Annotated in this window: 49 protein-coding genes (2 of these 49 running past the window's edge); 38 read left to right on the top strand and 11 right to left on the bottom strand. The window is 41.0% G+C overall.

The window, feature by feature from the left end; all coding sequences use genetic code 11:
• Positions 1-417, bottom strand: the 5' portion of a protein-coding gene (locus QZ407_RS10945) for a DUF6252 family protein (RefSeq protein ID WP_295770842.1). Its footprint begins 63 nt before the window's first position; 417 of the gene's 480 nt are visible here — the first part of the coding sequence; its start codon is at positions 415-417; its stop codon lies beyond the left edge, outside the window.
• A 151-nt stretch (positions 418-568) separates the two neighbouring features.
• Between QZ407_RS10945 and dnaG the strand changes: the two genes are divergently transcribed.
• From dnaG to QZ407_RS10930, 3 genes are all read left to right on the top strand, one after another.
• Positions 569-2,524: a DNA primase gene (dnaG, locus tag QZ407_RS10940; protein ID WP_295770839.1), complete on the top strand. Its 1,956-nt coding sequence runs from the start codon at positions 569-571 to the stop codon at positions 2,522-2,524.
• A 265-nt stretch (positions 2,525-2,789) separates the two neighbouring features.
• Positions 2,790-3,158: a YraN family protein gene (locus QZ407_RS10935; protein WP_295770837.1), complete on the top strand. Its 369-nt coding sequence runs from the start codon at positions 2,790-2,792 to the stop codon at positions 3,156-3,158.
• 4 nt (positions 3,159-3,162) lie between these two features.
• Positions 3,163-4,233, top strand: a complete 1,071-nt coding sequence (locus QZ407_RS10930) for a glutaminyl-peptide cyclotransferase (RefSeq protein ID WP_295770834.1) — start codon at positions 3,163-3,165, stop codon at positions 4,231-4,233.
• Between the two features lie 161 nt (positions 4,234-4,394).
• On the opposite strand, the gene pgi is transcribed toward QZ407_RS10930, so the two are convergent.
• Positions 4,395-6,041 (bottom strand): glucose-6-phosphate isomerase, encoded by a 1,647-nt coding sequence (gene pgi, locus QZ407_RS10925; RefSeq protein ID WP_295770832.1) that lies wholly within the window; start codon positions 6,039-6,041, stop codon positions 4,395-4,397.
• Positions 6,042-6,321: 280 nt separating this feature from the next.
• Between pgi and QZ407_RS10920 the strand changes: the two genes are divergently transcribed.
• The 5 genes from QZ407_RS10920 to QZ407_RS10900 all read left to right on the top strand — a co-directional run bounded on the left by QZ407_RS10920 (position 6,322) and on the right by QZ407_RS10900 (position 10,512).
• Positions 6,322-6,759 (top strand): hypothetical protein, encoded by a 438-nt coding sequence (locus tag QZ407_RS10920; RefSeq protein WP_295770830.1) that lies wholly within the window; start codon positions 6,322-6,324, stop codon positions 6,757-6,759.
• 93 nt (positions 6,760-6,852) lie between these two features.
• Positions 6,853-7,945, top strand: a protein-coding gene (gene prfB / locus QZ407_RS10915; RefSeq protein ID WP_295770828.1) for a peptide chain release factor 2 whose coding sequence is annotated in 2 segments (ribosomal slippage) — positions 6,853-6,912 and positions 6,914-7,945 — 1,092 coding nt in all. Because the reading frame shifts where the segments join, the coding sequence is not laid out codon by codon here.
• 352 nt (positions 7,946-8,297) lie between these two features.
• Positions 8,298-9,173, top strand: a complete 876-nt coding sequence (locus QZ407_RS10910) for an alpha/beta hydrolase (RefSeq protein ID WP_295770826.1) — start codon at positions 8,298-8,300, stop codon at positions 9,171-9,173.
• 93 nt (positions 9,174-9,266) lie between these two features.
• A complete protein-coding gene (locus QZ407_RS10905; protein ID WP_295770824.1) occupies positions 9,267-10,181 on the top strand; it encodes an alpha/beta hydrolase in 915 nt (304 codons plus the stop codon).
• Positions 10,182-10,185: 4 nt separating this feature from the next.
• A complete protein-coding gene (locus QZ407_RS10900; protein ID WP_295770822.1) occupies positions 10,186-10,512 on the top strand; it encodes a hypothetical protein in 327 nt (108 codons plus the stop codon).
• An 88-nt stretch (positions 10,513-10,600) separates the two neighbouring features.
• Here the strand turns inward: QZ407_RS10900 and QZ407_RS10895 are convergent, their stop codons facing one another.
• Entirely contained in the window at positions 10,601-11,131 is a 531-nt protein-coding gene (locus QZ407_RS10895; RefSeq protein WP_295770820.1) for a GNAT family N-acetyltransferase, read from the bottom strand.
• Between the two features lie 20 nt (positions 11,132-11,151).
• Positions 11,152-12,009 carry a transglutaminase-like domain-containing protein gene (locus QZ407_RS10890; protein WP_295770817.1) on the bottom strand — a complete coding sequence of 286 codons (858 nt, stop codon included), beginning with the start codon at positions 12,007-12,009 and terminating at the stop codon, positions 11,152-11,154.
• A 50-nt stretch (positions 12,010-12,059) separates the two neighbouring features.
• Here QZ407_RS10890 and QZ407_RS10885 point away from each other — a divergent pair, with 50 nt between their 5' ends.
• Positions 12,060-12,653: a hypothetical protein gene (locus tag QZ407_RS10885; RefSeq protein WP_295770814.1), complete on the top strand. Its 594-nt coding sequence runs from the start codon at positions 12,060-12,062 to the stop codon at positions 12,651-12,653.
• Between the two features lie 29 nt (positions 12,654-12,682).
• Here the strand turns inward: QZ407_RS10885 and recQ are convergent, their stop codons facing one another.
• Complete coding sequence (recQ, locus tag QZ407_RS10880; RefSeq protein WP_295770812.1) at positions 12,683-14,830, bottom strand: DNA helicase RecQ; 2,148 nt, start codon at positions 14,828-14,830, stop codon at positions 12,683-12,685.
• Positions 14,831-14,937: 107 nt separating this feature from the next.
• Here recQ and QZ407_RS10875 point away from each other — a divergent pair, with 107 nt between their 5' ends.
• The 3 genes from QZ407_RS10875 (at position 14,938) to QZ407_RS10865 (ending at position 18,543) form a co-directional block, all read left to right on the top strand.
• The gene (locus QZ407_RS10875) at positions 14,938-17,430 is read left to right on the top strand and encodes a M14 family metallopeptidase (RefSeq protein WP_295770809.1); all 2,493 of its coding nucleotides are present in this window, start codon (positions 14,938-14,940) and stop codon (positions 17,428-17,430) included.
• A 50-nt stretch (positions 17,431-17,480) separates the two neighbouring features.
• Positions 17,481-17,777 carry a hypothetical protein gene (locus tag QZ407_RS10870; RefSeq protein ID WP_295770807.1) on the top strand — a complete coding sequence of 99 codons (297 nt, stop codon included), beginning with the start codon at positions 17,481-17,483 and terminating at the stop codon, positions 17,775-17,777.
• A gap of 73 nt (positions 17,778-17,850) precedes the next feature.
• Positions 17,851-18,543 carry a hypothetical protein gene (locus QZ407_RS10865; RefSeq protein ID WP_295770805.1) on the top strand — a complete coding sequence of 231 codons (693 nt, stop codon included), beginning with the start codon at positions 17,851-17,853 and terminating at the stop codon, positions 18,541-18,543.
• A gap of 63 nt (positions 18,544-18,606) precedes the next feature.
• Here the strand turns inward: QZ407_RS10865 and QZ407_RS10860 are convergent, their stop codons facing one another.
• From QZ407_RS10860 to QZ407_RS10850, 3 genes are read right to left on the bottom strand one after another with little or no spacing between them, the layout of a single operon-like run.
• A complete protein-coding gene (locus QZ407_RS10860; protein WP_295770803.1) occupies positions 18,607-19,479 on the bottom strand; it encodes a DUF4361 domain-containing protein in 873 nt (290 codons plus the stop codon).
• 17 nt (positions 19,480-19,496) lie between these two features.
• Positions 19,497-20,975 carry a SusD/RagB family nutrient-binding outer membrane lipoprotein gene (locus tag QZ407_RS10855; protein WP_295770800.1) on the bottom strand — a complete coding sequence of 493 codons (1,479 nt, stop codon included), beginning with the start codon at positions 20,973-20,975 and terminating at the stop codon, positions 19,497-19,499.
• A gap of 17 nt (positions 20,976-20,992) precedes the next feature.
• Positions 20,993-24,121: a SusC/RagA family TonB-linked outer membrane protein gene (locus QZ407_RS10850; RefSeq protein ID WP_295770798.1), complete on the bottom strand. Its 3,129-nt coding sequence runs from the start codon at positions 24,119-24,121 to the stop codon at positions 20,993-20,995.
• A gap of 172 nt (positions 24,122-24,293) precedes the next feature.
• Here QZ407_RS10850 and QZ407_RS10845 point away from each other — a divergent pair, with 172 nt between their 5' ends.
• From QZ407_RS10845 to QZ407_RS10820, 6 genes are all read left to right on the top strand, one after another.
• Positions 24,294-24,626: a PadR family transcriptional regulator gene (locus QZ407_RS10845; RefSeq protein WP_295770796.1), complete on the top strand. Its 333-nt coding sequence runs from the start codon at positions 24,294-24,296 to the stop codon at positions 24,624-24,626.
• Between the two features lie 28 nt (positions 24,627-24,654).
• Positions 24,655-26,472, top strand: coding sequence for a PspC domain-containing protein (locus QZ407_RS10840; RefSeq protein WP_295770794.1), 1,818 nt, complete (start codon positions 24,655-24,657; stop codon positions 26,470-26,472).
• Between the two features lie 366 nt (positions 26,473-26,838).
• Positions 26,839-29,289, top strand: coding sequence for a TonB-dependent receptor (locus tag QZ407_RS10835; protein WP_295770792.1), 2,451 nt, complete (start codon positions 26,839-26,841; stop codon positions 29,287-29,289).
• Between the two features lie 199 nt (positions 29,290-29,488).
• Positions 29,489-30,592, top strand: a complete 1,104-nt coding sequence (locus QZ407_RS10830) for a DUF6515 family protein (RefSeq protein WP_295770790.1) — start codon at positions 29,489-29,491, stop codon at positions 30,590-30,592.
• A 124-nt stretch (positions 30,593-30,716) separates the two neighbouring features.
• Positions 30,717-31,058 carry a four-helix bundle copper-binding protein gene (locus tag QZ407_RS10825; RefSeq protein WP_295770788.1) on the top strand — a complete coding sequence of 114 codons (342 nt, stop codon included), beginning with the start codon at positions 30,717-30,719 and terminating at the stop codon, positions 31,056-31,058.
• Positions 31,059-31,165: 107 nt separating this feature from the next.
• Entirely contained in the window at positions 31,166-31,999 is an 834-nt protein-coding gene (locus QZ407_RS10820) for an SGNH/GDSL hydrolase family protein (protein WP_295770785.1), read from the top strand.
• A gap of 60 nt (positions 32,000-32,059) precedes the next feature.
• Here QZ407_RS10820 and mfd read toward each other — a convergent pair whose 3' ends face one another.
• Positions 32,060-35,413 carry a transcription-repair coupling factor gene (mfd, locus tag QZ407_RS10815; RefSeq protein ID WP_295770783.1) on the bottom strand — a complete coding sequence of 1,118 codons (3,354 nt, stop codon included), beginning with the start codon at positions 35,411-35,413 and terminating at the stop codon, positions 32,060-32,062.
• Positions 35,414-35,602: 189 nt separating this feature from the next.
• Here mfd and QZ407_RS10810 point away from each other — a divergent pair, with 189 nt between their 5' ends.
• The 20 genes from QZ407_RS10810 (at position 35,603) to QZ407_RS10715 (ending at position 55,624) form a co-directional block, all read left to right on the top strand.
• Positions 35,603-36,583, top strand: a complete 981-nt coding sequence (locus tag QZ407_RS10810; RefSeq protein WP_157542873.1) for a deoxyhypusine synthase family protein — start codon at positions 35,603-35,605, stop codon at positions 36,581-36,583.
• Between the two features lie 363 nt (positions 36,584-36,946).
• Positions 36,947-38,209, top strand: a complete 1,263-nt coding sequence (locus QZ407_RS10805; protein WP_295770780.1) for a cytochrome c3 family protein — start codon at positions 36,947-36,949, stop codon at positions 38,207-38,209.
• A gap of 41 nt (positions 38,210-38,250) precedes the next feature.
• On the top strand, positions 38,251-41,301 hold the full coding sequence (locus tag QZ407_RS10800) for a TAT-variant-translocated molybdopterin oxidoreductase (RefSeq protein WP_295770777.1): 3,051 nt from the start codon (positions 38,251-38,253) through the stop codon (positions 41,299-41,301).
• A gap of 27 nt (positions 41,302-41,328) precedes the next feature.
• The gene (gene nrfD / locus QZ407_RS10795; protein WP_157542870.1) at positions 41,329-42,801 is read left to right on the top strand and encodes an NrfD/PsrC family molybdoenzyme membrane anchor subunit; all 1,473 of its coding nucleotides are present in this window, start codon (positions 41,329-41,331) and stop codon (positions 42,799-42,801) included.
• A 2-nt stretch (positions 42,802-42,803) separates the two neighbouring features.
• Positions 42,804-43,343: a DUF3341 domain-containing protein gene (locus QZ407_RS10790; RefSeq protein ID WP_295770774.1), complete on the top strand. Its 540-nt coding sequence runs from the start codon at positions 42,804-42,806 to the stop codon at positions 43,341-43,343.
• Complete coding sequence (locus QZ407_RS10785; protein WP_317163645.1) at positions 43,333-43,911, top strand: cytochrome c; 579 nt, start codon at positions 43,333-43,335, stop codon at positions 43,909-43,911. Before QZ407_RS10790 ends, QZ407_RS10785 begins: the two co-directional genes overlap by 11 nt.
• Before the next feature lie 13 nt (positions 43,912-43,924).
• Entirely contained in the window at positions 43,925-45,196 is a 1,272-nt protein-coding gene (locus tag QZ407_RS10780; protein WP_295770771.1) for a quinol:cytochrome C oxidoreductase, read from the top strand.
• A 50-nt stretch (positions 45,197-45,246) separates the two neighbouring features.
• Positions 45,247-46,458 (top strand): cytochrome c oxidase subunit II, encoded by a 1,212-nt coding sequence (locus QZ407_RS10775; RefSeq protein WP_295770769.1) that lies wholly within the window; start codon positions 45,247-45,249, stop codon positions 46,456-46,458.
• Positions 46,459-46,474: 16 nt separating this feature from the next.
• Positions 46,475-48,355 (top strand): cbb3-type cytochrome c oxidase subunit I, encoded by a 1,881-nt coding sequence (locus QZ407_RS10770; protein WP_295770767.1) that lies wholly within the window; start codon positions 46,475-46,477, stop codon positions 48,353-48,355.
• An 80-nt stretch (positions 48,356-48,435) separates the two neighbouring features.
• Complete coding sequence (locus QZ407_RS10765) at positions 48,436-49,497, top strand: COX15/CtaA family protein (protein WP_295770764.1); 1,062 nt, start codon at positions 48,436-48,438, stop codon at positions 49,495-49,497.
• Positions 49,494-50,369 (top strand): heme o synthase, encoded by an 876-nt coding sequence (gene cyoE, locus QZ407_RS10760; RefSeq protein ID WP_295770761.1) that lies wholly within the window; start codon positions 49,494-49,496, stop codon positions 50,367-50,369. The genes QZ407_RS10765 and cyoE overlap by 4 nt, the downstream gene beginning before the upstream one ends.
• A 5-nt stretch (positions 50,370-50,374) precedes the next feature.
• A complete protein-coding gene (locus QZ407_RS10755) occupies positions 50,375-50,959 on the top strand; it encodes a cytochrome c oxidase subunit 3 (protein ID WP_295770760.1) in 585 nt (194 codons plus the stop codon).
• A gap of 25 nt (positions 50,960-50,984) precedes the next feature.
• The gene (locus QZ407_RS10750; protein ID WP_295770757.1) at positions 50,985-51,704 is read left to right on the top strand and encodes a cytochrome c oxidase subunit 3; all 720 of its coding nucleotides are present in this window, start codon (positions 50,985-50,987) and stop codon (positions 51,702-51,704) included.
• A gap of 32 nt (positions 51,705-51,736) precedes the next feature.
• A complete protein-coding gene (locus QZ407_RS10745) occupies positions 51,737-52,087 on the top strand; it encodes a cytochrome C oxidase subunit IV family protein (RefSeq protein WP_295770755.1) in 351 nt (116 codons plus the stop codon).
• A 10-nt stretch (positions 52,088-52,097) separates the two neighbouring features.
• Positions 52,098-52,796, top strand: coding sequence for an SCO family protein (locus tag QZ407_RS10740; RefSeq protein WP_295770753.1), 699 nt, complete (start codon positions 52,098-52,100; stop codon positions 52,794-52,796).
• A 7-nt stretch (positions 52,797-52,803) separates the two neighbouring features.
• Positions 52,804-53,376, top strand: coding sequence for a DUF420 domain-containing protein (locus QZ407_RS10735; protein WP_295770751.1), 573 nt, complete (start codon positions 52,804-52,806; stop codon positions 53,374-53,376).
• Between the two features lie 23 nt (positions 53,377-53,399).
• A complete protein-coding gene (locus QZ407_RS10730) occupies positions 53,400-53,675 on the top strand; it encodes a hypothetical protein (protein WP_295770749.1) in 276 nt (91 codons plus the stop codon).
• 50 nt (positions 53,676-53,725) lie between these two features.
• A complete protein-coding gene (locus QZ407_RS10725) occupies positions 53,726-54,124 on the top strand; it encodes a DUF983 domain-containing protein (RefSeq protein WP_295770747.1) in 399 nt (132 codons plus the stop codon).
• A complete protein-coding gene (locus QZ407_RS10720; RefSeq protein ID WP_295770745.1) occupies positions 54,111-54,773 on the top strand; it encodes a DUF2461 domain-containing protein in 663 nt (220 codons plus the stop codon). Before QZ407_RS10725 ends, QZ407_RS10720 begins: the two co-directional genes overlap by 14 nt.
• Before the next feature lie 20 nt (positions 54,774-54,793).
• Positions 54,794-55,624 (top strand): OmpA family protein, encoded by an 831-nt coding sequence (locus tag QZ407_RS10715; protein WP_295770743.1) that lies wholly within the window; start codon positions 54,794-54,796, stop codon positions 55,622-55,624.
• A gap of 64 nt (positions 55,625-55,688) precedes the next feature.
• Here QZ407_RS10715 and QZ407_RS10710 read toward each other — a convergent pair whose 3' ends face one another.
• A complete protein-coding gene (locus QZ407_RS10710) occupies positions 55,689-57,170 on the bottom strand; it encodes a tetratricopeptide repeat protein (RefSeq protein WP_295770740.1) in 1,482 nt (493 codons plus the stop codon).
• 61 nt (positions 57,171-57,231) lie between these two features.
• Positions 57,232-57,671 carry the 3' portion of a C4-type zinc ribbon domain-containing protein gene (locus QZ407_RS10705; RefSeq protein ID WP_295770737.1) on the bottom strand. Its footprint extends 304 nt past the window's final position, so the window shows 440 of its 744 coding nt (coding positions 305-744); its start codon lies beyond the right edge, outside the window; the stop codon is at positions 57,232-57,234.

Below are 57,671 nucleotides of genomic sequence, written 5' to 3'. Positions count from 1 at the left end.
ATTATCACCGGTTACTTTTTTTAGGTAAATATTGAAATTACCTTTCATAATTACCTTTGTTGTATCATAGCTGGTTACATTCACCTTATTGGTGGCATCCTCATCAAGTATATACCTTGCAACAACGGCATCCTGTCCAATAGTAATTATAAATTCGGTTTTAGGAGCAATTACAACATACTGGTTCAAACTATTGGTTGTTATATTGATCCTCAAATGTTCCTCTAATTTGTTACCTACCAGAACGTAATTTTTAGCACCATTTTCTCCGAAAGCTACAAACTGAGCAACCCACTTTTCGTTGTTCTTATCGGCGGTGAAGTAAAAATCTTGTTTTTGCTCGTTATCCTTGTCTTTTTTGCAAGAGATAATAAACATTGATAACGTAGCTAACACTATGCAAGTTAATTTTTTCATAATTAATTGGTTAAGAGGTTTAGTACATATACGTTAAGGATATGAGTAACGTAACAAAGGTTTAGATATTTATTAAACAACAAAAGGCATATGCATCTGCGATGATAATTGTATATTTTTGTTACCTTGTTTTTGAGGGCTATAGCTGCGCATGATTACCAAACAAACCATTGACCGTATAATGGAAGCCATCGACATTGTTGAGGTTATTGGCGAATTTGTGCAGTTAAAAAAGCGTGGTGCCAACTACGTAGGCCTTTCACCGTTTGCCAACGAAAAAACACCATCATTTACCGTTTCTCCGGCTAAAGGCATTTTTAAAGATTTTTCTACCGGAAAGGGTGGTTCGGCGGTTACTTTTTTGATGGAGCTTGAAAAGTTTTCGTACCCCGAGGCTTTAAAATGGCTGGCCAAAAAATACGGAATTGAAGTTGAAGAACTGCAGGATAAGCCCGAAAACATCGAAGCTGATAACCGCCGTGAAAGCCTGATGGTTGTAAGCGCCTATGCAGCTAAGTTTTTTCAGGAAGCCATGTGGGACACACCTGAAGGAAAAAGCATCGGCCTAAGCTATTTCAGGGAACGAGGTTTTAGTAATGATATTATCAAAAAATTTGAGTTGGGCTACTCGCCCGACCAATGGGAGGCCTTTACCAGCCAGGCTATTAAAAATGCTTATCAACCGGAGTTTTTGGTTGAAAGCGGCCTTTCGGTAAAGCGTGATAACGGGCAGCTTTATGACCGTTACCGCGGCCGGGTTATGTTTCCAATACATGGCTTTACAGGCCGGGTAATTGCGTTTGGCGGTCGTACGCTTAAAACCGATAAAAACGTACCAAAATACGTTAACTCGCCCGAGTCAGAAATATACCATAAGTCGAACGTACTGTACGGGTTGTACTTTGCCAAAAAGGCTATACGTGATGATGATAATTGTTACCTGGTAGAAGGATACGCCGACGTTTTATCAGTCCATCAGGCTGGTATTGAGAATGTTGTGGCATCATCAGGTACTTCGCTTACGGTTGAGCAAATTCGTTTAATATCCCGCTTCACCAAAAATATCACCATATTATATGACGGCGATGCTGCCGGTATAAAGGCTTCACTGCGAGGGCTCGACCTTATATTGGAAGAAGGGCTGAACGTTAAAGTTGTGTCTTTTCCTGATGGGCACGACCCCGACTCCTATGTGCGAAAAGTTGGCAGCAATGCCTTCAAAACCCACATCGAGCAAAACAAAAAAGACTTCATTCTTTACAAAACCAGCATCTTGCTTAAAGAAGCTGGTACAGATCCGATACAGCGTGCAAATGTAATTCGCGAAATTGTTGAAAGCATTGCCAAAATACCCGATTCAATTAAAGCATCGGTATTTATACGCGAGTGCAGTCAGCAACTACAAATTGATGAGCGCATTTTATTGTCGGAGCTGAATAAGATGAAGCTGGGCAAGGCGAAAAAAGACCAGCAAAAACAGCTGCCATCTGCACCCCAGGAGGGCAACCCATACGGTGAAATGCCACCGCCCGATGAACCGGGTTTTTATGATGAACCAACCGTATCAAAACCGGTAGAAACCGGTATAAATCAGGAAAGGGAAATAATCAGGCTTTTGCTGGTTTACGGCAACCAAATCATTAATTGGGATAACATTGCCAATACTTACATTGGCCCTTTCATTATTGCCGAGCTTAGCGATGTTGAGTTTGATAATGCCGTTTGCAAAGATTTTGTAGCCCTATACAAGCAGCAGCTTGAAAACGGGGTATTGCCCGAAGAAAAGTTTTTCATTCATTACAACGATAAGCAGATTGTTGATCTGGCAGTCGATATGTTATCAACCAAGTATACGCTGAGCGAAAACTGGTATAATATGCACCGCATATTTGTGCATGGCGAAGAACTGAATATGAAGGCTACCATATTAGGTGCCATCTTCCATCTTAAAAAACAGAAAGTAAGTAAGATACTTGAAAAACTACGGTCAGACCTGCAAAATGCCCAAGACCCTGTTGATCAGGATGCTATTATGGGGCAGTATATGCAAATGAAAAAAATTGAGAAGCATATTTCTGATTATCTGGGATCGGTAATTATAAAGTAGATGAAGTACCTGTACCTGATAATAACGCTCGTGGTGCATTTTGTAATTTTCGGATTCTTTGCCGGTAGTGATCAGTTATTTATAATGGCAGTACTTTCATCCGTCATAATACTGATCGGTCTTTTGCTCCATTTAGATAGCTTAAAAGAAAAGGTAATTCGGGATTTAGGATGGGGGATGCTTTATGGTAGCTGTGCCTGTTTGTTAATTTCTACGTCTGCTTTTGCATATATTTATTGGGCTGTAAGCAATAGCCCCTTTTGATATGGCAAAACATCATGAATTGGGCCGCCGTGGCGAAGCTATTGCTAAAGCACACCTTGAGGCAGCCGGTTACGAAATTCTTGATGAGAACTGGACTTTTGGCAAAGCCGAGGTTGATTTGATTGCCTATAAAGACCGGATGATTATATTTACCGAAGTTAAAGCCCGTAGCGGCAACAGCTTTGGCGAACCCGAAGACTTTGTTGACAACCGTAAGCAAAAGCTGCTGGCCAGCGCGGCCGACGAGTACATTTATATTATGAATCACCAGGGTGAGGTACGTTTTGATATTGTGGCTATACTATTTACGCCGCAACAAACGTATACACTTAAGCACATTGAAGATGCCTTTTGGCCATCGCCATATTAATTACATGAAAAACAAATACATACTAGGTATAGCCACCATCATACTTGCGATTTACAGTTGTGGCGAAAAAAATAAATCGGTTGACATAAGCATTAGTCCCGATGCCGGCGCAAACTACAAGCAAGGCGATAAGGTTGATGTAAAGGTTAGCCTGCCGGCTGATTATAAGGTTGACTCAATTGTGTACCTTATGGACTCGGTTAGATTAATTGCAAAAACAGATACAACAGCATACAGTCTGGCAACCACCAGTCTTGGTTTGGGTGTGAAATTGTTAACGGCACGCATTTATGCTGATGGTAAAATGCAGGAGCAAAGTACTAACATAAATTTACTGGCAGGTAAAGCACCGGAGCTTTACACTTACCAAATTGAAAAAACCTTTGCGCATGATACAGCCTCATTTACCGAAGGTTTTGAATACCGCGACGGTGTATTTTACGAAAGTGATGGCGGTACCTGCGACCAGGGAGAGCGTTCGAGTTTGCGTAAAACTGACATTAACGGCAAAGTGCTGCAAAAAATTGAGATGGATTGTAACGCCTTTAATGAAGGTATTACGGTAATTGATAACAAAATTGTACAGCTTACTTACCATGAACGTGCAGGTTACGTGTATGATAAATCTACATTGAAGCTGCTATCAAAATTTAGCTTTGTGCAGGGGCAGGAAGGCTGGGGCATGTGTAATGACGGGAAGAATTTATATTGTAATACCGGCTCAAACCAAATTTTCGTGATGGATAAGGAAAACTTTCGCACCCTGCGTACCATTGACGTTTACGATGATCAAGGACCGATTGATGATTTAAATGAAATGGAATACATTGACGGAATGATTTACGCTAACGTGTGGCAAAAAGATGATATTGTAGTAATTGATCCGCAAACGGGTGCGGTTATTAAACGAATTGATTTAAGTTCGCTTACACAACAAGCTACCGCAGGCATTAATAACACCGATGCAGTGCTAAACGGCATTGCCTGGGACGCAGTTGGTAAACGCCTGTTTGTAACCGGAAAGAAATGGCCGCACACTTATCAAATAAAGGTGGTAAAAAAGCAAAGTGTTTAACATCATTGCCTGCTGAATTTTTACAATACCATATTTATCATCTGATTTTATAAAAGCCAAAAGCCACGTTAAGTGGCTTTTGGCTTTTTATTACTAACGTATCAGCATAAAAAAAGCCAGGAAGTTAAATGTTCCTGGCTTTTGCTCTTTTATGTGGGAGTCTATCTCCAATCTTTATATTGATTAATCAAGCCATTGGTTGATGCATCATGTGATGTTATTTCATCAGCGGTACGCAGTTCTGGTAATATCTTGCCGGCCAATTGCTTGCCCAGTTCAACACCCCATTGGTCAAAGCTGTAAATGTTCCATATAATGCCTTGCACAAATATCTTATGCTCATACATGGCTATTAGTGAACCCAGCGCACGCGGGGTTATCTTTTTAAGCAGGATAGAGTTTGTTGGGCGGTTACCTTCAAATACTTTGAATGGCGCCAATGCTACAATCTCTTCATCACTTTTGCCTGCCGCCTTTAGTTCGGCAACAACTTCGTCATATGTTTTGCCATTCATTAAGGCTTCGGTTTGAGCAAAAAAGTTTGACAGTAGCAGTGTATGATGTTCGCCAACCGGGTTTTGTGACTGTGCGGGGGCAATAAAATCAGCCGGAATTAATTTTGTACCTTGATGTATTAGTTGATAAAATGCATGCTGACCATTGGTGCCCGGCTCTCCCCAAATAATAGGCCCTGTTTGGTAATCAACAGCTTGACCATTGCGGTCAACGTATTTGCCATTACTTTCCATGTCGCCCTGCTGAAAATATGCAGCAAAGCGATGCAGGTACTGGTCATATGGTAAAATAGCCTGGCTTTCTGCATCAAAAAAGTTGTTGTACCATACGCCTAAAAGCGCTGCAATAACAGGTATGTTTTGTTCAAATTCAGTATTTTTAAAGTGGTTATCCATAGCATGGGCACCACTTAAAAGGGCTTCAAAGTTATCAAAGCCAACACTCAGGGCAATTGATAAGCCAATAGCACTCCATAACGAGTAGCGGCCACCAACCCAATCCCAAAAGCCAAACATATTCTGCGTATCAATACCGAATTTTTCAACAGCGGCTGTATTAGTACTTAGAGCGGCGAAATGCCTGGCAATGTCTGCCTCGGTAGCGCCACTATTTAAAAACCATTCGCGCGCGCTGTTGGCGTTAGCCATGGTTTCCTGCGTGGTAAAGGTTTTTGAAGCAATTAAAAACAGCGTAGTCTCGGCATTTACTTTTTTTAAGGTTTCGGCAATGTGAGTGCCATCAACGTTTGATACAAAGTGCAGGTTCAAACGTGTTTTGTAAGGTTTTAAAGCCTCGGTCACCATTACCGGTCCTAAGTCTGACCCACCAATGCCAATATTTACTACATCAGTTATTTCCTTACCTGTATAGCCTTTCCAATTGCCGCTAATTACAGCGGTACTAAATTCCTTCATGTGCTGCAATACAGCATTGACATCAGGCATAACGTCTTTACCATCAACCAATACCGGCGTATTGCTTTGGTTACGCAGTGCAGTATGCAAAACCTCACGGCCTTCAGTAACATTTATAGCATCACCATTGAACATGGCTGCAATTGCCTCATTTAACCTACACTCTTTAGCTAACTGTATTAATAAAGCTATAACCTTGTCATCAATGCGGTTTTTTGAATAATCAAAAAGCATGTCCTCAAAATAAACCGAAAACTTGCTAAAACGTTGTGGGTCAGCGGTAAAAAGGTCTTTAAGTTTCTTTGGTTCCAGCTCAGGAAAGTAGTCGGTTAAATACTCATAGGCCTGAGTAGTAGTAAAATCAATATTTGGCAGCATAATTGATATATTGTGTTACGCCCAAAAGTAACGTTTTAAACCACTTTTACATCATATTTTTTATCCGGTCCGGTGGGCTTAGCGTAAATAATACACTGAATCTTACTGTAAAAATTACACTAAATCTTAGTGTTTTTAATACACTTTCTGATTGTCATATTTTCAAAATATTTTGTTTGATATTTTGATTTTTAAAACAAAGTTTCGTTATATTTGATTTATTGATAAAAATCAAGTAATAAACCGAACATTTTATTAATCTGCTAAAAAATTAAAAGCCATGTTTGAAAAACTTTTTTTATTGGTGAAAAATAATGCCGGTATGGCAATTATGAACAACCCGGTTATACCTGCCGCATCACGCGAGGCTGTGTTAACCGAAGCTTCAAGCTCAATTATTGATGTACTGAAAAATTCGATGGAGACGGGACGTGTGAATGACATCATTAAGTTTTTCCAGTTTTCTGGTTCGTATAACCAAAACCTGGTAAGCAGCATGAGTAATAAGTTTGCTAACAGGCTTAACAAATTTTACAGTATTGATATGACTGCGGCTCACGATGCAGCAAACTCACTTATACCTGCCGTAATGAATCAATTGGTTCAGGAAACTAACAGTGAACAACCCAAAGAATTTGCTTTAGGCACTATGCTATCTCAGCTAAATGGTAACCGGGCCGACCTCAACGGACTGGTTAACCAAATGATGGTTGCCTAAACCATAAACTTTGCAGATAATAAGAAAAGGGCTTGCCAAACATGGCAGGCCTTTTTTATGTTTTGAGCTAAACCATTTACCTATATTTGCTTTATGACTAAAGAACAAGTACAAGACTTGAGGGATAGAACAGCTTCCCTGAGGAGGCATCTTTGACATTGATAACAAGCTTGAAGAACTAGCCCGGGAGCAGGAAATAACCATTGGTCCGGATTTTTGGAATGCCCCTAAAGAGGCGGAAAAAGTACTGGCATCTATAAAAGCTAAAAAGGTTTGGACTGATGCTTATCAAAAAGTGTTGGCCAGTGTAGAAGATACCGGCGTACTATACGAGTTTTACCAGGCCGGCGATGTGAGCGAACCTGAAATGCAGGAGCAGTTTAACGCATCGTTAAAAGTAATTGAAGATCTGGAGTTCCAAAACATGCTATCGGCCGAGGAAGATCAGCTGAACGCCGTATTGCAGATAACTGCAGGTGCAGGTGGTACCGAAAGTTGCGACTGGGCCAGCATGCTTATGCGTATGTATATTATGTGGGGCGAAAAAAACGGTTATAAGGTTACCGAGCAAGATTACCAGGAAGGTGACGTAGCAGGTATAAAAACCGTAACCCTGCAATTTGAAGGCGATTTTGCCTACGGATATTTAAAAGGTGAAAACGGCGTGCACCGTTTAGTACGCGTATCGCCGTTTGATGCTAATGCTAAGCGCCATACCTCGTTTGCATCGGTTTATGTGTACCCATTGGTTGATGATACCATTGAGATAGAGATCAATCCGGCCGATATTGAGTTCGAAACTTTCCGTTCGGGTGGTGCCGGTGGACAGAATGTGAACAAGGTAGAGACTGCCGTACGTTTATACCACAAACCATCGGGTATTATCATAAAAAACCAGGAGTCACGCTCGCAGTTGCAGAACAAGGATAACGCGATTCGCTTACTAAAATCGCAGTTATACGAAATTGAAATGCGTAAGCGCATGGAAGCTACCAATGCCATTGAAGGCAGTAAAAAGAAAATAGAGTGGGGCTCACAAATACGTAACTACGTACTGCATCCTTACAAATTGGTTAAGGATCTTCGTACAGATCATGAAACCTCAAACGCCCAGGCCGTTTTAGATGGCGACCTGAACGAGTTCCTGAAGGCTTACCTGATGGAGTTTGGCGGACCAAGCAATTAACATCCCACAATGTTAAATAGATTAACGCAACCCGGGAGAACCAGAAAGATGGCTATTGCTTACCTGGTTGCTTCAGGTTGCGTTTTTCTTTGTTGGTCGATACCCGCTTTCAGAAGCGGACCCTACTCCTAATCTTGATTTCTTTTCGTTTGGGGTGTGGCTGCTGTTTACTGCCATTTTGCTTTTGTGGGGCTTGGTTAAAATATGGAATAAACTTTGGCGTAAAATATTAGATTCATAAATCAATCAATACACATCTTGCTTATTATAAAGTATAGGGTTAGATTTGGTTATCAACACTCTGCCAATGAGAAGAACCATTTTAGTCCTGTGCTTTTTTTGTTTCATAGCTATGCATAACTCACATGCCCAAGGTAACCAATCTATAAAACTTTACCCCGGCGGCATCCCAAATTCAAAACCTGCTCCAGCCGGTTATGTGCAAAAGAACAATAATAATATGGTGAGTATGGTTACCGAGCCTACACTTATACCATTTATTCTTGAGAAAAATAAAGCAAACGGAACCGCTGTTGTAATTTGCCCGGGCGGCGGTTACAGTGGTTTAGCTACAGGGCATGAAGGGTATGATGTGGCCCGTAAATTTAATGAGATAGGTGTTGCCGCCTTTGTACTAATCTACCGCCTGCCGAGCGATGATATAATGAACGATAAATCAATTGGGCCATTACAGGATGTGCAACGTGCCGTGCAGTTATTGCATCAAAGGGCTAAGGATTGGAGAATTGACACAGCAAAGATAGGAGTGGTTGGTTTTTCGGCAGGAGGGCACCTAGCGTCAATGGCTATAACACATTTCAGAAACGCAGTAATAGACAATAAGGAAAGCATTAATTTACGACCAGCTTTTGGTATACTTATATACCCGGCAATAACATTCGGGCCCGAAATGCGGCGTGCCTCCAAAACAAATTTGTTGGGTAAAAATCCATCTATAGAAAAAATGGACTTCTTTTCTACCGAAAAGCAAGTAACTGCTGCTACCCCGCCAGCTTTCATCGTACACGCGCAGGATGATAAATCTGTTCCGGTAGCTAACAGCATAATGTTTTATGAAGCAATGGTAAAGGCCGGAGTTAAAGGCGAAATGCATTTATACCAGGCAGGTGGTCATGGTTTTGGGTTGATAAATAAAACAACCAGGACACAATGGTTTGATGCCTGCACCCGCTGGATGGATGCAAATGGTTGGCTTGCTGCTAAGTAACGTTCTAAGTAAATTAACCTTGCGCTAAAAATTTGCTACTAAGTCATAATTGTTTCGTTAATTAGGCTTCGCAATAAACCAATTAACCTTAATATGAAATTATTTTTTACTGCATTAATGTCAGTGACTATCACGGCTTCAGTATTTTCGCAAAATAACCAGGCTATAAAACTTTATCCAAAAGGTGTACCTAATTCAAAAGCTGCTCCAGCTGGTTATGCTGAAAAAAATGAAGGTAACAGGGTAGGTATGGTTACCGATCCTGCGCTTACACCGTTTTTTCCTGAAAAAGGCAAGGCTAATGGTGCTGCCGTTATTGTATGTCCGGGTGGTGGTTATGCCCGCCTGGCTATTGATCATGAGGGCTGGGCCGTGGCTAGGAAATTTGCCGATGCTGGTGTTACAGCATTTGTGCTTACCTACCGTTTACCCAGCGATGCCATCATGCAGGATAAATCTATAGGTCCGCTGCAGGATGCGCAACGTTCAATTCAACTGGTGCGCCAACGTGCTAAAGAATGGGGTATTGATACAGCAAGAGTAGGCATCATTGGTTTTTCGGCTGGTGGGCATTTAGCATCAACCGCAGTTACGCATTTTAATAAGGCTGTTATTGATAATAAAGATAACATAAGCTTGCGCCCCAGCTTTGGTATGCTTATTTATCCTGTAATTACCTTCGGGCCCGAAACTCACCGTGGTTCAAAAGATAACCTTATTGGCAAAACCCCGTCTGAAGAGCAAGTTAATCTTTACTCTAATGAAAAGCAGGTGACGCCTTCAACTCCACCAACGTTTTTGGTTCATTCAGAAGATGATAAAACTGTTCCTGTTGCAAACAGCATAATGTTTTACCAGGCCATGATTAAAGCTGGTGTAAAGGGCGAACTTCATATTTACCAGGCCGGTGGTCATGGTTACGGTTTGGTAAACAAAACCACCAAGGATGAATGGTTTGAGGTGTGTAAGCATTGGATGGATGCGAACGGATGGTTAACGGCGAAGTGATAAAATGAATAACAGCCAATCAAAAATCACTGGTCACTTAGATATTTTTGTCGCCAATAACGAAGATGAATTTGAGGGTTCCTTAGAAAAATGGCAGGATGTATTAATTCATGGTGATCCGGAGGGGTTAAGGTCATTCGGCAAACTTTTGATCGAGCTTGCCAATTTGGATCAGGAGATTGAACCAGATTTGCCAACTGGTGCTAGAGAGCATATCCATTTGCAACCTGATTTGGATATAAGCAAAAGTTCGGTGCAGGTGATTGCAGGCCGCCTTGACGCCAAGGGTACGGGCAATTTCTATGATCGATACATACCAAAAACTAAGTAAGCTGCTGTGATCTAATTATCGGGGTAATACTTCCATAAGCATTTTAGCATGTGGTTAGCTTTTGTTTTGTGCTTTCTACTAATCATTATTAACGCCGTGCATGCCAGGCCGTTTTATCTATCCCATACATAAAATTCAGCTTAGGAACTTCGCCATAGTAAGTGACCTCCTGCTCGCCCGTTTTAATAGCGCCTAAACGGCCAATGGCAATTTGCGAGCGGATATTGTTCGCCCCGATGTGAAAGTAAACATGATCAACAAACTGAAATGCATAAGCTAACATCAATGCTTTAACCTCAAGATTTACACCCTTACCCCACCATGCTGTTCCATAAAAGGTGTAGCCAATAAACAAGCTCGAGTCATTGGCGTCGTAATCATAAAAACGTGTGCTGCCAATCACGGTTCCGGTTGTTTTATCAACAACTTTGTAAGCCCCACCGCTTTGTATTGCTCCCTCAAAAAATGTCAGGAACACCTCTTCCTTCCACCTGTCTTTGTTAGGGTGCTGTGCCCATACATCAGGATCACATGCTACGGCGTATAGCGCATCAAAGTCAGCTTCGTTTAACGGTAAGAGAGCTATATTATCAATTGCAAGGAAGGGTTGCAGGTTCACGGTCGTGTGCTTGATTTAGTTTACTGCAAAACCGCCAATAGCTCATTCAACTCCTGCACTTTTTCCATTGATCCTAATTGCTCGTACGAGCTGATCAGGTTGCGTAAAATACGACGCACAATATCGGTATTACTGCAGGGTTCATAAAAATGCTTATCGGCATTAAGGTTTAATTGCTTTAAAAACATATCAACATCGCGCCTGCCAAAAATGTAGCCTTTGTTAAACGCATTGATGTAGAACAGCACACCACTTTCAAACTCCGACTTCGCCGATTCATCCAAATAAGCCAATATAAAGTGTTGGGGCAGGTTAACGCCATAAATAGGAATATCCAGTTTTTGCGCAATAACCGAATAAATGATAGCCAATGATATTTGGTTGCCTTTTTTGCTTTCAAGCACCTGGCTTAAGTAACTATTTTGAGGGTCCTGATGGTTGGTGGTATTGCCGCTAAAGCCATGCAAGTTATACAATACATGGTTAATAAGCTTTACCTGGTCACTTGGACTGCCCTCAAACATCATTTGCATCCAAATATCGCGCTTTATTTCTTCTATTTGGTTAATAACCTTTTGCTCATCTAAATCAGGATACTGGTACTTGTTAATAATAAGTGCTCCGCGCAATAAATCAAATGCGCCACTTTGTTGCCACAATTCAAGCTCATTTTTTACTATACCAAATTGTATTTCATGTACAAGGTTGGCAATACGATCTTGCTGTATGGTATCAAAGGCCTGCTCCCAGGCATTTTCAAGGTATTGAATAGCCGCAGGGCCGTATGAAATTAGTTTGTCATGTACGTGTGAATATATCTCGCGGTCGGGGTCATCCAGTAAACGGATGAGTGACTTAATTTCAGCTTCGTTAATCATGTTCTCTACTCGTTCTTTCAATTTTTAAAGCTTTAACTATTTTTACAACCATGTTTAGCTTTAAGTTTTTCCTCAGCCATTTCATGCATCAGCGTAAAGCAATTAACCGGCACGGACTGCATTCGCCCTTTGTGTACCGGCTGGTTGATGAGGTAATTTACGATTTTTCGGAAAAAAAAGTATACGCCGATATTCAAAAAAAGCTACCTGCAGGCAAAAAATTAAATGCTGCCGACAAATTAATCGCTCGTTTGGTTTCTGATGCGCACCCTCAATCAATATGGATTTTAGGCAGGCATGAGGCATACAAGCAAGCATTGCTGTCGATGTTTACCCAACAACTCACTCTCAAAAGTGTTGGCAATGCTGAAGATTGGAAAGGCACTGAATTGCCCGATGTGGTGTATTTAGATTTCAAAACAAATCCACAGTCGGCAGTTGATTACTATTTAAAAGTTTTAAATAAAATTGAGCCCGATACCATCATCATCGCCGACAATATCAATGAAAACCAATTGACCAAGGCCGCATGGCGTACAATACAATCGCATAGCAAGGTGACTGTTACTGTAAACTTGTTTTGGCTTGGATTAATATATTGTCGCCCGGGCCAGGTTAAAGAAGATTTCCTGATTAAGTTCTGACCGCGGCCTTATCAACTATTCACAATCACTTATTCCTCGCGTTTCATCCAGCTTATTACAGCCTTAATTTCACCATAGGTATAACCATCGCCTAAAATTTCCTTTAAGGGCGATAGTTTCTCTGCTCCGTAACTTTCAATAACATCTTTTATAGCAGGCATTTTTTGAGGCGAAACCAGTTCATAAACGTCCAGTTCGCCGTTTTGTACAAACGTGCAAAGATGGCTTTCAATGGTTGAAATGCCAAGCTGCCGTTGTGCAGCAATTTCTGTAGTTGTGTTTCCGGCCCGGAACAGGTTTAAACTTTCACGCTGAGTAGCTCCAGGTGCCGAGGGGCGCGTTGGTTTTGTTTTGGCTAACCGCTTACTCTGCCTTTCGTCAATTTTTGATTTTAAATTATACCGGTGGCAATAGCTCAAAGTTGCCTGTAAAAAAGCATCTCCGTAACGTACCAGCTTTACCTCGCCAAAGCCAGAAATACGACTTAGCTCATTAGGCGTTTGTGGTAAAAACGTAGCAATCTCAAGTAATGTGGCATCTGAAAGTATAATGTAAGCCGGTACATTTTCTTTGTTTGCCAGGTTTAGGCGCACTGTTTTCAAATCTTGCAACAAACCAGCTTCATATACAGGGGGTTGTGCTGCAGCTGCGTCTTCCAACTCTTCTACAAAAACAAATTCAACGTTTCGGTTGCCTTTTAAAACGTCATCGCTTAAGGGCGTAAGCTTCAACACCGGATAATCATCATCTGTTACCTGCAGCAGGTTTTGGTTAACAAGTTGAGCAATGTAGCGCTGCCAGTCAGCCTTACTTACATCACTGCTAATTCCATACGTTTTTAACAGTTTATGTTCAGAGCGTATTTTTTCACTTCTTGATCCGCGTAGTAAATCAATAACATAATTAGTACCAAAGCGTTGCCCTAAGCGCGCCACTGCCGATAGTGCTTTTTGGGCTAATATAGTGCCGTCAAATTTTTTAAACTCTGTTAAACATACATCGCAGGAGCCGCACCTGTTCGGGAAATCCTCGTTAAAATATTGCATGAGGTACTGCCTGCGGCACGTTTGCAGTTGACAGTACTTTACCATATCATCAAGCTTTTTAAGCATAATGCGGCTTTGGTCTTCGTTGCCATCTACCTGCGCAAAACGCTTCAATTTAAAGGCATCACCAGCCGAAAAGAAAAGCAATGCTTCTGATGGAAGTCCATCGCGCCCGGCACGGCCGGTTTCCTGGTAGTAACCCTCGATGTTTTTAGGCAAATCATAATGCACCACGTATCTTACGTTTGATTTGTTTATGCCCATACCAAAAGCAATAGTTGCCACCATTATCTTAACCTCATCACGCAAAAACTTTTCCTGATTAAGGGCTTTGGTACTTGTATCTAAACCGGCATGATAGGCATCGGCATTATAGCCCTGTGCACGCAGGTCGGTTGCAAGTTGCTCGGTAGATGCACGCGAGAGGCAATAAATAATTCCAGAGTCTTCTTTGCGGCTATTTAAAAAATTAAGCAACTGACCAAAGCTGTCTTTTTTAGTGGTTACCTTGTAGCTGATGTTAGGACGATTAAAAGAGGATACAAACTCAGCCGGATGATCAAGTGCCAGCTTATCTTTAATATCCTGGCGTGTAAGTTTATCAGCCGTAGCTGTTAATGCTATTACGGGAATTTGTGGAAATTCTGTTTTAAAGTGAGACAGCATCAGGTATTCGGGCCTGAAATCATGACCCCAATGCGAAATACAGTGGGCTTCGTCTATAGCAATAAGGCTTACCGGTAAGGATTTTAAAAACGTTACTAACCTGCTTTCAGAACTGAACAGCCGCTCGGGTGCAAGGTACAACAGTTTGATACGACCTGATTTTAAGTTGCTGATGATTTCTTGCTGCTCACCACTATTTTGGCTCGAATTTAAGTAGGCAGCCGGTATACCTGTAAGATTCAACGCATCAACCTGGTCTTTCATCAATGCTATTAAAGGCGAAATAACAATGGTTATACCGGGCAGCAGAACTGCCGGTAGCTGATAGCATAAAGACTTTCCGCCGCCTGTGGGCATTAGCACCAAACTATCTTTACCTCGTAATATGTTTTGGATGATAGCCTCTTGCTGATGCCTGAATTGTGTGTAGCCGTAATACTTATGTAGTGCCTCTGATGGAGTCATGATTGCTGCAAACTAAGTAAATTTTGTCCTATACCCATATATATTAATTTTTGGCAAGCATTTGCTTTCAAACAGAGATTGTTAAATTGTAGTCGTTAAACGTTTGTATGAAATTTATATACTCGCTACTTTTAATTTTAAGTACTGCCTGCTGTTCCATTGCACAGAAGCTCGAATCACCGACTCAGTTTTTAGGCTACCCGTTAGGTAGCCGTTACACGCTGCATTACCGGGTTGCCGAGTATTTTAAATATGCGGCCGAAAAATCAAAGCACATTAGATTGCTGCCTTACGGAACTACCAATGAGGGCAGACCTTTAATGATAGCCGTGGTTGGTAGTGAGGAGAATATGGCCCGGCTGGAAAACATAAGGCAGCATAACCTTTTTCTGGCAGGGTTAAGCAAATTGCAGTCAAGCTTAAACAATGCACCGGCAATTGTTTGGCTAAGTTACAATGTGCACGGTAACGAACCCAGCAGCAGTGAAGCGGCGATGCAAACGTTATTTGATTTGATTAATCCTGCTAACACCCGTACACAGGCATGGCTAAAAAATACGGTGGTGATAATAGATCCATGCTTGAACCCTGATGGCCGAGACCGTTATGTAAACTTTTACAACCAGGCAAGCGGACTTATACCCAATCCTGATCCGTCTTCGCGCGAGCACATTGAGCCTTGGCCCGGTGGCAGGGTAAATCATTATTACTTTGATTTAAACCGCGACTGGGCATGGCAAACACAAAAAGAGGTACAGGCGCGTGTTGCATTGTATAACAAATGGCTGCCACAGGTTCATGTTGATTTTCATGAGCAGGGATATAATAATCCATACTATTTTGCTCCTGCGGCCGAGCCATTTCATAGAGATATTACACCATGGCAACGCGAATTTCAAACCATTATTGGTAAGACTAATGCCAGTTACTTTGATAAAAATGGTTGGCTATATTTTACAAAAGAGGTTTTCGATTTGCTGTATCCATCATACGGTGACACCTACCCGCTGTACAATGGTTCTATAGGAATGACTTATGAGCAGGGGGGAGGTCCGGCAGGAGGTCTTGCCGTAATCATGCGCAGCGGTGACACTCTAACCCTGGCCGATCGTATTGCACACCATAATGCTACCGGTTTGAGTACAGTGGAAACCGTTTCAAAACACTCTTCAAGAGTACTTGATGAGTACAAAAAGTATTTTGAAAACGGGCGTAACAACCCGCCTGGGCGTTATAAAACTTACGTAATTAAAAACGATAATTCAGATAAGCTGGCCAAATTAGCAGAGCTGTTTGATAAAAATCTGATTCAATATGGTTATGGTGTAAACAGGAATGCAAAGGGGTTTAATTACTTCAACGGTAAAACCGAAGGCTTTGCTATTAATCAGAATGATATGGTTGTAAACGCTTATCAGCCTAAGGCAACTTTGCTTAATGTTTTGCTGGAGCCTAAAACCTTTATAGCCGACTCAAACACGTATGATATTACGGCGTGGTCTTTACCATATGCTTACGGCTTACAATCTTACGGTGTTACCGAATCTATAAAACCTGTAACTGCAAAGGCACCCGCTGAGCAATCACCAGCATCCCAAGCTACTGGCGCATATGCATATGTAGCCACATGGCAATCAACTGAAGATGTAAAGTTTTTAATGGCGCTGCTTAAGCGAGGTGTCAAGGTACGTTTTGCTTCACAGGCATTTGAAGTTGCCGGAAAGAAGTTTAAGGCCGGATCGCTTATCATAACACGTGCTGGAAATAACCCCACTAATTTTGATAAAGTATTGAACGAAATTGCGACGTCATCTGGCAGAATACTTGAGCCCATCACCACCGGCTTTGCAGATAAAGGCGCCGATATTGGTTCAAGCGCGGTAGGGTACATCACCAAGCCACGGGTAATGTTGGTATCGGGTGAAGGAACATCAGCTAATGATATGGGCGAGGTTTGGCATTACTTTGAACAGGAAATAAATTATCCTTTATCGTTAGTGCGCTATCAGGATCTAACCCGTGTGAAACTGAGCGATTATGATGTTGTGATATTGCCTGATGGCAGATACAATAATTTTCCGCTAGAAAAGCTCCAGGATTGGGTTGAAGATGGCGGTAAACTAATAGCAATGGGTAATGCAATAAGCCAGTTTGCCGATAAAAAAGGATTTTCTCTTAAAAGTAAGGATGATAAAAAAAACGAAAAGGATGTAAAAAAGCCCGACTTGGCGCCATATGACAGTCGCGACCGGGAATCCATTCGTAATAATATTCCTGGTGCTATATATAAGGTTTATCTTGATAACACGCATCCTTTAGGATATGGCTACCCTGGATTTTACTACACCCTCAAGTTGGGCGATGATGTTTATGACTACCTCGAAGATGGCAATGTTAACGTTGGTACGCTAAAGAAAGATAGTTATGTTTCAGGCTTTGCAGGCGACAAAGCCAAAGCGAAATTAACCAGCGGGTTACTTTTTGGAGTTGAGCACATGGGGCGTGGAAGTATTGTTTACCTTACGGACGATCCTTTGTTCCGTGCATTTTGGGAAAACGGGAAATTACTATTTGCCAATGCCCTGTTTATGGTGAATTAAATGAAACCAGCGTCTTGATTTTGCTGTTAGTTAATTAAAAGTTAAATATTATGGCGCAGTGGAATGAAAATAATGATCCGGCTAATCAGGACGATTATCCGGAAACCAACTTAGGAAATATGCAGGAAGGCAACGACGGAAATGCAGCGAAGTTTAACACTGCAGAGCAGCAGCAAGCAATAGATGAACGCATTGCTTCTGAAAATAATGTTGATGTTTCAGTGAACGATGAGCCAACAGTTGATAATGCCGATATTAACAACGATATAGGTGAGGAGCTTGGCGGTATCACAAATCTCTCGCTAGACCAGTTGAAGAAAGAGGGAGATCCTGAAGGAGAGAGGTGATAATGAAAATAAAAAAGGAGTATAATTATTATGCTTCTTTTTTATTTACGATATTCATATAAAAAATAATTTTATGAATAAGCCTTATACAAAACTGAGTGTACTTACAATAGCCATCGCACTATTTACAACTGGCGTTAAGGCGCAACAGGGTGTAAACATTAGTAGTGATGGTTATGGCTTTGGCGTTATTGGCAAAGTGAATAATGAAATTAAGGGTACGCCTAACCTGTACGATGATTGGGTAGAGGGTACTGCTGTATTAGCAGACGGCACTGTTTATAAAGACATGGATTTGATATATGATGTGATGGATAATATGTTGATTTTCAAGAGTGATAAGGGCACCCCGCTAGCATTCGCAAAACCGGTAAAAGAATTTACTTTAAATTTTTCATTTAACGGCAATGTTCACAGCCGTACTTTTCGCAATGGCTTTACAGCCATTGACGGAGCAACATCAACTACCTTTTATGAAGTGTTAAGTGATGGTAACGTTAAATTGTTAAAAAAGATACAAAAGAAGGTTGCCGAAGAGCGTACCGGTGGATCCATTCTTGCATCAAAAGTGATTAACAATTTGAATACATACTACCTTTCTCGTAATCAAGAACTGGTCAAAATTAAGAAAGATAAAAAGAGCATACTGGCGGCCTTAAACGATAAAGCTGATTTAATTGAATCTTATACAGATAAAAACAAGCTAAACTTTAGAGAGGAGGATGGTTTGGTTAGAATAGTTAACTATTATAACAGGGCTAAATAACATAATTACTCGTTACATGATAAAGGCCTTGTATTGCTACAAGGCCTTTTTTAAACGTTAAGTTTATGGGACTAAAGTGAGAGTTTCTTTAATCTTTCTATCTCCTGTACCGCCTACATATTTGTAATTTAGACTAAATGTCTTGGTGGTTGGGTTATATGTACAAGCACCATCATTCTGAATTGTGTTTGTAGCTGCACCCGGCGCTGGAGTAACTGTCACTGTATTGTCAGCATTTACCTTAAGATACATGTAGTAGTTACTTGTACCCAAGTCAGCAGCTTCAACACGACTAGTAGTTTCGTCAATAGTAGTCAAGGTTTTTTCTCGATGTACCCAGCTTCTGTTACTTCCTGCCTGTGATGGCGGAAAGGTTAAAGAACCGTCAGCAGAATAGTTGCCGTCATATGAATTCTTGGCAGAAATTAAAACAAAAGTGCTATTGTTATTGCCACTGACGCTATATCCGGCATCAGCACTAGCAATTTTAAACGCTAGTGCGTAAGGTGAAGATATTGAAAGATCCTGCGCATTAACGCTTAATTTGAGATAGCCTGTTCTGCTTCCTTTTGGAATAGTTACAGTAAGTCCTTCTGGCAACGTATATTTGTTAGAAGGAAATTTACTTACTTGCGTAGTATTTGCAGCGTTATAAGCAGTAATTGCAGCATCAGTGGGGTCTATGCTCAAATTAACTTTAATATCTTGATCCGCAACATTTTCAGCCTGTAAAGTAACTGCAGCGAAATTAACTACTGATACTTTATTTTCCTTAACTAAACCAAGAGTATTTGAAGTAACAGGTAATGCAACAACTTTAAATGCATTAACTCCTATCATACCATACTTTTGGTCTTCAACATTCTTGTCTTTCAAACAAGATGTCATCCCCATAGCAAACGCACCAAGGGATATGAACATAAAAATCTTTTTCATTCTAAATCTTTTAAATATTATCTATCCCAGAAAATTGTTGAAGTTTGTGCATTAATAGATCCTTGCGCGGCCACATTAGCTGCATTGTATTGGTATTCAGCTTGCGGGTATAATAGGCGCAAAGGTATAATGTTACTGCCTCGCGATGTTGCTAACGATAGCGGTAAATCCATTGGTACACCCAACCTTCTGTAATCAACATACGCCTCAAAGTTGTTGATGCCTGTTAACGCAAGGTATTTTTGCATAACAATTTGTCTTACTTTGTCTGTAGCTGCATCAAAGTTAACGATAGCAGTATTTGACACAATATAAGTTGCTGCACCTGGAGCTCCTAAATAATTAAAAGATTCGGTAATAGCTGCATTATATTCTGATTTAGCATCACCGCTTATCCAGCCTCTTTGCATTGCCTCAGCTTGTAAAAACAAGCTTTCTACGGATGTAAACAGCCATTGGTCTTGAGTTTCGCTTTTAGCTAAACCAGGGCCCGCAACGTCTGATGAATTGATAGCTTTTGGTGCACTATTAGGAACATTTTCACCATAGTTGTAACCATAGTATGTATTTCCACCAAGTGGTGTTTGTGCACGGCTAAACACGTACTGATAACGAGAATCGTTATTGTTTCTGTATTTGTTCAGGACGTAATTGTTCGCTCGGTTATAATCGTCAACTAAAGTACCCAGCTCATCAGTTTTATATGCATCCCAAAACGGATTCAATTGATTTGCCGAAATAGTATACCCCGGGTTTACAGCTGCTGTTTCGCCTGCTTGTAAATAACCTGATCCATCAGCATTAATTTGGCCTACTACGGTTGTTACTGTAGCAGCTTGTACCACTTGAGATTGGTGTATTAAAAGCTTTAAGCGCTGAGTGTTCACTAGTTTACGCCACATATCAGTATCGCCACCAAACAAAATATCAACGGTCGGGATTTCCGGTGTGATTTCTGCGTCTGCAAATAATTTCGCTGCGGCTTCTAACTGAACTTGTAAATCGGCATAAATAGCTGCACCGCTGTCATAAGCAGGCAAAAGGTTTCCTTGTCCTTTAAATGCCTGGCTGTAAGGTACGTTGTTGTACTGATCTACAAGGTACATAAAGCCTATTGCCTTAATAACTTTTGCAACTCCCTGGTAAAACTTAGATCCTGAGGTTACACCTTGTTTCTCCATAATGTCTGCATCAGACAGAATGTCGTACCAGCCAGACCACTGACCCGCCTGGAAAGTAGTTGTGATGTTGTAAGATTCCTCCTCGATTGATGGGCCATATGTGCCAGAGCGCGCCCAGTAGCCAGTCCATAATGCTGCATAGTTGTAAGACGTTGCCATGCGGCCTGCAGTAGCATTAAGTATACGCGGAAGCAGTAACTGGTTTGTTACTTGCGTTGGAGAGTTAGGGTTTTCGTTTATATCGAAGAAATCCTTTTTACAACTTACCGTTCCTAATACAAGGATGGTAAAAAAAGAATATGCTAATTTTTTCATGGTTTCTATATTATAAATTAGAAAGTAACAGTGATGTTTCCACCAAAGGTTCTAACCGGAGGATTAATTTGTGAATTACTAATACCTGCAGTATTACCTGACACTACGCCTGTTGTAGCACCATTTTGGAATGTAAAGTCAGGATCGGTGTACACGTTAGTTTTTGGTAACCATAATACCAGGTTACGACCGGTTAAGCCAACGTTTAAGGCTTTAATTACTTTTTGGTTTCCGAATAGTTTTGCTACTGGCAGGTCATAAGTAATTGATACCTCACGCAAACGCCATGCAGCTGCACTTGTAATAAAGTTTGATGATACGTTACGGTAAACGCCTGTATAGAATGTTTCAGGGCTGTTAAGTGTTACACCTGTATTTGGTACATACTGTCCGTTAACAAGTATAGATGAGTTAGGGAATACAAATGGCTGCCTGTTGTTGCTAGCTGATGCTTCAGAAACACCTGTCCAAGCCATATCAGGGCCAATATTATGATAAGCATAATAACCACCTTTATACTCAAATAACGCAGACACGTTTAAACTTTTGTATTTAACATATGGATTTAAGCCAAGAATCCATTTTGGTAAAGTACGGCCGTATGGCTTAGTGATTGGGTTTTGCGTAGGTAAACCTGTAGTTGAGCTTACAATAACACGTCCTTGTGGATCTCTATTGTAATCAGAACCTTTAATCAAAAATGCAGGTGAACCTTTAATTGCATAGTTTGCAGCATTGGTATAGCCACCTATAAATAACTCATCAAGCCCTTCAGCAATCTTAGTAATTTCGGTGTCATTATAAGTAGCGTTAGCTTTTAGGTTAATGCTTACATCTTTAATTCTAACAATTGGGGTTAAGCCTAAATCTAATTCAAAACCTTTGTTAGTAAATGATGCAGCGTTAAGGGTATAGCCGGTAAAGCCTGTTGCAGAAGAAATACTGGTTGGAATGATCTGATCAGTATTTTTCTGATGGAAGTAAGTAGCCTCTAAGTTGATGCGGTTTCTAAGGAACGACATTTCAAAACCAAACTCACTGTTAACAGTAAACTCAGGTTTAAGGTTAGCATCAGTAATACTATTACCTGCTGTATAACCAGGTAATGATCCAAATGGATATCCGGCTGGTTGATTGTAAGTAGGTAGCAAAAGGTAAGAGGCGATATCAGCGTTACCTGTTTTATTTATAGCACCCCTGATTTTGAAGTAAGATATAGCATCATTGTTTTTGAAGAAATCAAATGCATCACTTACTACAATCGATGCTGTGGCACCAGGGTAAAAGAATGAGTTATTGCTCGGATCTAAAACAGATACTCTGTCATTACGACCGGTTAACTCTAAATTTGCCCAACCTTTGTAACTTACGTTAGCTGTACCGTAGTATGAGAACAATCTGTTACGGCTAAAGGGTGATGACCCTGTTAACAAACCAACTCTTTGGCTAATGTTGTAAAGTTCAGGAACCACAAGCGTTGCACCAACGCGGGTATCACGAGACTCGTCCTGACGTACGTACGTACCTAAAATAGCTCCAACCTTAAAGTCTTCGTTTATTTGTTTGTTGAATGTTGCAAATAACTCAGATGATAACCGTTGATAGTAATAAGAACGTTCTTCGGCACGGCCTGGAATGGTTTTAAATGAACGATCTAATCCGTAAGCATTAGGTGTTTCACCTTCTGATAGTCTTCTCTCAGTAATGTTTTGGCTGTTTAAACCTGCACGGTAAGTTACGTTCAACCAATCTGTAACTTTTAAATTCATGTCCAGATTAAGCAACAAATCCTGACGTTTACCAACTTTTCTCCAATTATCAATTGCAAAATATGGGTTTAAGCCATAATCATTGAAATAATTGTTAAACTGTGCATATTGATTGTTTCTGAAGTCTTTATAAGAAGTTAACGGCACATGCGCAGGAGTGTTGAAGATAAGGTTCATCAAACCACCGTTCAAACCAACGTTGTTTGCTGTGTTATAATCTTCCATAGCCAAATCATCAAACACATTATAGTTTTGCTGAATGTAGTTGGTGTTTAATCCTACTTTAAAGCGTCCGTACTCACGGCTGGTATTCAAACGTATGCCGGTTCTGCGGTTTTTGTCTTCAGGAACAATACCATTGATGTTTGCATCCTGTAAGCTTAAAAAGAAGTTCTTGGCAGCAATCGATACATCATTTTGAATGATTCTACCGGTATTAAAAAACTTTTTACGATCATTTTTTGCACTGTAGTCAGTAGTTTGCACTGTTCCGTCAGATAGTTCATGACCTAATTCAACAGTTGAACCATCAAACGCAGGGCCCCATGACCAGTTTTCATACGGGATGTATTCACCTGCACCACCGCTACCAAAGCTGTTTTGAAACTTCGGAAAGAATGATATTTTTTGAAATTGTGTAGAGTTACCAACTGTTACAACAGGTTTATCATCTCTTGTGCCTTTTTTTGTTGTAACTACAATCACACCGTTACGCGCGTCCGGACCGTACACTGCCGCACCTGCTGAACCTTTTAAAACGTTAACGTTTTCAATGTCATTAGGATTGATTGATGATAAGTAGTTGATGTCAGTTTGCAAACCATCAATCAATAATAACGGGTTGTTGTTTCCTGTTAAAGAGCGTATACCACGAAGGTTGATTTTTACGTTCTCAAAAACACCGTTGTTAGCAGATGTGATATTCAAGCCTGATACCTTGCCTTGAAGGCCGTTAGCAAGATTCACAGCGTTACCGGCAGTGATGGTTTCGTTGTTAACTACCGTTGCCGCATAGCCAATTTCCTTTTTCGGCCTTTGTATACCAAGTGCACCAGTTATCACAACCTCGCCCAATTGGGTACTGGCGGTTTCTAATGATACATTTACCGTTGAACCGCTACCAACTGCAACTTCTTGCGTTTTGTAGCCAATAAACGAAAATACAAGTGTTGCGCCGTTAGGTGCAGTGATAGTAAATTTACCATCACCGTTGGCTTGAGTTCCTGTAGTTGTGCCTTTTACACTTACAGAAACACCGGGCAAAGGAAGCCCGTCATCCTTAGCTGTTACCGTACCAGTAACAGTCTTACTTTGCGCATAAAGCTGTGTAACACACAGGCATAGCATGCACAAACTTACAAGTAGAAGTCTCTTCATGTTTTTTTATAAGATCAGTTAATTATTAAATAGTCATTAAATGTATGTTACAATTTCGAAAAAATCAAATTAAGTAACAAGAAAGTTAAAAAAAGGAAGTATTGAAGTTAAAATTAACATAATTTAGTACTATGTATTGCATAATACAATACAAAACATATATCTTTGTATTATGCTTGTAGAAAACACTCAAACCCAAATGCGAAAAGGCATACTCGAGTATTGTATACTCTGTGTAATTGCCAAAGGCGAGATATATGCTTCAGATATAATTGCCGAGTTGAAAAAAGCACAACTTCTTGTAGTTGAGGGTACTTTATACCCGTTGCTTACCCGCCTAAAAAATAACGGACTACTCAGTTACAACTGGGTAGAATCAACATCGGGTCCGCCGCGAAAGTATTACGTGCTATCAGATGATGGCCGTAGAGTGCTTGAACAATTAGATAAAACCTGGCAGGAACTTGCCTTTGCCGTGCAAACATCTATTGAAGGAAGAAAATAAAATCACTCGCTATTAACTATAAATCGTCATGAATAAAACAATTATCATCAACATAAATGGTACTGTATTCCATATTGAGGAACAGGCCTACGAACTGCTCAAGGAATATATGACCGACGTAAAGCGTCATTTCTTTAATTCGGCAGATAGTTTAGAGATTACAACAGATATTGAAAACCGTATTGCCGAAATGCTTACCGAAATTTTAGCACGTGAAGGCAGGCAGGCAGTGATTGATCAGGATATTGAATATGTTATTGCGCAAATGGGATCGGTTAAAGACTTTGAAACCATTGACGAAGAAACAGCTGACAGCTTTACTGCAAATGAGTTTGCTTATCAATCTACCAGCAGGCGTTTATTTCGCGATCCTGAAGATCATCTTATTGGTGGTGTATGTGCAGGAGTTGCCAATTACTTTGATATTCCGTCGGTTTGGGTGCGTCTGTTTTTTGCAGTAGCATTTGTGTTTTTTGGTACCGGTTTATTCCTTTATGCCATTTTGTGGATAATTGTACCTAAAGCAGTTACCCGCGCTGATAGGATGGCCATGAAAGGTGAGCCGCTTGACTTGCAAGGCTTTAAACGGAATTTTGAAGCGGAATTAAGTTCAGTAAGCGACCGTATTGCTGGTTTAAAGCATGACAGCAGGCCGTTTGTGTACAAAACGCGTGATTTTATTAGTGATTTCTTTCATCATCTTGGTGCCTTTTTTGGTGGCGCAGGTAGGGTAATTATTAAGTTATTAGGCTTAGCTTTAATTTTAAGTTGCGTTGGTGGTATAATAGCTGTGGTTGTAGGTTTGGGCGCTACCTGGTTTTTTGGTGGCGATAGCTTTTCTCTGCCTGATAATTTTTTTAATTACGAGCATATTAATCAGGTGCGTGCAGCGGTAGCCTTAATAGCAATCATTCCCTTAACCGTAATTATTATCGTAGTATCAAGTGCTGTATTTTCTACATCAGCCATCAGTCGTTCGGCAGGTGTTATGCTTTTTGTTATTTGGCTTAGTGCTCTTGCTATATTAGGCTATCATGGCGCACGTGCAGCTTCTGAATTCAAAGAGGGTGCAAGCTTTTCACAAACATCTAACTTAAAACCTAATAAAAGTCAGGTTTACTATTTGCAGTTAAACGATGCCATGTTTCTTACACATGATGACAGTGTTCGTTTAGAAATAAAAGACAAGTTTAAAAATATGGTTTTAACTGACGATGACGACAGGCATGAGCTTGAACCGCGCAGTGTAACTATTGATATCGAAAAATCAGATGTGCCATATCCTGTACTTGTTCAGGAGTTTTCGGCCCGTGGTAGTGATTATGAGGCAGCCCTGGAAAACGCCCGGAGTACCCGTTACGTATTTATGCAGCAAGATTCGGTTTTAAAGTTTGACAGAAGATTACGCCGTGTAAACAATAAGGCATGGCATAACGAAAAGGTGCGGTTAACATTACGTATACCATTGAATGCTACTATTATGATCAATGAAAACATAAACCGTTATATATCTAATTATATAAACGTTTATGAGTGCCTGCCTCCTAGCCGTTCAGGAAAGGATTCGGAAATGGTGCCATTTGTTATGACCGAAGAAGGGTTAAAGTGTAAGTATGAGCAGGTAGTGCCTGTGCCGGTTGATTCGGTAACGCAGGAGCTTGACACTAATAATGACGGGATAGTTGATGCAGGCGAAGCGATGAATAACGCTGTAGCTCCACCTCCGGCGCCGGCAGCACCAACTGCACCCGATACTATATATATTGATGATACCATTAAAACAACAAAACCTGCACCTGCAAAAAAGCCGGTGGTCGTTCGTCGTCGTCACGTTAAGGTTCAGTAAATAATCTACAATCTGCGTCCGGCCTGCTGTAATGTTCATGATGAGTTGCAGGCTGGACGCATAATTTTGCACCTTCTCTGTATTGCGTACTCATTACTCCGATTATAATAATAAGGGCGCCTGCCATTCATCTATCAATCCTTTGAATACACCATAAAATCACATCAAATAAAAAATGTGAAATTTTGTGTAACCAGATGCCACTAACATGCATCTTACTAACAAATACTAAAACATAAGCTTACCGGCACGGCCAAGCTTAAAATCAAAAAATCAATAAGATTAATAACTTAAAAAAGATTGAAAAATCTTTAGTAGGAAGCCTATTGCCAAAGAATTTATACTAAACATCACACTCAACTCAACATGAAATCAATAACCTATAAAATATTTGCCTTTATCATCCTAGCCGCAGGGGGTAATGCAGTGCAAGCCCAAACCTCACCCGCAGCACCAACAGGTAAAATTTCGGGCAGTTTAATTACAGACAGTGGTAAGCCTGCCGATTTTGCTACAGTTACCTTATTGCGTGCAAAAGACTCATCAGTAGTTAAAAGCAGCCTGAGCAATGAAGCGGGAGCTTACTCAATTGAACGCATTGCAGCCGGCACTTATTTGGTAAAGGCAACTGTTGTTGGTTTTGATAAAGCTGTAAGTGCACCGGTTAATGTACTGGCAAACGCAACCGTAAGCGTTCCGGCGCTGAAATTGGTATCATCTTCCAAAAGTCTTGCCGCAGTTACAGTTACAGCAACTAAACCTTTGATTGAGCGTAAAATTGACCGCACGGTTATGAACGTTGAAAATAGTGTACTTGCTGCAGGTAACTCGGCTATGGAAATACTTGAACGTGCACCCGGCGTAACTATTGATAAAGATGACAATATAAGCTTAAGAGGCAAACAAGGTGTAACGGTAATGATTGACGGGAAGTTAACATACCTGTCTGCAGCACAACTTGCCGCGCTTTTACGCTCAACCGATGGTAATAGCATTCAGTCAATTGAATTAATCACCAACCCATCGGCTAAATACGATGCTGCAGGCAACTCCGGCATTATTAATATTAAAATGAAAAAAAACCGTGCAGGCGGTACCAACGGAAGCTTTGCGGCCACAGCAGGCTATGGTCAAAATCATAAGGCAAGCAGCTCTTTAAATCTTAACCATAAAGATGGCAAGCTTAATCTTTTCGGTAACTACAGTTATTTTAATAACAAGCGTCCGCAAAACTTAGTGCTAAACCGTACTATTAATGATGCAGGCGTAAATACATTTTTTAGAGAGAACACTTCACTGTTGGGCAACCGTAATTCACACAATTATAAAATAGGTGCCGATTATGATATCAGTAAAACTAATACATTGGGTGTTCAACTAAGCGGTTACAACTCATCGTTTGATGGTTTAAGTAACAACAATACATTTATAAGTGGCAACGAGGGAAATCAAACCGGTGTAACTACTACAGGTAATGATTCGCGCGAAGCTTATAATAACTTTGCTGCTAACGTTAACAACCGTATGGTATTTGACAGTTTAGGTAAAGAGTTGAGCATGGATGTTGACTACTCACACTTTTGGAACAGGCAAAGTAACAACTACATCAATAATTTCTTTCAGGCCGATGGCAGCACCTTGCGTACCAGATCGTTGTTGCGTAACAGCTTGCCTACTAAAATTAACATAGGTACTTACAAGGCCGATTATGCAAACCCGTTTGGCAAAACCATGAAATTAGAGGCCGGCATGAAATTTAGTTATGTAGCAACTGATAATGATTTACGTACCGATTCATTACTTAACGGAAATTGGGTAGCCGATGCCGGACGTACCAACCGTTATAAATACACCGAAAACATTAATGCCGGTTATGTAAACTTTAGCAAAACCTGGAAAAAAACATCAGTACAGGCAGGTTTGCGTGCTGAACAAACTAACTCCAAAGGTGATTCGCGCGATATAAATGGTTTGGCAACCATTAATGAAAGGCATTATTTAAGCTGGTTTCCAAGTGTTTTTGTTAATCATGAGCTGTCAGATAAGCACAGTTTAGGCTTAAACTACAGCCGCCGTATTGATCGCCCAAGCTATGATGACTTGAACAGCTTTGTACAAATCTTAAACGCTTATACTTATCAGCAGGGTAACCCTAATTTAAGGCCACAGTTTACTAATTCGTTCGAGTTATCTTACACCTTTAATAAAACCTATAATTTAACACTGAGCTACAGCAAAACTACCGACGTAATGGTGGAAATTCCACGCCAGATAGACGAGCAAAAAGTAACCTTTATAACCCGCGATAATTTAGCCGAGCAAAACTCTTATAACGCCAACCTTAGCTTGCCTTTTAAACTGGCAAAATGGTGGAGCATGAATAACAACATTACAGGTTTTTACCTTGGCTTTAAATCGCCTGGTATTGACAATGGTCAATACGCTTTGCAAGGTAATTCTATTAATACATTTATCTTAAGCAAAACAGTTAAGCTTGAGGGTACATTTAACTACCAATCGCCATTAACATACGGCTTGTTTCATATTGGTCATCAATATGGTTTAGATGCCGGTATAAGCAAGTCATTTGCACAAAAGAAAGCAACTTTGAAGTTCTCTGTAAGCGATGTATTTAATACTCGCGAACAAAACCTTAATGTACGCCAGGGTAATTTAAACTTTAATGTATATCAAAAAAATGAGACCCGTGTAGCCCGCCTCACCTTAAGCTACAATTTTGGTAACACTAAAATACAGGCCCGCCGCCACCAAAGCGGTGCCGATAGCGAAAAGAGCCGTGTTAAGTCAGGCAACTAATAATAATCACATATCATTAATGCTCCACTTTACCGGTAAGGTAAGGTGGAGTTGTTTTTTATAACCTATCTGCACCTTATATAATTGTAAGCTCTGGCAACTACTTAATTTGATTAATGGTTAAACCCTTGTTTGCTTTAACTGTCGAAAGATTAACAACGCCCTTTAAGGGCACATACCATTATCTTTCTTTACATACATGAAAAATTTTAATAAATATTTGTTGGGCATAGGGTTAAGCGCATTAACTGTGCTGTTTACCCTTACCGCAGATGCCCAGCGTGGCGCACGCGGCGGAGGCGGAGGTGGTCGCGGCGGCAGTTTTGGCGGCGGATCACGCGGCAGTTTTGGTGGAGGGTCTCGTGGCGGCTTTGGCGGCGGACAGCGGGGGAGTTTTGGCGGCAGCTTTTCACAGCGGGGAAACCCAGGAGGAGGTAGCTTTCAGCAACGCGGTAACTCTGGCAGGCAAAGCTTCGGCACAAGGCCAAATGGTTTTGACCGTTCATCTTCATTCGGTTCTTGGGGTAGGTTTGATAACAATAGGTTTAACGGAGGTTCAAGAAACTCAAGAGGAAGCTTTGGATATCCACGAGGTAATTTTGGGCGCTCCCCGGGCTCTTATAGTTTCCGCAACGGCGTAAGACCGGGTTATAATTACCGCGGCGGCGCAGCCGGCAGAAGCTTTTTTTATGGCCGTCCTTATTTTCGGGGTGGGGTGAGAGGCTACTACGGCCGTCCTTCGCTGGGTTTTTATCACAACTACCGCGGCTTTTATAACCGTTATTATTACCCACGTATTGGTGTAAGTATCGGTACGCTGCCTTTAGGTTACTATCCGTTTTACTGGGGCTCATCATGGTATTATTACAGTAATGGTTTTTATTATCAAAACTTAAATAACCAATATACGGTAGTTGCTCCGCCAGTTGGTGCCGAGCTTGACCGTTTGCCAAGTGATGCTGAATCAATAACTATTGATGGTGTTGAGTACTACGAGTCAAACGGTGTATATTATCAACCCGTTACTAATGGCAGTGGCCGTTTAGTATACCGTGTGGTTGGTAAAGATGGTGAGTTGAATACTGATAATACATCAGTTGGCAACGAGCAGCAGAACGAGGTTTATCCTGAAATTGGTGACGTAATTGAAGAATTACCTGATGACAGCCGCAAAGTGAAAATTGACGGTGAAAAATACTGGCTTACACCTGATGGCGTTTACCTGCACGAGCAGCGTGATGCTAACGGAAAGAAAATTTATGTGGTAACGGGAATACCGGATGATGAGCCGGATGACCAGTGATTTGATAAGTGATAGTAGTTTTTTTTCAAGAGCCGTGGTCATAAGATCACGGCTCTTCTTTTTTAAAAAAAGTAAAACCTGCAACACCAAAAATATCTTGTTATGTAAACTAAAAAATACGGATATGGAGATGAAACATGAAGATTTAGTTCAAAAGCTGCTTAATTGTGCATTGGCATGTGAAAGTTGCGCAACTGCCTGCCTTCATGAAGATGATGTACAGATGATGACACGCTGTATAACACTTGACCGTGATTGTGCAGATATTTGTTTACTTGCAGCCCGTTTATTACAGCGCGATTCTGGTCTTGCGCTTCAATATTTACTTATTTGCGAAGAGGCCTGCCGCTTATGTGCCGATGAATGTGCTAAACACGAACATGATCATTGTAAGCGTTGTGCTGAAGCCTGCCGTGAATGTGCTGAGGCTTGTCATGCCCACCACCAGCCGGTTACTCAAGATTAAAATATTTTTATACGTTGTTGAAACGCCTTTGTAAGCCACAAAGGCGTTTTGCTTTTTTAGGCAAAGTTTTTTGAAGTGTTCTATATTTACATACCAATGCTACGATTATGACGCTTCCTAAATACCTGCTTTTATTTTGCTGTATTATATTAACCTCTTTTGCTCCCCAAAAGAAAATAGAATGGACCGCAATAGGCGACTCTATTACTTATCTTAACGACCATGCTGATGAAACGGGCAATAGGGTTATAAAGGGTTACCTCACCCGTGTTACAGAAAAATTGCCTTTTGTGCATTACACTAATCAAGGGCATAACGGCTGGACCATAACACGCATTGCCCGCGAAATTGAGAAACTAGGACTGACTAAAGCCGATGTTTATACCGTATTTTTAGGAACCAATGATTGGGCACACGGCGGTAAATTAGGCACCCTTAATGATTATAAAAAAAGTACAGGGTTAGGTACCGTTTATGGTTCTTATCGGGTAATAATTAATAAGCTTAGAAGCCTGAATCCAAACGCGCGTATAATTTTAATAACGCCAATGCAACGCGGCGATTTTGTTTATATACGCAATTATAAAAATAATGCAAGAGGATCATATAAGCCTAAAGACGGCCAGTATCTTGAGCAATTTGCCGATGCTGTAAAAGCCATTGCCCGGGTTGAAAACTTTGAGGTGGTAGACCTGTATCACAAAGGTAGTTTGTCGGTCAAACATGCTGTTAAGTTTAAAAGGGTGAGAGATACAGTTACGCATCAGTACAAAAACTTCAAGTACCCTGCTTATACTACCTTGCCATTTAATGCCGAAAAAGATGATTATCCATACCCGTTAGAAGCTGTTGATGTTACATACGATGGTTTGCATCCGGCCGATAAAGGGAATAAGATTATTGCAGAAATGTTGGTTAAAGTAATGAGAAAAGAAAAGTAGCTTATTAAGCTGCCTTTAAGCTATAATCAGTTATTATCCATAGCTCAAAGGCAGTATAAGTTAGGCCGGAACTCCGATGCCAATTTCCATCAGTAAGTCAACGGCTTCGTTAATACTTCTAACACCCTCCACGCTAATACGAAGTGTATTTTTAACCTCTTTCATGTTAACACGGCGTGGGTTGTTTTTTACAAACTGCAATACCTGCATAAACGCCACCGACTCAAAATATGCCGATTGCTGATTAGTTAAAAAGTAGCCACGCAATACATTCTTTTTAAGCGATATTTTTTCGAAGCCAATAGCCTTGCCCAGCCATTGCAGGCGTATGGTATTAAATAAATCAGTAACCTGAGGCGGGATAGGCCCAAAGCGGTCAGCCAGTTGTTTTTCAAAGGCCATGAGTTGGGTTTCATTTTCCAGCTTTGAAATTTCGGTGTAAAGGTTGTAGCGCTCAGTTAAACTGGTTACATACTCATCAGGTATGAGTATTTCCATGTCTGTGTCTATCTGTGTGAAAGTGATAAACGGCCTTGGCTTATCATCTTTAAACACTTCTTTAAATTCTTCGTCCTTCAGCTCCTGAATAGCTTCGTCCAGTATCTTGTGGTACATTTCAAAGCCAATTTCGGCAATAAAGCCGCTTTGCTCAGCACCCAAAAGATTACCGCTGCCGCGTATGTCTAAATCGCGCATAGCTACGTTAAAACCGCTACCTAATTCACTAAATTCCTCAATAGCGCTTAGTCGTTTGCGAGCTTCAGGTGTAAGGGTTGATAACGGCGGACTTAGTAAGTAACAAAATGCCTTTTTATTGCTCCGGCCAACGCGTCCACGCATTTGGTGCAAATCGCTCAGGCCAAACATATGAGCATGATTAATTATAATGGTGTTGGCGTTGGGTATATCCAAACCTGCCTCAATAATGGTAGTGGCCACCAGTACATCATACTCATGGTTTACAAATTTCAACATTACATCTTCCAGATCGTCGCCTTCTAACTGGCCATGAGCCACACCAATGCGGGCTTTAGGTACCAGTTTACGTATCATACCACCAAGCTGCATCAAATCGGCTACACGGTTGTGGATAAAGAAAATTTGTCCGCCACGGTCAATTTCAAATTCAACGGCTTCTTTAATCAGCTTATCGTTAAATACATGCAGCTCGGTTACTACCGGCTGGCGGTTTGGCGGTGGTGTAGATATAATAGACAAATCGCGCGCACCCATCAACGAAAAGTGCAGCGTACGCGGAATAGGTGTTGCCGTAAGCGTTAGGGTATCAACATCGGCCCGCATGGCTTTCAGTTTCTCTTTGGTGGCTACACCAAACTTCTGCTCCTCGTCAATAATCATGAGGCCGAGGTCTTTAAACTTCACATCCTTGCTCACCAAACGATGGGTGCCTATAATAATGTCAACCTTGCCTTCTTGCAATTTGGTCAAGGTATCCTTGATCTGCTTATTAGATTTAAAGCGGTTTACATAATCAATGTTGCAAGGGAAGCCTTTTAATCTGTCAGAGAACGTTTTAAAGTGTTGTGCAGCTAAAATTGTTGTGGGCACCAGTACGGCTACCTGTTTGCTATCAGCAACTGCTTTAAAGGCAGCGCGTATGGCAACTTCGGTTTTACCGAAACCTACGTCGCCACATATCAGCCTATCCATAGGGTGGGGGGCTTCCATGTCACGCTTAAAGTCGGCAGTAGCTTTTTCCTGATCGGGGGTATCTTCGTAAATAAAGCTGGCCTCCAGTTCAGTTTGCAGATAGCTATCGGGCGCAAATGCATTACCTTCTTTAGTTTTACGTATAGCGTAAAGCTTAATGAGATCGCGCGCTATGTCTTTAACTTTTTTTTTTGTGGTTTTTTTTAACCGTTCCCAGGTATCGGTGCCCAGTTTGTTCATTTTAGGCACTGCACCCTCTTTGCCGCTAAACTTAGATATGCGGTTAAGCGAGTTAATGTTTACATAAAGCAAATCATTATCGGCATAAATAAGGCGAATCATCTCCTGCATTTTGCCGTTAACATCCACTTTTTCGAGGCCCGCATACTTGCCAACGCCATGATCTATATGGGTAATGTAATCTCCTGGCTTTAGTTCGCGTAGCTCTTTAAGTGTAATGGCCTGCGTACGCTGGTAACCTTTGCGAAGCTTATATTTATAATAGCGGTCAAATATTTGGTGGTCGGTATAGCAAGCCAATTTTTGTTCACGGTCAATAAAGCCTTCACGTATAGATACATGAACCGGCGTAAACTTTACCGTTTTATCCAAATCCTCAAAAATAGCATACAGCCGTTCAACCTGCTTGGTCGAATCGGTGAAAATTAAATTTTCAATACGCTCGGCATCATTGTTTTTGATGTTATGAATGAGCAGTTGAAAATCTTTGTTAAATGATGGCTGTGGCCTAACATCAAAGTTGATGCTGTGCGTAGCATCATAAAAGAATTGCTTGCCAAATTCAATAACAGCAAAATCATGCAGCTGGTCTGCTATGAGTTTTTCATCGGTAAAAGCAAACTTAGGGTCAATCCAGTCAGGGTTTTGGTTTTTCTCGTCGGCAGAGAGCGCTTTCCAAAGCTGGGTGGCCTTTTTGTGGCCCTCTTTGATAATATCCAGCGTAAACTGAACATCTTTTATCCAAACTTGTGTGTCGCGCTCAACATATTCCAAAATTGAAATATTGTTTTCGGTTAAAAACTTCGACTGCACATTTGGAACAATGGTAATAGCTTTTACCCTTTCAGATGATAGCTGGCTCTCAATTTCAAAAGTGCGGATTGACTCCACATAATCTCCAAAAAATTCAACCCGGTAAGGTAAATCATGCGAAAAGGAGAAGATATCAACTATACCACCTCGTATAGAGAATTGACCCGGCTCGTATACAAAATCAACCCGTTCAAAATCATACTCAATTAAAAACTCGTTAATGAAATCAATGCTCAGTTTATTTTCAACTGCAATCTCAAGCGTGTTTTTTTCGAGCGATGAGCGGTCAATGACCTTTTCTGCAACAGCTTCGGGGTAGGTAACAATAATTTGTCCGTATTCTTTGGAGTGGTTTAACTCATTCAATACCTCTGCACGCGCTAAAACATTGCTGCTATCGGGCTGGGTAAATTCAAACGGTTTGCGGTATGATGACGGGAAAAGGAGTACTTCTTTACCGGTAAGATTTTCCAGATCTGCCTGAAAGTAGCTGGCCTCTTCACGGTCGGGTAATATAAATAGCTGGTGCTTATGCAGTAAAAAGTACAATGCCACAGCAATTGTAGCATCACTTGACCCTACAAGGCCGCGTAGCTGAACCCTCGGATTTTTAGAACTGTTAATGGCCTGGGCCAGTTCTTTCACCCTGTCATCGGCTTTATATCTATCTAAAATGTCGCGAATATTCAAAACAATGCAAATGTAATCAAAAAAGATGCCGCTGTGATAAGCATACTTGTCAGCAAAATGTTTAAATAAAATACAATGCGCCCACCTTGCTTAAAATTGACACAGTGAAGTTGATCAATGATTTAAATACTGCCAAACTTTAATAAACAAAATAGCTACTTTTGCGGCTATTATAAAAAACGATTGATCATGAGCACTACAAAGGGACCCATATCGCAGTTTATCGAGAAAAACTACCTGCACTTTAACGCTGCCGCTTTAGTTGATGCAGCCAAAGGTTACGAAACCCACCTGCTGGAAGGCGGTAAAATGATGGTAACACTGGCCGGTGCTATGAGTACCGCCGAACTGGGTATTTCGCTGGCCGAGATGATTCGCCAGGGTAAAATTGATATAATTAGCTGTACAGGTGCCAACCTTGAAGAAGACATTATGAACCTGGTGGCGCACTCGCACTACAAACGTGTGCCTAACTACCGCGATTTGAGCCCGCAGGATGAGTGGGATTTATTAGAGAATCACTACAATCGTGTTACTGATACTTGTATACCTGAGGAGGAAGCTTTCCGCCGTTTACAAAAGCACATCCATAAAATATGGAAAGATGCTGACGATGCTGGTGAGCGTTATTTTCCACATGAGTACATGTACAAAATATTGTTGAGCGGTGAGCTGGAGCAGTATTACGAAATTGACCCGAAAAATTCGTGGATGCTGGCTGCTGCCGAAAAAAACCTGCCAATTGTGGTACCAGGTTGGGAAGACTCAACCATGGGTAACATCTTTGCTTCATATGTTATAAAAAACGAAATTAAAGCCACCACCATGAAAAGCGGTATTGAATACATGGCTTGGCTGGCCGATTGGTATGTAAAAAATTCAGAAGGTAAGGGCTTAGGATTTTTCCAAATTGGTGGCGGTATTGCCGGTGATTTCCCTATCTGTGTGGTGCCAATGCTATACCAGGATATGGAGATGGAGAACATTCCGTTCTGGAGCTATTTCTGCCAGATTTCTGACTCAACCACTTCATACGGTTCGTACTCAGGTGCTGTGCCTAATGAAAAAATTACCTGGGGTAAACTTGATGTAAACACGCCAAAATTTATTGTTGAGAGTGACGCTACTATAGTTGCTCCTTTGATTTTTGCTTGGTTGTTAAATCAATAAGCTTATTTAAAAGTATAATTTACATTGCTGCATTTTAGCAACGGGGTTCCTTGTAACGAGGAACCCCGTCTGTTTTAATAAAAATGTAATGCTGTAACAAATTATAAGCTGGCATTTTCAATTTTGGAAGGGTCTAAATAGGCGAAAAATTATTTACATTAAACGAAAATGTGCTGTTTTAAGCCATTTAAGCACTTTTTTTAATTTGTTTAGAACGATTATAAATTAGAAACAAGTGTCACTAATTTGTCAGCCATAGTTTATAAAATTTTACTTTTGTGGACTGAAATTTTGAGGATAGTTACGCCTTTTCAGTAAACGTTTATCATAAACATAAAACTTATCTTAGTATAAATACGCTTTATGAGGAATATCTCATTACTTTTTAAACAGTTTTCAAGGTCGGTTTTACTTATTGCAGGCTTAACTGCATTGAGTTTTGCTGCCCACGCCCAAGGCGATAAAGCCAAGGGTGAAGCTTTGTACAAGGCCAAGTGTACAGCCTGTCACAAATTAGACCAGCGCTCTACCGGTCCGGCTCTTGGCCCTATCATGACCTCAGAAACTGATGACAAGTGGTTAACCAAATGGATTCAGAACAATCAGGCTCTAATAGCTGCTAAAGATCCTAAAGCTCTTAAGGTTTATAACGAGTACAACCAGGCTGGTATGACCGTGTTTACCGAGCTAAGCGACGGTGATGTGGCCAACATTATTACTTACGTTCGTGAAGAATGGAAAGTAATGCAAGAGAAACCAAAAGGTGGTGCTGCCACCGGGGAGGTTGCTGATAGCGGTCCGAGCAGTTCAATGGTATTTGCCTTAATCGGTATCATCATCGTAGCTTTCATCGTAATTCTGGTTTTAAATCGTGCTATTGGTACGCTAGAGCGTTTATTGCTTAACCGCAAAGATTTGCTTCCGGCTGAGGAAGTAACTGATGTTGTTGCAGTTGACCGTTTTGCTACCTTCAGAAGGTTGATTAAAAATAAAAAGCTTGTATTTTTTGTGGTATTGGCCGGTGTAGTTGCTTTTGGTAGCTGGAACTGGGTAACCATGTGGAACACAGGTGTACAGCAAGGATATCAGCCCGTGCAGCCAATTGCTTACTCGCATGAATTGCACGCCGGTGTAATGAAAATCAACTGTCAGTACTGTCATGGTGGTGCTTACAAAAGTAAGAATGCAACCATCCCGTCTCTTAACGTATGTATGAACTGTCATAAGGTGGTTAAAACCGAATCCCCTGAAATCCAGAAAATTTATACTGCATTGGGTTACGATCCGGGTACTCAGAAGTACGATACTACCAAGGCTCGTCCTATTCAATGGGTACGTATACATAACCTGCCAGACCTGGCTTATTTCAACCACTCACAGCACGTAAAAGTTGCTGGCTTAGAGTGTCAAAACTGTCACGGTCCAATCCAAACCATGAAAGAGGTTTATCAGTACTCACCGCTTACCATGAAATGGTGTATCCAGTGTCACAAACGCACTAACATCAATGGCTTAGGCAACGCTTACTATGATAACATGCTTGAAGTTCATGAGAAGCTGAAAAAAGGCGAGAAAGTGACAGCAGCCATGATGGGCGGTTTAGAGTGTGCTAAATGCCACTATTAATAAATTAAGAAACTTAGCAATTTACAGTTTATATAGCTTAAATGGAAAGCAATAAAAAATACTGGAAAGGTTTAGAGGAGCTGAACAACACACCAGAGTTTGTTGAATTAAACAAGCACGAGTTTGCTGAGCCTGTGCCAATTGAGGAAGTGCTGAGCGGTACCGGTTTAACTGGCAAAACCCCACGCCGTAATTTCCTTAAATCGGTTGGTTTTGGTATTGGCGCGGTGTCATTGGCAGCTTGTCAAAGAGCCCCTGTACATAAATCAATTCCTTACTTAATTAAACCTGAAGAGGTAACTCCGGGTGTGGCCAACTTCTACGTATCAAGTTTTGAAGGTCAGGCTATACTGGTAAAAACCCGCGAAGGTCGTCCTATTAAAATTGAAGGTAACCCTGGCGACTTATTTGGTCAGGGTGGTATTAGTTCACAGGCACAAGCTTCATTGCTTGGTTTGTATGATACCAGCCGTCTTAAAGGCCCTATGCAAGATGGCGGCGATACTGGATGGAATCCGTTAGATAGTTTTGTAAAAGCCGAACTTGCTGCCATTAAAGCAAGCGGTAAACAAATAAGGTTAGTAACTAACAGTATCAACAGCCCATCTACCTTAGGTGTAATTGCTGCTTTTGCTGCCGAGTACCCTACAACCAAGCACGTTACTTATGATGCGGTATCATATACCGGTATCATTCAAGCTAACCAAAACAGCTTTGGTAAAGCAGTTTTACCTCACTACCGTTTTGATAAAGCTGATATAATAGTAAGCTTTGGTGCTGATTTCCTGGGTTCATGGATTTCGCATTCTGAATTTACCCGCCAGTATGTTACTAAACGTAATGAGGCTGCTGTAAAAAGCGGTAAAATGTCTCGTCACATACAGTTTGAGTCGGGCATGAGCTTAACCGGTAGTAATGCCGACGTTCGTATTCCTATTAAAGTTTCGCAAGAAGGTTTAGCCCTTGTTAACCTTTACAATGAAATTACTGGTACTACTTTACCTGGTTCTAAAAAATTAGGTAACAACATTGCAGATAATGCTATCATGCTTGCTGCAAAACAACTTGCTGCCGCTAAAGGCCGTGCTGTAGTAGTTTCGGGTAGTAATGATGTTGCTGTTCAAATTCTGGTAAATGCCATAAACTCAGCTTTAGGCAGTTACGGAAATACAATTGACTTAGATAACCCTTCATACCAATACAAAGGTAACGACGCTGATTTGGTTGCTTTGGTTGAAGAAATGAAACGTGGTGACGTAGGCGCCGTATTCTTCCTGGATGCAAACCCGGTTTATAACTATTATCAGAGCAGCGCGTTTGCTGATGCCTTGAAAAAAGTTCGTTTAAGGGTTTCTTTCGCTCCTTACAATGATGAAACTGCAGCTGCTTGTAACATTGTAGCGCCAACTCATCATTTCCTTGAATCATGGGGTGACGAGAACGCTGTTGAAGGATTCTACACTTTAATACAACCAACTATTAACCCTGTATACGATACCCGTAAAGCTGAACAAAGCTTATTGGTATGGAGTAACAATGCGGTTAAAGATTACTATACGTTTGTACGTAATACCTGGAACAACGGAATTTTGGCCAAAGGCGGTTTAGCCGGTCAAAATGGTTGGGATACCTTATTACAAAACGGATTTATAAAAGTTGCTGAAAAACCTGCAACCCCTGTTACCTTCAGCCGCGACCTTAATGCTGTTGCCCAAACCATACTTGCTCAAGGCAACAAGCTAACTGGTGGTGAAGGTAAACTTGAGTTACAGGTTTACGAAAACACCAGCGTAGGTGACGGTAAATATGCCAACAACCCATGGTTACAGGAATTGCCTGAGGCAGTTTCAAAAGTTACCTGGGATAACTTTGCTGCCATAGCTCCTAAAACAGCTGAAGAGCTGAAGTTAGAAGAAGGTGATTTAATTAAAATTACTGCTAATGGTTACAGCACTGAGCTTCCTGTGTTATTGCAACCAGGCCAGGCGCAAGGTACCGTTTCTGTAGCTTTAGGTTACGGCCGTACTAAAGCAGGTAAAGTAGGTGATGGTGTTGGTAAAAATGCTTACCCATTCCTTGTATTAACCAACGGAACTTTCCAGGGAAATGCTGTTGCTACTATCGAAGCTTTAGGTGGAGATAAGGTTGTTCTTGCGCAAACTCAAACTCATGGTTCATATGAAGGCCGTGACATCATCCGCGAGACTACTCTGCAGGAATACCTGAAAAAATCTGAAGAGAAAGAACATGGTCATGGCGAGCATGAGAAAAAGCAAACCTATGATTTATGGGAAGCTTACGATCGTCCGCAGTATGACTGGGTTATGGCTATTGACCTTAACGCATGTACCGGTTGCGGCGCATGTGTGGTAGCATGTAACGTTGAAAATAATATACCTGTTGTAGGTCGTGACGAGGTTCGCCGCCGTCGTGAAATGCACTGGATACGTATTGACCGTTACTATAGCTTTGACGAGAAAGGCAAAACAGTTACAGAAGAGAAAGAGATTGATAAACTGGAAGATTTAGACCATGTATCGGTTACTTACCAGCCAATGCTTTGTCAGCACTGTGATCACGCTCCTTGCGAAACTGTATGTCCGGTTTTGGCAACCACTCACTCAAGTGAAGGTTTAAACCAAATGACGTACAACCGTTGTGTGGGTACACGTTATTGCGCTAACAACTGTCCGTATAAAGTTCGCCGTTTCAACTGGTTTAACTACTGGAACGATTCACGCTTTGAGAACTACCTGCAAAATGATTACACTGAGCTGGTACTTAACCCTGATGTAACTACCCGTTTCCGTGGTGTTATGGAGAAATGCTCAATGTGTGTTCAACGTATACAAGCTGGTAAATTAAACGCCAAATTGCAGAAACGCTCTTTGAACGATGGTGATATTAAAATGGCATGTCAGCAAACCTGTTCAGCCAATGCAATCATCTTTGGTAACAAAAACGATCCTAATTCAGAGGTTTCAAAAGCGCTTAAGAGCGACCGTACTTACTACGTACTTGAAGAACTTAACGTGCAACCGGGTATAGGTTACCAAACCAAAGTAAGAAACAGACTGACAACAGAGGCTTAAACTTAAAATACGAGATATTAATACACTATGGCATCTCACAGTGAATCAATAATCAGGGAACCGTTAATTACGGGCAAGAACATAACCTATGCCCAAATTACTAACGAGGTTTTAGCCCCTGTAGAAAATAAACCTAACATGGCTTGGTGGATAGGCTTTGTTCTCTCTGTAATAGGAGCGAGCATCTGGTTATTCTCTATCAGCTGGACTTTTTGGTACGGTATAGGAGAGTGGGGTTTGAATAAAACCGTAGGCTGGGCATGGGACATCACCGGTTTCGTGTGGTGGGTAGGTATCGGTCACGCAGGTACGCTTATATCTGCGGTACTATTAATCTTCCGTCAAAACTGGCGTAACTCAATTAACCGTTCTGCCGAGGCAATGACCATTTTTGCGGTAATCTGTGCGGCTACTTACATCTTCGGTCACATGGGTCGTGTATGGTTAGCGTATTGGACCTTACCACTTCCCAACCAATTTGGTTCGTTATGGGTAAACTGGAACTCAGCGTTGATGATGGACGTGTTTGCAATTTCAACATACTTCTCTGTATCATTAGTATTCTGGTACACTGGTTTGTTACCTGACATTGCATCAATCCGCGACCGTGCAACCGGTTTACGTCGCCGCATCTATTCAATCATGTCATTCGGTTGGACAGGCTCGGTTAAAACATGGCAACGTTTTGAAACCGTATCGTTAATTCTTGCAGGTATATCAACTCCACTGGTACTTTCGGTACACACCATTGTATCTTTTGACTTTGCAACCTCATTAGAACCAGGATGGCACACCACCATTTTCCCTCCGTACTTCGTTGCGGGTGCAATTTTCTCAGGTTTTGCCATGGTGCAAACGTTATTGTTAATTGCACGTAAGGTATTAGGCTTAGAGAACTACATCACCATGTTCCACATCGAATCAATGAACAAAATTATTTTGTTAACTGGTTCGGTAGTAGGTGTGGCTTATATCACTGAGTTCTTCATTGCATGGTACTCAGGTGTTGAATACGAGCAATACGCGTTCATCAACCGTTCAACCGGTCCGTACTGGTGGGCTTACTGGAGCATGATGACTTGTAACGTTATTACTCCACAGTTATTCTGGTTCAAAAAAATCCGTATCAATATTCCATTGTCTTGGATTCTTTCAATCATTGTAAACATTGGTATGTGGTTTGAGCGTTTCGTAATTATCGTAACCTCACTTCACCGCGACTTTTTACCATCAAGCTGGGTAATGTTCTATCCAACCTGGACAGACGTAGGTATCTTCGTTGGTTCAATAGGTTTCTTCTTTGTAATGTTCCTTTTATTCTTACGTGTACTTCCATCAGTAGCTATGGCCGAGGTGAAATTACTAGTGAAAACTTCAAGTGAGCAGGCTAAAAAGAAATTGATTGACGAAGGTCATCTTGACCCAACTCATGTTGACGACTACGTTAAAGCATTAGAAAAGTACGACAGTGTTGATTTAACTCAATACCATAAAGCATAATCATGAGCAGCACTAAATTTATATTAGGTTGTTTTGAGGATCCGGACCTAATGATGGACGGCATCACCAAACTACAAAAGAACAGCATCCCGATTTATGATGTTTATACGCCAATGCCTATTCACGGTATTGAAGCTAAATTGGGCGTTAAAGAATCACGTTTAGGTTACGCAGCATTTTGCTTTGGCTGCCTGGGTGCTACAGTTGTATTCAGTATTGTTTACTACACGCTTGTACACGACTGGCCAATGAACATAGGCGGTAAGCCACATTTTGCAATGCCAGATTTTGTTCCATTTACTTTTGAGTGGACTATCCTGTTCACTGCATTTGGTATGGTGGCAACATTCTTCGCAGCTACACACCTTTTCCCTGGCCGTGCTCCACGTGTAATGGATTTGCGCGCTACCGATGACCGGTTTGTAATTGCAGTAGATGCAAAAGGAAACATCCCGCATGATGATATAACCCGTTTGCTTGAAGAAGCGGGTGCAGTTGAAGTAAAGCACAATAAGAGAAAGTATGTTAGCTATGATGAATAAGATCAGAATATTCGGCGCAACCATGATCGCTTTTGCTGCTGTTGCGGTAACATCATCATGCCACGATAAAAGAAGCACCGGTTGGGAGTACGCTCCTAACATGTACGAGAAAATTGCGTACGATCCGGATCAAAAAAACCCGAATTTTAAAGACGGTAAAACAGCACAGGTTCCACCTGCTGGCACAACGCCAATCGGTTTTACTCGCTTTGACTACCCTAATACCCGTGCCGGTTATGATCAGGCCAGTTTAGAGGTTAAAAATATAATTGCCCAAACGCAGTCAAACTTTGCCGAAGGTAAATTATTGTATGAACATTATTGCTCGCCTTGCCACGGCGAACAGGGACAAGGTGACGGCGAAGTAACCAAACACGGTTATCCACCTCCGCCATCTTACTCAAAAGGTCAATCATCACGCGGTGGCGCTATGAAAGATCTTACAGATGGTAAAATATATCATACCATTACTTACGGTGTAAATGCTATGGGTTCATATGCATCACAGTTAGCTCCTGAAGAGCGCTGGAAAATAGTAATGTATGTTCACAAATTGCAAACCTTATAATTTAAAAAGCTGAATGGGCACTCATCATCCACATAGTTTTGACGAACGTTTTGAATTTGCCGGCAAAGCCAAAACATTTAGCCTGGTGGCTATTGTAATTGGTGTGCTGGGCATAGTGTACGGTTTTGCAATCGATACTCATGGCCATCATGCAGTACGTACATTCTCAAACCTGTTGCTTATGAGCTACTATTTTGTAGGCGTTTGCGTTGCAGGTGTATTTTTCCTGGCTTATCAGTATATGGCGCAAGCAGGCTGGTCTGTTGGTTTATTGCGTATACCGCAGGCTTTTGCCCGTGTGTTAGGCGTAGGTGTTGTACTATTACTTATTGTAGTAGGTGCAGGCTTGTTTTTAACCCATAAAGAAAGCCATGAAGGCCACGAAGTAATGGCTCCTTATCTTTACTCGCACTGGGCAACTGACGGCCTTACTACCGAAGGCAGCCCTATTTATGATGCTATCATAGCAGGTAAATCGGCCTTCCTTAATAAGCCGTTCTTTTACGGAAGCTTAGCGGTAATGTTATTATTATATACCTGGTTCGGTAAGTTGTTAGTTGATTATTCAAACAGCGAAGACAGCTTAGGCGGTATGCTTAACTACAACAAAAGCTTTAAGATGTCAGCCATCTTCCTTGTTATCTTTGGCTTCACATTCCCTATCTATTCGTTTGGTACCATCATGTCTTTAGAGGCTCACTGGTTCTCAACAATGTTTGGTTGGTATAATCTTGCCGCTGCGCACGTTACTGGTTTAGCTGCCATTGCATTAACGTTATCTATCCTTAAAGAGAACGGTTACTTCTCATGGGTTAATGAAAACCACATGCATGATTTGGGTAAGCTTATCTTTGGTTTCTCAATATTCTGGACCTATGTATGGTTTGCGCAATTCTTCCTTACCTGGTATGCTAACATGCCTGAGGAAAGTGTTTACTTTTACAAACGCTGGGAGCCTGAGTACAAATGGTGGTTTTGGTTAAACATTGTTTTAAACTTCTGTGCGCCATTATTCCTGTTGATGAAAAATGATAACAAACGCTCATTCACTCGTATGAAAATTGTAGCTATTGTAATCATCATTGGTCACTGGTTAGATTATTACCTGATGATTATGCCAGGTACTATGGAGCAGCACAGAGAGTTTGGTTTAACTGAAGTTACTACTTTTGTTGGGTTTGTTGGTCTTTTCTCTTTCGTGATGCTCAGCGCTTTAAGCAAATTTGAGTCATTGGTGCCTAAAAAACACCCGTTCCTGGAAGAGAGCCTTCACCACCACATTTAATATTTTGCTAACTTTGTAACACATTTTAGAATATCAAACCACTGATACAAATGGCATTTAAGCATCTGATAAATTATAAAAAGTTCTTATCGCTGTCGGCTATGCTCCTGTTACTGGGTACCAACCTGGTAATGGCGCAGGCAGCCAGCTCAAACTCTACTGCTACCGATACAGGTAACACATCGGCTCAAACAGCCGGTATGTGGACGTCAGTAGGTTACTATACCTTGTTGTTTGTGGTTATCTGTATAGCCGTGGCAATCATTGGCAAAATATTTAAAGTGTACGACCTTACCTTACAAATGCAAGGTAAAAAGGGAGTTAACTGGAATAACGTGATGGCAACCTGCTTTATCATATTCCTTGGTGCGGGCTTAATAGGAGTGTACTACTCTTTCAGCGTACAAGGAAGTATGATTATAGGTGATGCTGTATCGGTACACGGTAAAACCCTTGACTCAATGTTTTGGACCACATTCGGTATTACTTTCGTAGTGTTCCTTATCACTCAGATATTGCTGTTTGGTTTTGTGTTTAAATACAAAGGTTCTGACAAACGTAAAGCTTACTACTATCCTCACAACAATACCATCGAAAAAATATGGACTGTTGCTCCTGCTATCGTTTTAACAGTGTTGGTAGTATTCGGTTTCCTTACCTGGAGAAAGATAACTAATACAGTTGATGCTAAAGGCGAGCCTGCTTCGTTAAATATTGATGTTACCGGTCACCAATTTGCGTGGGAATTGCGTTACCCTGGTGCCGACGGTAAATTAGGTAAGAAAAACTACAAATTGGTAAACGGTACCAACAAGCTTGGTGTAAGCTATGATGATAAAAACAGCTTTGATGATTTACAGGCCGATACTTTGGTTATACCTGTAAATAAATCAGTTCGTTTAAACATACTTGCACAAGACGTTATACATAGTGTGTATATGCCTAATTTCCGTGTACAAATCAATGCCGTACCCGGATTGCCAACCTACTTTAAATTTACGCCAACTGCAACTACTGCGGAGATGCGCAATAAGTTAGATCAACCTGATTTTAACTATCACCTGTATTGCAACAAGATATGCGGTGGAAGCCATTACAACATGCAAAAGCTTGTACTTGTGGTTACCGAAGCCGAATATCAGCAATGGTTGTCACAACAAAAGCCTTATTTAACCGATCAGTTAAAGAAAGAGCTTAAGCTTGCTGAAAACCCGCTTTACAAGCAAACCGTATTACAAACCAGATTAGCGTCAATTAATTAATCAAGATATATCGATTATGTCAACATTATCAGTTCACGATCACGGCGTAGCACATCATGATCACGATCACGAACATCACCATAATGAATCTTTCTGGACGAAGTACATCTTCAGCCAGGACCACAAAATGATAGCACGCCAGTTTTTAATAACTGGTATTGTGATGGCGGTTATAGCCATGATTTTGTCTATCCTTTTCCGTATTCAGCTGGCGTATCCTGAAAAGTCATTTCCTTTAATGGAAACTTTATTAGGTCGTTTTGCACCGGGCGGTCGTTTAGATACTAACTTTTACCTTTCGCTGGTAACTATACACGGTACCATCATGGTATTTTTCGTGTTAACTGCAGGCTTGAGCGGTACATTCAGTAACTTGCTTATTCCTTATCAGTTAGGTGCCCGTGATATGGCATCTCCATTCATGAACATGCTTTCTTACTGGTTATTCTTTGTAGCCAGTGTGATTATGATGGCTTCATTCTTTGTTGAAAAGGGACCTGCTGGTCCGGGTTGGACTATTTATCCGCCACTTTCAGCTTTACCAAAAGCAATGCCCGGCTCAGGTATGGGTATGACCTTATGGTTAATAAGTATGACATTGTTTGTTGCCTCCCAGTTAATGGGTGGTATCAACTATGTAAGTACCATTTTAAACATGCGCACCAAAGGTATGGACTTGTGGAAAATGCCGTTGACTATCTGGGCATTCTTCCTTACTGCTATCTTAGGTATTCTTGCGTTCCCTGTGTTGGTTGCTGGTGTTGTTCTTTTAATATTTGACCGCAGCTTTGGTACAAGCTTTTACTTATCTGATATCGTTATCCAAGGTCAGGTTATGCCTATGGAAGGTGGTAGCCCAATCCTGTTCCAGCACTTATTCTGGTTCCTGGGTCACCCTGAGGTGTACATTGTAATTATGCCTGCTTTAGGTATATCTTCAGAAGTTATTGCTACTAATTCACGTAAACCAATCTTTGGTTACCATGCAATGGTTTACTCGTTAATTGGTATCACTGTATTATCGTTCATTGTATGGGGTCACCACATGTTTGTTACGGGTATGAATCCGTTCCTTGGCGGTGTGTTCATGATCACTACCTTGATTATTGCGGTACCATCGGCAGTAAAAACATTTAACTACCTGGCAACGCTTTGGAGAGGTAATATACAGTTCACTCCAGCAATGTTGTTTGCTATTGGTTTAGTGTCTTTCTTTATCTCTGGTGGTATTACCGGTATTTTCTTAGGTAACGCTGCGTTAGACATTAACTTGCATGATACTTATTTTGTTGTGGCTCACTTCCACCTGGTAATGGGTTCTGCAGCTATATTTGGTATGTTGGCGGGTGTTTACCACTGGTTTCCTAAAATGTTTGGCCGTATGATGGACGAAAAATTAGGATACCTGCACTTCTGGTTAACTTTCATCGGTGCTTACCTTGTGTTCTTCCCAATGCACTTTATGGGTCTTGACGGTGTTCCACGTCGTTACTACTCGTTCACTGAAATTGAGTCGTTGAAACAATGGGTATCGGTTAATACCTTTATTACCTGGGCAGCTATATTTGCCGCTTTAGCACAGGTTGCTTTCTTGTTCAACTTTTTCTATTCTATATTCTTTGGTAAAAAAGCCCCTCAGAATCCATGGAACTCTACTACCCTTGAGTGGACTACCCCGGTTGAACACATTCATGGTAACTGGCCTGGTGAAATACCAACTGTATACCGTTGGCCTTATGATTACAGCAAGCCTGGTCATGATGAAGATTTCATTCCTCAAACCGTGTCTTTCTCTCAAACATTGAGCTCGAACTTGCCGCACGATTTTGAAGACCATGCATCTCATGATAACCATGAATGGGTAAATACCCAAAAATCAAACGAGGAAGTAAAGTAATTCCTTACTGATCATATGATTTAGGGTATCTGTACCGGGAAGTATCCCTTAACAGATACCCTAATTTTTTAACAGCGTAAATGAGTAGAGCAACAAACAGAAAACGATTTAGAAGCGCCAGCCTTGTTACTATTGTTTTGCTTTTTGCCGTTATTTTAGCCGGAGGTATTGTACGCAGTTCTGGTTCGGGTATGGGTTGCCCTGATTGGCCTAAATGTTTTGGCCGCTATATTCCACCCACCCATGTAAGCGAATTGCCCGCCAACTACAAAGAAACCTATGTAGCCAAGCGGGAGGCAAAAAATCAGCGTTTTGCCAAAATGCTCGATAAGTTTGGCAACAAAGATTTAGCTCAGCGTATACGTGAAGATAAATCAATACTTGTACCTGAAGAATTTAATGCGGCACGTACCTGGACTGAGTATGTAAACAGGCTGGTAGGTGTTTTGTCAGGAATAGGCTTATTATTGGTTGCCGTATTTTCATTTAGTTACAGTAATGAAAACAAGTGGATTCCGGCACTTAGTGTGCTAAACATATTCTTGGTTGGTTATCAGGCTTGGTTAGGCTCTATAGTGGTTTCAACGAATTTAGTTGATTGGATTGTAACCGTACATATGCTTTTAGCACTGGTTATACTTGCTGTTACCATTTATGCCTATCACCTCGCCAAAGTACAAGGCAAGCCTATGTTGAACACAAAACCATTAACAAAAGTTATTGCAGCGCTGGCAATTATACTAAGCGTTATACAAATTACTTATGGAACGGAGGTGAGAGAGAAAGTAGATGAAGTAGCCGACCGTTTTCAGGATACAAACCGCGACCAGTGGGTGGCAAAGGTTGGCCAAACATTTAACATGCATCGTGATCTTGCTTTAGCTGTTGTAGTGCTTAACGTACTGCTTTATGCGCTGGTAAGACGCACTTTCAGCCGGCATTCGGTTCAGCAGCAAATGATGAGTCTTGTATTCCTGATTATAGTGTTGCAGATAGGAGCTGGTATTGCGCTTTCTTACTGGGGTCTACCTCCGGTAGCACAGGCATCGCACATACTGCTGGCCAGTTTAATTTTTGGAGCGCAATTTTATTTGATGTTGAATTTGAGCAGATCAGCTAATTATACGGAGGTGAGCAGATGATTTGGAAAGATTTGATTAAGCTGGTTAAGCTAAGACTTACTTTCCTGGTAGTGTTCTCGGCCTCTATATCTTACCTCATAGGAAGCCAGGTGCCATTTAAAGATAACCCCCTTGGCGTTATCAACTGGATTAACTGGGCCAAACTAATAATAGGTGGATTTTTAATTACTGGCGCTGCTAACGGCTTTAATGAGATCATCGAAAAAGATTTGGATCGCCTTATGTCTCGCACATCTGACCGCCCATTACCATCCGGACGTATGACCAACGGACAGGCGCTTGTGCTCAGTTTGCTTATGGGGATATTCGGTACCTATCTGCTGGGTAGCTTAAATTTACTTACCGGGTTTTTATCGGTTTTTGCAATTATATTATATGCATTTGCCTATACACCTTTAAAGCAAAAGTCGCCTATATCGGTATTTGTTGGCGCCATTCCAGGCGCATTGCCACCGCTTATTGGTTACGTTGCTGCTCACCCTAAAATTGATCAAATTGCACTTATAGTTTTTGGTATACAGTTTATATGGCAGTTTCCTCATTTTTGGGCAATTGCTTGGGTTTTAGATGATGACTACAAATTGGCGGGCTTCCGGTTATTACCTACCGGTCACCGCGACAGGTTTAGTGCTATAATAACTTTTGTGTTCACCTTGGTTCTGGTGCCAGTAAGTTTGCTACCTACGATATATGGTTATGGTGGCTATTTTGTAGGTGGCGTCTCTTTGATTTTTAGTATTATATTTTTATACCAGGCATTCAACCTCATGCGCAAGCTTGACATAAAAGCTGCAAAGCAGTTAATGTTTGGTTCTTTTTTATACCTGCCGGTTGTGCAGTTGATGTTTTTGTTTGATTTTATAGGGAAGTAGTAAAGATGATGGCTCAGTTTCAGCAAGACAAAGGAAAATTAGACTTAACCCCCAAGAGATTTAACATGTGGCTGTTTTTGTTCACATCGTTTATGTTTTTTGCGGCGTTAACCAGCGGATTTATTGTTTACATAGGTGGTAAAGGGCACGGTTTAAATATCAAGATGCCGGCTGCTTTTATGTACAGCACTGCTATTATAATTGTAAGCAGTATTACCGTGTTTTTGGCATCAACAGCAGCAAAAAGGAGCGATGTTGCCAAACAAAGAGCTTTTTTATGGCTCACATTATTTTTAGGCGTTGCTTTTTTTGGCATGCAAATATACGCCTGGTATGTATTATCGTTTGAAATGCATGCCTTTTTCTCAAATCCTAATGCTTCAATTTCGTTTGTGTATGTGTTTTCTTTGATGCACCTTATACACATTTTGGCAGGATTAGTGTTACTTATAATAAGCCTGGTGAGCACATACAGGAAAACGCCCCAGGTATTGAATTTATTCCGTATGGAGATGTCGTCTATATTTTGGCATTTTGTCGATATTATATGGATTTATCTCTATGTTTTTTTACTTTTGAACCAGAATTAATCAATCTACACAATAAGAAGTACAGATGAGTACAACAGCGGTTACACCCCCTATAGACGAAGTTAAATCAACGCCATGGTCTGGCGGTAAAGAACCGTTTTCGGTAGAATACGGTAAAATGATGATGTGGTTTTTCCTTTTATCGGATGCCTTTACATTTTCATCTTTATTAATTGCTTACGGCGCTCTGCGTTTCAGCTCAACCTCTTGGCCTGCGGCCGATCATATTTTCCAGTCGGTACCCTTAACCTCAATTGAGCATGGTGCACCATTGGTATTTGTTGGTATCATGACGTTCATACTCATCATGAGTTCGGTAACTATGGTATTGGGTGTTGAGGCCGGTCATCGTGGGGCTAAAAAAGAAGTAGCATGGTGGTTAGTAGCTACTGTAATTGGTGGCTTCATGTTTTTAGGTTGCCAGGCGTTGGAGTGGAGCCATTTGTTTGCCGAAGGCTTTGGCTGGGGTAAAATTCCTGAACACCTTGATCACTTTTTCCCGCATGGTGTTGAGCCTTCTGCTGTGTACACACAACAGTTTGCCAACCTCTTTTTTACTATTACAGGTTTCCACGGTTTCCACGTATTTAGCGGTGTGATTATCAATATTATTATCCTTATTAACGTTTTGGCCGGTACTTACGAGCGCCGCGGCAGCTACCTGATGGTAGAAAAAGTTGGCCTTTACTGGCACTTTGTTGATTTGGTTTGGGTATTTGTATTTACCTTCTTCTACTTAGTTTGATTTTTAACAACGCTATTTAAAATAACGATATCATGTCTGAAACAAAACATACAGAACTACATCACGATGAGCACGGCGAACATGCCGGCATGACGCGTGGTAAAATATGGCAGGTGTTTTTCATCCTGTTGGGCATTACTGTTATTGAGTTCTTTATTGCACTTTACATGGTGCCTAAAGAAATCATTGGCTTAAATGTAGCCAACCCTATCTACATCATTTTAACTTTAGCTAAGGCGTTTTACATTGTGGCGTTCTTTATGCACTTAAAGTTTGAAAAAGTAGGTTTAGTATATTCAATTTTGGTTCCAACCCTGTTCATCATCGGTTTAATACTGGTGCTTACCAATGAAAGCCATCACTGGGTGGACGTATTAAGGTAAGACTTACTAAATGAACAAATCTTCTTTTACTATAAAAAAGATACTAATCCTGGTGCTCATACTAGCAGTACCAGGATTTTTATATTATTTGCTTACCGCAAAAGGTAAAAACCGTTATAAGCCCCTTGCTATTTACGGACCTAAGGAGGTTGCCAAAACCGGGCACAAGTTTCACGGCAAATACATCCCCGATACCATTTATCATAAGCTGCCCAACTTTGAGTTTACCAATCAGGAAGGCAAGGCAGTGAAGCTAAATGATTTTGATTACAAGGTATTTGTAGTGAACTTATTTTATACGCAGTGTCCGGATGTTTGTAGTAAGGTGAATAAAAACATCGATAGGCTAGCGGGAGCGTTTCGAAAAAACCGTATGGTTAAGTTTGTAAGTATCACTGTCAATCCGGAGTTTGATAACACGGCACGCTTGCAATCATACGCGAAACCGTGGGGGTATGCCGCTGATAAGTGGATGTTTTTACGCGGTGATACTGCAACCACTTATAACTTTGCCCGTAATGGCTTACTTGTAAATGCCGTAAAAATGAACAACAACTTTGTCTTTGATAGCAAGCTTGTTTTAATAGATGCTGAGAAACGTATACGTGGCTATTATGATGGCACAAATCTTCAGGAGATAGTTAAGCTAAACGACGAGATTAAAGTGCAGATTGCCGAAGAGCTACGAAAAATTAAAGCCCCTAATTGATATGAACGTGAGTGATAAATTTATATTCCGGTTTGTTGCCGGTATATCAGTATTTGTCTTTTTAGTTGTTGTAATACTTAGCCTGAAGGTGTTGCCTGCTCCGGCAGTTTCGCCTGATTTACTATATTTTTTTCCGAAGCTGAATGCTTTTTTAAATGGTGCCTGTAGTATACTGCTCGTTATATCGCTTTACTTTATAAGGCACGGTAATGTAACGTGGCACAAGCGCACAAACATAGTTGCATTTTGCTTATCAGCGTTATTCCTGGTATCTTATATACTTTTCCACTGGTTGGGGCATGATACTAAATTTGGTGACTTGGATGGGGACGGAGTATTGTCTGATACGGAAGCAGCCGCCGTTGGTGGAATGCGCGTTGCCTACCTTATTATATTGCTTACACACATTGTACTGGCGGCTATTGTGTTGCCATTAATATTGCTAAGTTTTTACCGTGGCTTGCAAATGGATGTTCAACGTCACCGTAAATTGGTGCGCTGGGCTTTTCCGGTTTGGTTTTATGTTACGGTAAGTGGTGTAATTGTTTATTTGCTCATTCAACCTTATTACAACTTTTAATTTTAAATAGGTAATTTTGTAGTATGAAAAGTGTGAAGGTCTTTATTTGTGCGCTTAGTTTTTTATTGCTTGCCTTAAATGTGCAAAGTGTCAATGCTCAGTGTGCCATGTGTTCGGCCACGGCCGAAGCTGGTGTAAAAGATGGCAACACGGAGGCAAACGGGCTTAATAACGGTATTTTGTATCTGTTAGCAGCACCTTATATTGCGTTGGCTGTAGGCGGCTATGTGTGGTATAAAAAGTACCGTCGTAAAAACGTTGACCTTAATATGGGTAAAGAGAAATTTCATTTAAATTAAAACTATCCGGCCCTTTGCCGGATTTTTTATATAACACCAATACATCTGCTATGTCTCAAACCCCGATGGGCAGCGCTATGCTGCATTCAAAATGCCCAAGATGCCGTCGTGGTAAAATGTTTACCGGTGCAATGTATGCTATTGGCGGTAATAAAATGCATGAAAACTGCCCGCGTTGCGGTCTGCATTTTGAAATCGAGCCTGGCTATTTCTACGCTGCCATGTACGTAAGCTATGCTTTCAACGTGGCTGAAGCCGTTATACTGGCATTTATAACTTATTATGCTACCGGCAATATGGAATCGCCATGGTTGTATCTGGGTGTCATTTTAGGAGGATGTTTTATACTTGCGCCTTTTAATTATCGTTATTCAAGGGTTATACTACTATACTGGTTGTCGCCAAAAATACACTACCAGCCCTATTTAGATACAGATGATAAGCACTGATACGTTTAAGTTCCTGTCCGATCTTCAAAAGAATAACAGCCGCGAGTGGTTTCAGGCCAATAAAGAACGTTATGACGACGCGTACGCTAATGTACTTGATTTTGCTGGTGACCTTATTAAAGCTTTGAGCAAAGCTGATACAGGTGTAGATGCCAGCCTCGAGCCTAAGAAGTGCATGATGCGTATTTATCGTGATATAAGGTTTAGCAAAGATAAAACACCTTATAAAATGCATTTTGCTATTGGTAGGCTTACCAGGCATAAGTCGGTTGAAATTGGTTATTACCTGCAAATTGAGCCCGGTAACAAATCATTTATTGCCGGTGGTTACTGGATGCCGCAAGGAGAACACATAAAAGCTATAAGGCAGGAAATTGACTATAACGCTGCCGACCTGACTGCAATTATTGATGAGCCTGAATTTAAAAAGAACTTTGGTGAATTTCGTGACCAGGAAAAGCTTAAAACCTTGCCTAAAGGGTATGATGCAGATAACGAATATATTGACCTGCTCAAATTAAAAAGCTTTATTGCCTATCATGAATTTACCGATAGTGAAATGCAGAAAACCGGTATTACAGGCAAAATTACATCTTTGTGTGAACAGATACATCCCCTTAATGTATTTTTAAATAACGCTATTGATTAAAACTAACTGAAACCTTCATCATGAAAACACAGTACTACCTCATTGCATTAGCATTGGGTGCTTCATTACATTCTTGTAAAGTAATGTCGCCAAAAGCTTACAAGGCACTCATTGCCGAGCGCGATTCTCTTCAAAGCCGGTCGGCCAACCTTGAAGAAGAAATGGCTAAGCTACGCTCAGATACCGCCCACTTGCACCGTGAATTAAGCGAGTTGCAAATAACTTACAATGAGTTAAACGCAAAGCATGTTTTGCTAAATAAAAATTATAGCGCTAACTCTACAAAAATTAACCAGCTATCAGGCGATTTGCAAAAAAGAGAGGCCCGTTTACGCGAGGTAGAAGATATATTGCGCAAGCGCGATGAGGCAACTAATGCACTAAAAAATAAGTTACAACAGGCGCTGCTTGGCTTTCAACAAAGTGGTTTAACTGTTGATATACGAAACGGAAAAGTGTACGTATCACTAACCGATAAATTGTTGTTTCCTTCGGGCAGTATTGTGATTGATGAAAAGGGAAAGCAGGCACTTAAGCAATTGGCCGGTGTGCTCAACAAGGAAACTGATATTAACTTATCAATAGAAGGTCATACTGATAATCAGCGTGTGGTTAATTTGGGTCAGATTAAAGATAACTGGGATTTAAGCGTGCTAAGGGCAACATCTGTAAGCAGGTATTTAACCGAGATTGAGAAAATAGATGCTACCCGTATTACAGCTACCGGTAAGGGTGAGTTTCAGCCTATAGACAAAGCAAATACCCCTGAGGCAAGATCACGCAACCGCCGTATAGAAATTGTTTTGACGCCGCGCCTGGATGAGCTATACAATCTCATCAATACCAAATAAGAATTGAAGCACTGTTGCGTTTTCGCACATTAAAAAAATAAAATGCGGGCTAAAAGCCCGTATTTTATTTTTTTAACCTTTTTAAGCCTTCTTTAGCCTTATGTTCGATGCTGTTTTCCTGATCGTGATTTTTGAAATCTATAGCTAGCTTATAATACGATACTGCTTTAGCGCTATCTTTAAGCTGCTCATATATGTTTCCGGCTCTAAGGGCCGACATTGGACCAAAGTAAGTGTTGCTTGCTTTACCCGTAACTATAGCCTGCTGATAGTTTTCCAGGGCAGGCGTGTTTTTATCCGTAGCTTCATAAACCCGTGCAAGGCGGTAGTAGTACTCAGCTTTATCGTCTTTTGCTGTAAAGCTACCTGCATCTTTAATTTTTAAAATGTTAAGTGCTTTTTCATATAAACCACCATCAAACCATAGGCGTGCCTGTAGGAGAGTAGTGTTGTAGGGAGCGCCTGCAATTTCTTTTAATGCCCTTTTGTCTTTTTCATTATAGGTGTAACCTTTAGTTTTTACAAACTGAACAAAGGCATTGTAGCGCTTTTCGTTACCATCCAGCAAGGCTTCCCAGGCTAAATGCAGGTAAGCGTCTTTGATGTAATTTACGCCTTTATTGGTTTGTAAAAACTTGTTGAAATAATTTCCCGCCGATTTATCAGAAATATTCATGCGTGCCAGCCCTGCTAAGTAATCAAGATAGGGGTAAGGCTGGTATTCGCTTCCCTCAGGGGCTTTTTGAAGGAAATGTGCAGCTTCGGCACTGTGACCTGTGCGGAGCGCTATATAGCCTTGTATATAGCTTTTAAGGAGGCTGCTACTTTCCATACTATTGGTGTATTGCAGCATTTTATTATAAGCCTGCTCATCATTCACCACATCTGTTTGAAGGTAGGTTGTATAAAATACTGCTTCATCGTAATACATGGCATAAGCCGACTTGGGTAAGTGCTGTGTTGCATTTTGTAAAAGGCTTATGCCTGATGCTATACTGCCTTTAATGCCAAATATATTCAGTACACTTTTTAAGGCACCATCGGGTAGTGCACCCAATGCTACGTTTACCATACCCAATGGTATATCATCAGGCAAAAAGGCCGGAAATTTCTTTTGATTTTCGTTTAATTGTTTGTATGCCCTGTTAATGGCAAAGCCTGCGGCACTATTATCTCCAAAACGGGCATGAAGTAATGCCCAGTGCAAATTTACCTGTGCGAGTGCGAAATTGTAGTAAGGTGATGCCTTATCTTCGTCTTCAAGCTTATTAAGTCTTTTTGATTTATTTTCCTTGAGCCGGTCGTAGTCTGACTTGCTTTCGGTACTAAGCATCCAGAAGTAGTCGTAATAGTCATCCAGTAGTATGGCAAAGCTGTTTTGAGGGTGCATTGATTTTTCTGCATCAATAGCCTGCCGGGCTGCTTTGAGCTTAAATTGTAATATGCATTTATAGGCCTTGGTACAGTTAGCGTTAACATCAAAATTTGCAAAGCATTGCAACCCCAAAAAAAGTAGCGGAACAAGTAATCGGATTAGTTTGGTCATTACACAAAAAAAGGCGCCTGTTTCAGGCGCCTTATATCGTTTTTTTTAATTTAAAAGCTGATTATGCGTGCTCTTCTTCGAGCGCCATTTGTTCATCAACCAAAATACGTCCGCAATGTTCGCAAACGATGATTTTTTTACGCTGACGAATGTCGGCCTGGCGCTGAGGCGGTATTTGATTAAAACATCCTGAGCAAGAATCACGCTGAATGGTCACAACCGCTAAACCATTTTTAGCATTACCGCGTAAACGGGTGTAAGCAGTTAATAAGCGCTCTTCAATATTTTGCTTTGCTGATTCGGCCTGAGTGTTTAATTCATTCTCATCTTTTTCAGTTTCAGCAGTAATAGTACCTAATTCTTCTTTTTTAGCGTCTAAATCGGCACGACGACCTTCCAAATCAGCCAAAGCTTTTTCGTAGATCTGAGTTTTTGAAGTGATTTCAAAACCGTACTCCCTTATTTTTTTCTCGCTAACCTGAATATCAAGGCCTTGAATTT

The organism is uncultured Mucilaginibacter sp. (genome assembly GCF_913773635.1).
Classification (GTDB): domain Bacteria; phylum Bacteroidota; class Bacteroidia; order Sphingobacteriales; family Sphingobacteriaceae; genus Mucilaginibacter.
The sequence above is the reverse complement of the archived record's forward strand: the minus strand, read 5'-3'. Positions and strand labels throughout refer to the sequence as shown.

What these genes read in the sequence shown, in the direction of transcription:
- QZ407_RS10835 (WP_295770792.1), top strand. Translation starts at nt 26,839, where the DNA reads ATGAAATCAATAACCTATAAAATATTTGCCTTTATCATCCTAGCCGCA.
- QZ407_RS10780 (WP_295770771.1), top strand. Translation starts at nt 43,925, where the DNA reads ATGGGCACTCATCATCCACATAGTTTTGACGAACGTTTTGAATTTGCC.
- QZ407_RS10935 (WP_295770837.1), top strand. Translation starts at nt 2,790, where the DNA reads ATGGCAAAACATCATGAATTGGGCCGCCGTGGCGAAGCTATTGCTAAA.
- QZ407_RS10715 (WP_295770743.1), top strand. Translation starts at nt 54,794, where the DNA reads ATGAAAACACAGTACTACCTCATTGCATTAGCATTGGGTGCTTCATTA.
- QZ407_RS10875 (WP_295770809.1), top strand. Translation starts at nt 14,938, where the DNA reads ATGAAATTTATATACTCGCTACTTTTAATTTTAAGTACTGCCTGCTGT.
- QZ407_RS10740 (WP_295770753.1), top strand. Translation starts at nt 52,098, where the DNA reads ATGAACAAATCTTCTTTTACTATAAAAAAGATACTAATCCTGGTGCTC.
- QZ407_RS10790 (WP_295770774.1), top strand. Translation starts at nt 42,804, where the DNA reads ATGAGCAGCACTAAATTTATATTAGGTTGTTTTGAGGATCCGGACCTA.
- QZ407_RS10785 (WP_317163645.1), top strand. Translation starts at nt 43,333, where the DNA reads ATGATGAATAAGATCAGAATATTCGGCGCAACCATGATCGCTTTTGCT.
- pgi (WP_295770832.1), bottom strand. Translation starts at nt 6,041, where the DNA reads ATGCTGCCAAATATTGATTTTACTACTACTCAGGCCTATGAGTATTTA.
- QZ407_RS10890 (WP_295770817.1), bottom strand. Translation starts at nt 12,009, where the DNA reads ATGATTAACGAAGCTGAAATTAAGTCACTCATCCGTTTACTGGATGAC.
- QZ407_RS10775 (WP_295770769.1), top strand. Translation starts at nt 45,247, where the DNA reads ATGGCATTTAAGCATCTGATAAATTATAAAAAGTTCTTATCGCTGTCG.
- QZ407_RS10830 (WP_295770790.1), top strand. Translation starts at nt 29,489, where the DNA reads ATGAAAAATTTTAATAAATATTTGTTGGGCATAGGGTTAAGCGCATTA.
- QZ407_RS10755 (WP_295770760.1), top strand. Translation starts at nt 50,375, where the DNA reads ATGATGGCTCAGTTTCAGCAAGACAAAGGAAAATTAGACTTAACCCCC.
- QZ407_RS10710 (WP_295770740.1), bottom strand. Translation starts at nt 57,170, where the DNA reads ATGACCAAACTAATCCGATTACTTGTTCCGCTACTTTTTTTGGGGTTG.
- QZ407_RS10870 (WP_295770807.1), top strand. Translation starts at nt 17,481, where the DNA reads ATGGCGCAGTGGAATGAAAATAATGATCCGGCTAATCAGGACGATTAT.
- QZ407_RS10855 (WP_295770800.1), bottom strand. Translation starts at nt 20,975, where the DNA reads ATGAAAAAATTAGCATATTCTTTTTTTACCATCCTTGTATTAGGAACG.
- dnaG (WP_295770839.1), top strand. Translation starts at nt 569, where the DNA reads ATGATTACCAAACAAACCATTGACCGTATAATGGAAGCCATCGACATT.
- QZ407_RS10845 (WP_295770796.1), top strand. Translation starts at nt 24,294, where the DNA reads ATGCTTGTAGAAAACACTCAAACCCAAATGCGAAAAGGCATACTCGAG.
- QZ407_RS10910 (WP_295770826.1), top strand. Translation starts at nt 8,298, where the DNA reads ATGCATAACTCACATGCCCAAGGTAACCAATCTATAAAACTTTACCCC.
- QZ407_RS10850 (WP_295770798.1), bottom strand. Translation starts at nt 24,121, where the DNA reads ATGAAGAGACTTCTACTTGTAAGTTTGTGCATGCTATGCCTGTGTGTT.
- QZ407_RS10770 (WP_295770767.1), top strand. Translation starts at nt 46,475, where the DNA reads ATGTCAACATTATCAGTTCACGATCACGGCGTAGCACATCATGATCAC.
- QZ407_RS10885 (WP_295770814.1), top strand. Translation starts at nt 12,060, where the DNA reads ATGTTTAGCTTTAAGTTTTTCCTCAGCCATTTCATGCATCAGCGTAAA.
- QZ407_RS10725 (WP_295770747.1), top strand. Translation starts at nt 53,726, where the DNA reads ATGTCTCAAACCCCGATGGGCAGCGCTATGCTGCATTCAAAATGCCCA.
- QZ407_RS10720 (WP_295770745.1), top strand. Translation starts at nt 54,111, where the DNA reads ATGATAAGCACTGATACGTTTAAGTTCCTGTCCGATCTTCAAAAGAAT.
- QZ407_RS10810 (WP_157542873.1), top strand. Translation starts at nt 35,603, where the DNA reads ATGAGCACTACAAAGGGACCCATATCGCAGTTTATCGAGAAAAACTAC.
- QZ407_RS10730 (WP_295770749.1), top strand. Translation starts at nt 53,400, where the DNA reads ATGAAAAGTGTGAAGGTCTTTATTTGTGCGCTTAGTTTTTTATTGCTT.
- QZ407_RS10820 (WP_295770785.1), top strand. Translation starts at nt 31,166, where the DNA reads ATGACGCTTCCTAAATACCTGCTTTTATTTTGCTGTATTATATTAACC.
- QZ407_RS10745 (WP_295770755.1), top strand. Translation starts at nt 51,737, where the DNA reads ATGTCTGAAACAAAACATACAGAACTACATCACGATGAGCACGGCGAA.
- QZ407_RS10840 (WP_295770794.1), top strand. Translation starts at nt 24,655, where the DNA reads ATGAATAAAACAATTATCATCAACATAAATGGTACTGTATTCCATATT.
- QZ407_RS10930 (WP_295770834.1), top strand. Translation starts at nt 3,163, where the DNA reads ATGAAAAACAAATACATACTAGGTATAGCCACCATCATACTTGCGATT.
- QZ407_RS10860 (WP_295770803.1), bottom strand. Translation starts at nt 19,479, where the DNA reads ATGAAAAAGATTTTTATGTTCATATCCCTTGGTGCGTTTGCTATGGGG.
- nrfD (WP_157542870.1), top strand. Translation starts at nt 41,329, where the DNA reads ATGGCATCTCACAGTGAATCAATAATCAGGGAACCGTTAATTACGGGC.
- QZ407_RS10800 (WP_295770777.1), top strand. Translation starts at nt 38,251, where the DNA reads ATGGAAAGCAATAAAAAATACTGGAAAGGTTTAGAGGAGCTGAACAAC.
- recQ (WP_295770812.1), bottom strand. Translation starts at nt 14,830, where the DNA reads ATGACTCCATCAGAGGCACTACATAAGTATTACGGCTACACACAATTC.
- QZ407_RS10805 (WP_295770780.1), top strand. Translation starts at nt 36,947, where the DNA reads ATGAGGAATATCTCATTACTTTTTAAACAGTTTTCAAGGTCGGTTTTA.
- cyoE (WP_295770761.1), top strand. Translation starts at nt 49,494, where the DNA reads ATGATTTGGAAAGATTTGATTAAGCTGGTTAAGCTAAGACTTACTTTC.
- QZ407_RS10905 (WP_295770824.1), top strand. Translation starts at nt 9,267, where the DNA reads ATGAAATTATTTTTTACTGCATTAATGTCAGTGACTATCACGGCTTCA.
- QZ407_RS10750 (WP_295770757.1), top strand. Translation starts at nt 50,985, where the DNA reads ATGAGTACAACAGCGGTTACACCCCCTATAGACGAAGTTAAATCAACG.
- QZ407_RS10900 (WP_295770822.1), top strand. Translation starts at nt 10,186, where the DNA reads ATGAATAACAGCCAATCAAAAATCACTGGTCACTTAGATATTTTTGTC.
- QZ407_RS10865 (WP_295770805.1), top strand. Translation starts at nt 17,851, where the DNA reads ATGAATAAGCCTTATACAAAACTGAGTGTACTTACAATAGCCATCGCA.
- QZ407_RS10920 (WP_295770830.1), top strand. Translation starts at nt 6,322, where the DNA reads ATGTTTGAAAAACTTTTTTTATTGGTGAAAAATAATGCCGGTATGGCA.
- QZ407_RS10825 (WP_295770788.1), top strand. Translation starts at nt 30,717, where the DNA reads ATGGAGATGAAACATGAAGATTTAGTTCAAAAGCTGCTTAATTGTGCA.
- QZ407_RS10765 (WP_295770764.1), top strand. Translation starts at nt 48,436, where the DNA reads ATGAGTAGAGCAACAAACAGAAAACGATTTAGAAGCGCCAGCCTTGTT.